This is a genomic window from Saccharopolyspora sp. 7B (assembly GCF_020177435.1).
GTDB classification, from domain to species: domain Bacteria; phylum Actinomycetota; class Actinomycetes; order Mycobacteriales; family Pseudonocardiaceae; genus Saccharopolyspora_C; species Saccharopolyspora_C gregorii.
Map to the genome: position 1 here is coordinate 70,732 of NZ_JAIUKC010000002.1, position 43,084 is coordinate 113,815.

30 protein-coding genes are annotated in these 43,084 nt (G+C 73.1%); 19 read left to right on the forward strand and 11 right to left on the reverse strand.

Translation table 11 applies throughout. The features are described 5' to 3' along the window. Positions 1 to 145: 145 nt before the first annotated feature. On the forward strand, positions 146 to 520 hold the full coding sequence (locus LCD33_RS00310) for an MmcQ/YjbR family DNA-binding protein (protein WP_224957319.1): 375 nt from the start codon (positions 146 to 148) through the stop codon (positions 518 to 520). A gap of 72 nt (positions 521 to 592) precedes the next feature. Here the strand turns inward: LCD33_RS00310 and LCD33_RS00315 are convergent, their stop codons facing one another. Next, on the reverse strand, positions 593 to 1,822 hold the full coding sequence (locus tag LCD33_RS00315; RefSeq protein WP_224957320.1) for an MFS transporter: 1,230 nt from the start codon (positions 1,820 to 1,822) through the stop codon (positions 593 to 595). A gap of 230 nt (positions 1,823 to 2,052) precedes the next feature. After that, a complete protein-coding gene (locus LCD33_RS00320; protein ID WP_224957321.1) occupies positions 2,053 to 2,769 on the reverse strand; it encodes a FadR/GntR family transcriptional regulator in 717 nt (238 codons plus the stop codon). A gap of 172 nt (positions 2,770 to 2,941) precedes the next feature. On the opposite strand from LCD33_RS00320, the gene LCD33_RS00325 reads away from it, so the two are divergent. Further along, entirely contained in the window at positions 2,942 to 4,231 is a 1,290-nt protein-coding gene (locus LCD33_RS00325; protein WP_308011200.1) for a cellulase family glycosylhydrolase, read from the forward strand. A gap of 378 nt (positions 4,232 to 4,609) precedes the next feature. Here the strand turns inward: LCD33_RS00325 and LCD33_RS00330 are convergent, their stop codons facing one another. Beyond that, positions 4,610 to 5,179: a DUF4232 domain-containing protein gene (locus LCD33_RS00330; RefSeq protein WP_224957322.1), complete on the reverse strand. Its 570-nt coding sequence runs from the start codon at positions 5,177 to 5,179 to the stop codon at positions 4,610 to 4,612. Positions 5,180 to 5,358: 179 nt separating this feature from the next. Between LCD33_RS00330 and LCD33_RS00335 the strand changes: the two genes are divergently transcribed. Continuing rightward, entirely contained in the window at positions 5,359 to 5,913 is a 555-nt protein-coding gene (locus LCD33_RS00335; protein WP_224957324.1) for a hypothetical protein, read from the forward strand. Between the two features lie 4 nt (positions 5,914 to 5,917). Here the strand turns inward: LCD33_RS00335 and LCD33_RS00340 are convergent, their stop codons facing one another. Next, on the reverse strand, positions 5,918 to 6,649 hold the full coding sequence (locus LCD33_RS00340; protein ID WP_224957325.1) for a 1-acyl-sn-glycerol-3-phosphate acyltransferase: 732 nt from the start codon (positions 6,647 to 6,649) through the stop codon (positions 5,918 to 5,920). Between the two features lie 617 nt (positions 6,650 to 7,266). On the opposite strand from LCD33_RS00340, the gene LCD33_RS00345 reads away from it, so the two are divergent. From LCD33_RS00345 to LCD33_RS00365, 5 genes are read left to right on the forward strand one after another with little or no spacing between them, the layout of a single operon-like run. Continuing rightward, positions 7,267 to 16,512: a non-ribosomal peptide synthetase/type I polyketide synthase gene (locus LCD33_RS00345; protein WP_224977371.1), complete on the forward strand. Its 9,246-nt coding sequence runs from the start codon at positions 7,267 to 7,269 to the stop codon at positions 16,510 to 16,512. Beyond that, a complete protein-coding gene (locus LCD33_RS00350) occupies positions 16,502 to 18,163 on the forward strand; it encodes an NAD(P)/FAD-dependent oxidoreductase (RefSeq protein ID WP_224957327.1) in 1,662 nt (553 codons plus the stop codon). Before LCD33_RS00345 ends, LCD33_RS00350 begins: the two co-directional genes overlap by 11 nt. Continuing rightward, positions 18,160 to 19,863: an NAD(P)/FAD-dependent oxidoreductase gene (locus tag LCD33_RS00355; protein ID WP_224957328.1), complete on the forward strand. Its 1,704-nt coding sequence runs from the start codon at positions 18,160 to 18,162 to the stop codon at positions 19,861 to 19,863. The genes LCD33_RS00350 and LCD33_RS00355 overlap by 4 nt, the downstream gene beginning before the upstream one ends. 1 nt (position 19,864) lies before the next feature. Further along, positions 19,865 to 20,920: an NADP-dependent oxidoreductase gene (locus LCD33_RS29240; RefSeq protein WP_224957329.1), complete on the forward strand. Its 1,056-nt coding sequence runs from the start codon at positions 19,865 to 19,867 to the stop codon at positions 20,918 to 20,920. After that, complete coding sequence (locus tag LCD33_RS00365) at positions 20,917 to 22,161, forward strand: cytochrome P450 (RefSeq protein WP_224957330.1); 1,245 nt, start codon at positions 20,917 to 20,919, stop codon at positions 22,159 to 22,161. The genes LCD33_RS29240 and LCD33_RS00365 overlap by 4 nt, the downstream gene beginning before the upstream one ends. Positions 22,162 to 22,197: 36 nt before the next feature. Here LCD33_RS00365 and LCD33_RS00370 read toward each other — a convergent pair whose 3' ends face one another. Next, the gene (locus LCD33_RS00370) at positions 22,198 to 23,376 is read right to left on the reverse strand and encodes a cytochrome P450 (protein ID WP_224977372.1); all 1,179 of its coding nucleotides are present in this window, start codon (positions 23,374 to 23,376) and stop codon (positions 22,198 to 22,200) included. 720 nt (positions 23,377 to 24,096) lie between these two features. On the opposite strand from LCD33_RS00370, the gene LCD33_RS00375 reads away from it, so the two are divergent. Genes LCD33_RS00375 through LCD33_RS00400 form a run of 6 tightly spaced genes read left to right on the forward strand, consistent with a single transcriptional unit; the run spans position 24,097 to position 30,264 of the window. Continuing rightward, entirely contained in the window at positions 24,097 to 25,113 is a 1,017-nt protein-coding gene (locus LCD33_RS00375; RefSeq protein ID WP_224965894.1) for an Lrp/AsnC family transcriptional regulator, read from the forward strand. A 10-nt stretch (positions 25,114 to 25,123) separates the two neighbouring features. Next, on the forward strand, positions 25,124 to 26,050 hold the full coding sequence (locus LCD33_RS00380) for a polysaccharide deacetylase (protein WP_224965895.1): 927 nt from the start codon (positions 25,124 to 25,126) through the stop codon (positions 26,048 to 26,050). Next, on the forward strand, positions 26,047 to 27,339 hold the full coding sequence (locus LCD33_RS00385; protein ID WP_224977373.1) for an MFS transporter: 1,293 nt from the start codon (positions 26,047 to 26,049) through the stop codon (positions 27,337 to 27,339). Before LCD33_RS00380 ends, LCD33_RS00385 begins: the two co-directional genes overlap by 4 nt. Further along, complete coding sequence (locus tag LCD33_RS00390) at positions 27,339 to 28,106, forward strand: SDR family NAD(P)-dependent oxidoreductase (RefSeq protein WP_224977374.1); 768 nt, start codon at positions 27,339 to 27,341, stop codon at positions 28,104 to 28,106. Before LCD33_RS00385 ends, LCD33_RS00390 begins: the two co-directional genes overlap by 1 nt. After that, on the forward strand, positions 28,103 to 29,128 hold the full coding sequence (locus LCD33_RS00395; RefSeq protein WP_224977375.1) for a ketopantoate reductase family protein: 1,026 nt from the start codon (positions 28,103 to 28,105) through the stop codon (positions 29,126 to 29,128). Before LCD33_RS00390 ends, LCD33_RS00395 begins: the two co-directional genes overlap by 4 nt. Next, a complete protein-coding gene (locus LCD33_RS00400; protein ID WP_224977376.1) occupies positions 29,125 to 30,264 on the forward strand; it encodes a M20 family metallopeptidase in 1,140 nt (379 codons plus the stop codon). The genes LCD33_RS00395 and LCD33_RS00400 overlap by 4 nt, the downstream gene beginning before the upstream one ends. 65 nt (positions 30,265 to 30,329) lie before the next feature. Here the strand turns inward: LCD33_RS00400 and LCD33_RS00405 are convergent, their stop codons facing one another. From LCD33_RS00405 to LCD33_RS00420, 4 genes are all read right to left on the reverse strand, one after another. Then, complete coding sequence (locus LCD33_RS00405) at positions 30,330 to 30,743, reverse strand: STAS domain-containing protein (protein WP_224957341.1); 414 nt, start codon at positions 30,741 to 30,743, stop codon at positions 30,330 to 30,332. A gap of 339 nt (positions 30,744 to 31,082) precedes the next feature. Next, the gene (locus LCD33_RS00410; RefSeq protein ID WP_224977377.1) at positions 31,083 to 32,990 is read right to left on the reverse strand and encodes a GMC family oxidoreductase N-terminal domain-containing protein; all 1,908 of its coding nucleotides are present in this window, start codon (positions 32,988 to 32,990) and stop codon (positions 31,083 to 31,085) included. 289 nt (positions 32,991 to 33,279) lie between these two features. After that, entirely contained in the window at positions 33,280 to 34,311 is a 1,032-nt protein-coding gene (locus LCD33_RS00415) for an aldo/keto reductase (RefSeq protein ID WP_224957343.1), read from the reverse strand. A gap of 98 nt (positions 34,312 to 34,409) precedes the next feature. Then, positions 34,410 to 34,877, reverse strand: a complete 468-nt coding sequence (locus LCD33_RS00420; protein ID WP_224957344.1) for a VOC family protein — start codon at positions 34,875 to 34,877, stop codon at positions 34,410 to 34,412. A gap of 105 nt (positions 34,878 to 34,982) precedes the next feature. Here LCD33_RS00420 and LCD33_RS00425 point away from each other — a divergent pair, with 105 nt between their 5' ends. Next, complete coding sequence (locus LCD33_RS00425; RefSeq protein WP_224957345.1) at positions 34,983 to 35,972, forward strand: YafY family protein; 990 nt, start codon at positions 34,983 to 34,985, stop codon at positions 35,970 to 35,972. A gap of 93 nt (positions 35,973 to 36,065) precedes the next feature. Here the strand turns inward: LCD33_RS00425 and LCD33_RS00430 are convergent, their stop codons facing one another. Then, a complete protein-coding gene (locus LCD33_RS00430) occupies positions 36,066 to 36,887 on the reverse strand; it encodes an SAM-dependent methyltransferase (RefSeq protein WP_224957346.1) in 822 nt (273 codons plus the stop codon). A 360-nt stretch (positions 36,888 to 37,247) separates the two neighbouring features. Then, a complete protein-coding gene (locus LCD33_RS00435; RefSeq protein WP_224957348.1) occupies positions 37,248 to 38,609 on the reverse strand; it encodes an NAD-dependent succinate-semialdehyde dehydrogenase in 1,362 nt (453 codons plus the stop codon). Between the two features lie 184 nt (positions 38,610 to 38,793). On the opposite strand from LCD33_RS00435, the gene LCD33_RS00440 reads away from it, so the two are divergent. The 4 genes from LCD33_RS00440 to LCD33_RS00455 all read left to right on the forward strand — a co-directional run bounded on the left by LCD33_RS00440 (position 38,794) and on the right by LCD33_RS00455 (position 42,875). Continuing rightward, on the forward strand, positions 38,794 to 39,945 hold the full coding sequence (locus LCD33_RS00440; RefSeq protein WP_224957350.1) for an aromatic ring-hydroxylating dioxygenase subunit alpha: 1,152 nt from the start codon (positions 38,794 to 38,796) through the stop codon (positions 39,943 to 39,945). A gap of 29 nt (positions 39,946 to 39,974) precedes the next feature. Then, a complete protein-coding gene (locus tag LCD33_RS00445; RefSeq protein WP_224957351.1) occupies positions 39,975 to 40,904 on the forward strand; it encodes a 3-keto-5-aminohexanoate cleavage protein in 930 nt (309 codons plus the stop codon). Continuing rightward, positions 40,891 to 41,838 (forward strand): 3-hydroxyacyl-CoA dehydrogenase NAD-binding domain-containing protein, encoded by a 948-nt coding sequence (locus LCD33_RS00450; RefSeq protein ID WP_224957352.1) that lies wholly within the window; start codon positions 40,891 to 40,893, stop codon positions 41,836 to 41,838. Before LCD33_RS00445 ends, LCD33_RS00450 begins: the two co-directional genes overlap by 14 nt. 74 nt (positions 41,839 to 41,912) lie before the next feature. Beyond that, positions 41,913 to 42,875 carry a PDR/VanB family oxidoreductase gene (locus LCD33_RS00455; protein ID WP_224957353.1) on the forward strand — a complete coding sequence of 321 codons (963 nt, stop codon included), beginning with the start codon at positions 41,913 to 41,915 and terminating at the stop codon, positions 42,873 to 42,875. Positions 42,876 to 43,084 lie beyond the last annotated feature (209 nt).

Below are 43,084 nucleotides of genomic sequence, written 5' to 3' on the forward strand. Positions count from 1 at the left end.
CCGCCCCGCCCCGGGCCCGGGGGGGGGGGGGGGCGGGGGCCCCCGGGCCCCCCCCGGGGGGGGGGCCCCCCGGGGGGCCCCCGGGCCCCGGGCCCCCCCCCCGCGGAGGCTCGCGCCGTCGGGGGTGCGACCTACGGTGGGAGCCGTGACGCCCCACGAGTTGAAGGCCGCATGCCTGGCCATGCCCGGCGCGCGGGAGGAGTTCCCGTTCGACGAGCGCAACAGCGTGTTCAAGGTCGCCGGGAAGCTCTTCGCGATCAGCCGCCTGGACGCCGAACCGCTGCGGGTCAGCCTCAAGTGCGAGCCGGACCTGGCGGTGCACCTGCGCACCAGCCACCCGGACGCGGTGCTGCCCGGCTACCACCTGAACAAGCGGCACTGGAACACCGTCGTCGTCAACGCCACCGTCCCGGACCAGCACGTCCGCGACCTGGTCGAGGACTCCTACGACCTGGTCGTCGCGGGTCTGCCGCGGCGGGAGCGGGAGAAGCTGCGCTGGTCGGCGTTGCGCCACGGCTGACGCCCGGCCACTGCCCGCGCCGGGTCCCGTGCCGTCCTCGCCGCGGGGGAACCGGCCGACCGGCTTCGGTGCTCAGAGATGGCGGGGGCTCGCGGCGGCCCACGCGGTGACCAGCTGCACGGCTTGCAAGCCGAGGAGCACGAGCAGCGGTGCGGTCCAGCCGCCGCTGAGGTCGTGCACGGTGCCGAGCGCGGTGGGGCCGAAGGCCGCCAGCAGGTAGCCGAAGGACTGGGCCATGCCGGACAGCGCCGCGGCCTGCCCGTGGTGGCGGGTGCGGAGCCCGAACACCGACAGCGAGAACACGATCATCCCGCCGCCGGCGAGGCCGAGCAGCACGCTCCACAGCAGCGCCAGCGCCGGGACGAGCACCATGCCGCCGAGGCCGACGACGTTGATCAGCACGAGCCCGACGATCAGGCCCCGCTGGTCGCGCGCCCACCGGTGGATGATGGCGGCGGTGGCGAGGTTCCCGGCGATGCCGAAGAACTGCAGGACGCTCAGGTGCAGGCCCGCGGTCGCCGGCGCGGTGCCGTGCGCGGCTTCGACCTCCGGCCACCAGGTGATGATGCAGTAGTACAGCGCGCTCTGGGTGCCCATCGACACGGTGATCATCCAGGCGAGGCCGGACTTCCACGGTGAACGGTACTGCTCGGGATGCGCGTCGAGGGCCGCGGCGACCTCGTGCCGGGGACGGGTGGAGCGGCGCAGTTGCGGGCTGAACACGGCGAAGCCGATCAGCGCGAGGCCCGCCCAGATCCCGAACGAGACGCGCCAGCCGGAGTCCGAGACCCCGGCGAGCGGCACGGCGACCCCGGACGCGAGCGCCGCGAACGCGGACTGCGTCGCCGAGTAGGCCCCGGTGACCCGTCCGCCGTCCTGCGGGAAGTCCCGCTTGATCAACGCGGGCAGCAGCACGTTGATGAGCGCGATGGCGAAGCCGAGGGCCAGCGTGCCGATCCACAGCGCGGGCTGCCACGGCGCGGAGCGGACGACGATGCCGACGGCGAGGATCGCCAGCGCCCCGCCGAGGGTGCGTTCGAGACCGAACCGGGCCGCCAGCGGCGGAGCGACGGGGGAGAACAGCGCGAAGCACAGCAGCGGCAGGCTCACCAGCGCGGACGCGACCGCGGAGGACAGGCCCAGGTCGGCGCGCACGTCCCCGACCAGCGGGCCGACGACGGTGAGACCGGCGCGCAGGTTCGCGCCGGTCAGCAGGATCCCGACCAGCACCAGGCCGGTCCGAAGTGGACGGTTCGTGGTGTCGCCGGTCGGTGCCGGGTGGGTCGTGCTGGTGGAGTTCACTTCGGCAGCCTTCGTCGAGCGTGGTTCTCGGTGAGCGCGCGAGCGGTGCGCGGTGATCGTCGCGGGTGCGGCCGGATCGGTGGTCCTCGCGCGGTGGCGCGGGCCTCGACGTCCGGCCGGTCGGCACGGGCGGAAGCGCCCGGCGTCAGCGGTGTTCCCCGCTCGGCGGGCCGAGCGACGGTCACCGGCAAATGTATGACAGCTGCACGAGCGTGCCAAGTTGACGTGCGTCACCCGTCGTCGGTGCCGCCGTCCTCCGCGCGCACGAAGGCCTCCCGCGCGTGCTGCAGCAGGCGGGTCGCCGCGTCGGCCGCCGCGTCCGGGTCCCGCTGCCGCAGCGCGCTCATCAACGCGTGGTGCTCGTCCTCGTCCTCCCACTCGCCGACGAGGAACCGCCGCCGCGCGCGCTCGGACAGCTCGCCGGGGGAGTACGTCGAAGCCCGGTCCACCCCGCGGTACATGTCGAGCAGCAGCGGGTTGCCGGAGGCGGCCACCAGGGCGTCGTGGAACCGGATGTCCCGCTCCAGGCGACCTCTCAAGTCGGTCGCCCCGTCCCGGTCGGCCAGCAGGACCGCCAGCTCGCCGAGCTCGTCGTCGGTGGCGCGGGCCGCGGCGAGCCGGGCGGCGTAGATCTCCAGCGCTTCGCGGACCTCGAAGACGGAGTCGACCGCGCGCGGCGAGATCTGCCGCCGCAGCACCGCGTCGAGCTCGCTGGCGGACCGCACGTAGGTGCCGTCGCCGGGCCGGGCTTCGAGCAGTCCGGCGTGGATCAGGCCGCGCAGCGCCTCGCGCACCGTGGCGCGGCTCGCTCCGAACGCCGCCACCAGGTCGTGTTCGCCCGGCAGCTTCGTGCCGACCGCCCACTCGCCCGAGGTGATCCGCTTCCGCACCTGGTCACCGATCTGCACCGACATCGGGACGTGACGCGTGGCGGGGCGGAACGACATCCCGCAACTGTAGGCCACCTGCTGCGACGGGCCCGGCCGAGAGGCCGCCGCGAACGGGAAAACCGTGGATTTCCCGATCATCCGGGTGCGGTGATCGCTGCGAGGATGGGTCGGCCACCGTCGATCTCCGGATCGACCGACTTCCGGGGAGCCGACCAGTGGAGATGTCCGCGTGATCGCCAGAGTCCTCGTCGCCGTGCTGGCAGCCTCGCTGCTGGTGCCCGCCACCGCGGCCGCGTCCGAGCGGGCCGACGCCTCCTGGACGGGGCCGCTGCACACCGAGGGCAGCCGCATCGTCGACGCCGACGGCAACGACTTCCAGCTGAAGTCCGGGAACTGGCACGGCGCCAGCGGCACCTGGAACGGCAGCGGGGACGTCGACGACCCCGCGAACCACCACGACGGCGAGCACTCCCACGGCATCCCGCTCGGCCTGGACCGCGCCTCGATGGACGACATCGTCGGCAGCTTCCACGAGCTCGGCATCAACAGCATCCGGCTGCCGTTCTCCAACGACATGATCGACGACGAGGCCACCGTGCCCGACGAGGCGGTCACCGCGAACCCGGAGCTGCGCGGCAAGACGCGGCTGGAGATCTACGACGCGGCCGTGCGCGCGCTGACCGGCAGCGGGCTCGCCGTGATCCTCAACAACCACACCGGCACCTCCCGCTGGTGCTGCGGCGTCGACGGCAACGAGCGGTGGAACAGCAGCCAGAGCGACCAGGAGTGGGAGGACGACTGGGCGTTCATGGCCGCGCGCTACGCCGACAACGAGCGGGTGGTCGGCGCCGACCTCTACAACGAGGTGCGCCGGGACGTCTTCGACGACCCGAACTGGGGTCTCGGCGACGAGCACGACTGGTTCGCCGCCTCGCAGCGCGCCGGGGACCGGATCCTCAACGAGGCCAACCCGAACCTGCTCATCATCATCGAGGGCATCAACTGGACCGGGCTCCCGGTGGAAGGCCTGCCGCACGAACGGCCCACCCTGGAACCGGTGCGCGAACTGCCGCAGCAGCTGGTGAAGCCGGACAAGCTCGTCTACTCGGCGCACTTCTACGGCTACACCGGGCCGAACCACAGCGGCGCCACCGGCACCGGCGAGACGCACGACCCGCGCTACCAGGACATGTCGCGCGAGGAGCTCTACGACGTGCTGCGCAGGCAGGCGTTCTTCGTCACCGAGGACGGCAAGCCCTACACCGCGCCGCTGTGGATCAGCGAGTTCGGAGTCGGTCGCGGTGAGCAGGACGCGAAGGCCCGCGAGTGGTTCGAGAACTTCACCGACTTCCTGGTGGCCGAGCACGCGAACTTCGCCTACTGGCCGCTGGTCGGCTGGCAGGAGGGCGGCGAGTCCGACGGCTGGGGCCTGGTGCAGTGGGATTCGGCCGGTGACCGGATCTCCGTCGACGACGGCGACTGGCGGGCCGATGCCTGGCACCGCCTGACCGCCGACTGAGTTCTTCCTCGCACGTTGGGGTTCGGTTGATCTGTGGTCGGGTGGCGGAACCTCAGCCGCTTTCTCGCTGCGGGATCTTTTTCCCGAGTGGCTCCGCCACGAGGGAAAACGCTGTCCTCGCGAGGAAGCGGCTGAGAACCCGCGGGTGGTGCCGTTGCTCGGGTGGTCGGCGGCTCAGCGGCTTCGCCGCTGATAGGAGAAGGGCAGACCGTCGGGTGGGGTCGTGGGGACGTCGACAGTCCGGGTGGGTCCCGCGCCTCCCCGCGCGGGACCGGCCGGATCATCGTTCCTCGGTGGGGTGCGCGGTCACCTCTCGTCCTTCGTGGACTGCGCGAATCCCGTTGCGGGAGCGGACCGTCCACCGGCCCGCTCGTCCGGTCAGAACGGCTTGAACTCGTGCACGTAGGTGCCAGGGTGGGTGGCGCCGTCCTGGCGCAGCACGCCGAAGTCGTGCGACCACGGGATGTGCAGCGGGTCCTCCTGACCCGGCGGGATGGTGACCAGTTCGGTGGGCCGCCACGCCTCGGGGCTGCGGTCCGGGAGCACCGTCAGCTCCGCGATGCCCCGCTCGCCGGCCGTCAGCAGGTACCCGGGATCCCCGTCGTCCACCCGCGGCACCGAATAGGTGGGCCCGTGCACCGGGTCGTCCGGGCCGGCGAGGTCGACGCCCGGCGCGCCGCGCAGGATGCACTCGTGGTCGGAGGCGTTCGTGTACTCCAGCTGGATGCGCAGCTGCCCGGAGCCGTCGTCGAGGACCCCGCCGAACCTGGCGTCCAGATCACCGGTACCGCAGCGCGGGGTGTCGGCCGATGCGGTGCGCGCCGCATCGGCCCCGGCGGCCGACTGCGCGCCGAGCGCCGACTGGCCCGCCTGGGCACCTGCTCCGCACGCCGTCACCGCCAGCGCCGTGCCCGCCAGCGCCAGCGCCCCCAGGGTGGTCCGCAGCATGTCGTGCTCCTCTCTTCGCGGGAACCCGTGCTCCCGCCCGCTACTAGTGGGACGCCGGGGAGCGCGGCGGGTTGCCCCCGCGTGATCGACGAGCCGCGCGCCGCCCTCGCGGTGCGGACCGAACAGTCGATCGCGGCCCGGCTACCGTGGTGCGCTGACCATGAGCGGAGGGGGAGCGGATGCCGGGACGACGAGTGCTGGTGACCGGGGCGACCGGCGTCGGCAGCACGACCTTGGGACGCGCGCTGGCCGTCGCCTGGGCGGTGCCGCACGCCGACGTCGACGACTACCTGTGGCTGCCCACCTCGCCGCCGTACACCGACAAGCGCCCGGTGGCGGAACGGGTTCCGCTGATGCGGTCGCTGTTCGTGCCCCGGCCCGCGTGGGTCCTGTCGGGCACGCTGCGGGGATGGGGCGACGAGGTGATCGCCGACGTGGACGCCGTCGTGTTCCTCACCGCCGAGACCGACGTCCGGCTCGAACGGCTGCGGCGGCGCGACGTCGTCCGCTACGGCACGGCCGTCGCCGCGGGCGGCAGCCTGGCGGCCGCGCACCACGATTTCCTCTCCTGGGCGGGCGACTACGACGACACCGACGTGCCCGGCCGCCGCAGCGCGGACGAGGCCTGGCTGGCCGGGCTGCACCGCCCCGTCCTGCGGCTGTCCGGCGAACGCCCGCTGGACGACCTGCGCGCGGACGTCCTGGCCTGGCTCGGCGACGTCGACCCGCGCTGACACCTCACCGCTCGTCGTCGAGCGCGGCGGCCTCCTCCGGGGTGGGAGCGGTGCCGCCCAGGTGGGCCGGGAGCCACCAGCGGTCGTCCTCACCGGCGGGACCGTCGGGGTAGCCGGTCTGCAGGTCGTCGAGGATCGCGGACATGTGGGCGCGCAGCTCCTCGCTCAGCACCTCGGGATCGTCGTCCGGGCCGGGGTGGAACGGTTCGCCCGCGTGGATGTGGATCGGGACGTGCCGCTTGGTGAGGGTGCGCGGCCTGCCCTTCGTCCACAGCCGCTGCGTGCCCCACAGCGACATGGGCAGCACCGGGACGCCCGCGTCGGCGGCCATCCGCACCGCGCCGGACTTGATCGGCTTGACGGTGAACGAGCGGCTGATGGTCGCCTCGGGGAACACCCCGACGACCTCGCCCGCGCGCAGCCGCGCGACCGCCTCGTCGTAGGAGGCCCGGCCGGCGGACCGGTCCACCGGGATGTGGTGCATGCCGCGCATGAGCGGACCGGCGATCCCGTGGTCGAAGATCTGCTTCTTCGCCATGAACCGCACCAGCCGCCGGGACGGCTGCGCGCCGAGCCCGCAGAAGATGAAGTCCAGGTAGCTGACGTGGTTGCAGGCGATCACCGCTCCACCGGTGCGCGGGATGTGCTCGGTTCCCGTCACGCGCAGCCGGTTGTCCAGCACGCGGAACATGGTCTTCGCCGCCAGCACTACGGGCGGGTACACGATCTCGGCCATCGCGCCAGGTTACGCAGGCGTAGGTTCGACCCGCGCCCGGCTGCGGCCGCCGTCACACCCGGGCCGGCCGGGCCGGTTCCCGATCGCGCGGGGGCGCGGGCCGGGAGAACGCGTCCTCGGATTCGCTGGCCGAGTTCTCGCGGGCCTCGTGGTTCTTCCGCGGTCGCCACGAGTTCCCGCACTGCCGGAACTTCGCGCGGATCGAGGAATGCTCGGTTTTGTGCCGATTCCTTCGGGTAATTGCCGGGAGCAATGTTCTTCTTAGGTATGTCGGTATTTCCCGGCGCGCCCGCGGGTGCCGGGGAGGAGTGAAGTGGATCACTTGTTGGTGTCGGAATCCCTGCTGCACCAACGGAATCGGGAGCCGGAGCACGATGCCGACCGCGGCGGTTCCGTCCACGGAATTTCGCGAATTCGCCCGGATGCCGATGAAGATCATTCGTTCGGGAACCCCGGTCGGAGCAAAAGGAATACCCGGTCGGGTGGGGGCGCGGGGAACGGGTAGCTCGCACCATTGTCGGTTCCTAGCCTCGATTCGGCGGCGCCGGTTGCGGATATCACCGGCGGGTGCCACTTACCCGAACTGACGTCGATGGTCGCGAGGACACGAGGATCCGATGGGCACCGAATCCAGCACCCCGCCGCACGAGGACAAGATCGCGATCATCGGGATCGGCTGCCGGTTACCCGGCGGGGCGAGCACCCCCGGGGCGTTCTGGCGGAACCTGGCCGCGGGCAGGGACTGCCTCACGCCCACACCACCCGATCGCTACGACATCGGCACGCTGCGCAGCGGCGATCCCGCCAAGGCCGGCCGCCTGGTCGGCGGCCGCGGCGGCTACGTCGACGGCTTCGACGAGTTCGACCCCGCCTTCTTCGGCATCAGCCCGCGCGAGGCCGCGCACATGGACCCGCAGCAGCGCAAGCTGCTGGAGGTCACCTGGGAGGCGCTGGAGGACGGCGGCCAGCGCCCGGCCGACCTCGCGGGCACCGACGTCGGCGTCTTCATCGGCGCCTTCACCCTCGACTACAAGATCCTGCAGTTCGGTGACCTGGACTTCGGCACCCTCGCCGCGCACACCGCCACCGGCACGATGATGACGATGGTGTCGAACCGCATCTCGCACTGCTTCGACTTCCGCGGCCCCAGCGTCTCGATCGACACCGCGTGCAGCTCCTCGCTGGTGTCCGCGCACCTGGCCTGCCGCAGCCTGCGCAGCGGGGAGAGCGAGCTCGCGGTGGTCGGCGGCACCTCGCTGCAGCTGGCCCCGCAGTACACGATCAGCGAGACCCGCGGCGGCTTCCTGTCCCCCGAAGGGCTGTCCCGCACCTTCGACGCCGCCGCCGACGGGTACGTGCGCTCCGAAGGCGTGGCCGCGGTGGTGCTCAAGCGGCTCGCCGACGCCGAGCGGGACGGCGACCCGATCTACGCGCTCATCACCGGATCCGGCGTGAACCAGGACGGCCGCACCGGCGGCATCACCGTGCCCGACGGGGACCGGCAGGCGGAACTCGTCGAACGGGTCTGCGCCGAAGCGGGCCTGCTGCCCGGCGACCTGCAGTACGTGGAGGCGCACGGCACCTCGACCGCCGTCGGCGACCCCATCGAGGCGAACGCGCTCGGGCGCGCCCTCGCGCACGGGCACCGGGACGGCGACGAGCGCTACGTGGGTTCGGTGAAGACGAACATCGGGCACACCGAGGCCGCCGCCGGGGTCGTCGGCCTGATCAAGGTGGCGCTGGCGGTGCGCGCGGGCCGGATCCCGCCGCACATCAACCTGAACGAGCTCAACCCGGCGATCGACCTTGCGGCGCTGCCGTACCGGATCCCGCTGGAGCTGACCGGCTGGCCCGCGCACGAGGGCCCCGCCCGCGCCGGGGTCAACTCGTTCGGCTTCGGCGGCACCAACGCGCACGTCCTCGTCGAGGAGGCCCCCGCGCGGGCGCCGGTCGCGGACGAGCCCACGGCCCCGAGCGTGCTGCCGATCAGCGCCCGCGACGAGGACGCGCTGCGGCGGCGCGTCGAGGCGGTCCGCGCCGAGCTGGACGGCGTCGACGAGACCGGGCTGCGCGACCTCGGCTACACCCTCGCGCGGCGCCGCCAGCACCACGCGGCCCGGCTCGACGTCGTGTACTCGTCCGCGGACTCGCTGCGCGAACGGCTGGACGCGCACCTGCGCGGCGAAGCGGACCCCCGGGTGGTCGCCGACCGCTGCCGGGACGGCGGCGCAACGGTGTGGGCGTTCAGCGGCATGGGCCCGCAGTGGTGGGCGATGGGGCGGGAGCTGTTCGAGGCCGAACCGGTGTACCGGGAGGCCGTGGAACGCTGCCACGCCGAGATCCGCGACCTCGCCGGGTGGTCGCTCGTCGACGAACTCCGCGCGCCGCAAGCGGAAACGCGGATGGGGGAGACCTGGCTGGCCCAGCCCGCGAACTTCGCCGTGCAGGTCGGGCTGGCCGCGCTGTGGCGGCACCGCGGGGTGCGCCCGGACGCGATCGTCGGGCACAGCACCGGCGAGATCGCCGCCTTCCACGAAGCCGGGGTGTACTCGCTGCGGGACGCCACCACCATCGCGATCCACCGCAGCAGGCTGCAGCAGCGGCTCACCGGCACCGGGACGATGCTCGCGGTCGCGCTCGACGAGGACGCGGCGCTGGAGCGGCTGCGGGGCCGCGGCGACCGCGTCTCGGTGGCCGCGGTCAACGGCCCGGCCGCGATCACGCTGGCCGGGGACGAGGAGGAGCTGCGCGCGCTCGCCGCCGAACTGGAGGCCGAGCACGTCTTCGCCCGGCAGCTGGACGTCCGGGTGCCGTACCACAGCGCGCGGATGGACCCGATCAAGGACGAGCTGCTGGCCGCGCTGGCCGGGATCCGCCCGCAGGGGGCGCGCGTCCCGCTGCACCTGACCGCGACGGAGGACCGGGCGCGCGGGCCCGAGCTGGACGCCGAGTACTGGTGGCGCAACGTCCGCGAACCCGTCCGCTTCCGCGCCGCCGTCGACCGGCTGATCGCCGATGGGCACCGCACCTTCCTGGAGATCGGCCCGCACCCGGTGCTCGCCCACCCGATCCGGGAATGCCTGGCGGACGCCGGGGCCGAGGGCATCGTGCTGCCGTCGCTCCGGCGCCGCGAGGACGAGGTCGAAGGCATGCTCACCTCGCTCGCCGCGCTGCACGCCAGGGGCGCCGAGGTCGACTGGGCCCCGCTGCACCCGGCCGGGCGGGTCGTCGCGCTGCCGCCGTACCCGTGGGCGCGGGACCGCTACTGGACCGAACCCGACGCGGTCGCGCAGATCCGGCTCGGGCGGGTCGACCACCCGCTGCTCGGCAGGCGCCTGGCCACCGCCGAGCCGGGGTGGGAACTCGCGCTCGACCTCGAACGGTCGCCGTACCTGGCCGACCACCGCATCCAGGGGACCGTCGTGTTCCCCGCCGCCGGGTACGTCGAGATGGCCGCGCAAGCCGTCCGCGCCCTCACCGGCGACGACCGGGTGCTGCTGCGCGACCTGGAGTTCCGCCGGGCGCTGTTCGTCGCCGACGGCGAGGTGGGCAAGGTCCAGCTCGCGCTGTCCGGGGAGGACGCCCGGTTCACCATCGCGACCCCGGGCGGCGACGAGCGGCGCGCGGTGCACGCGAGCGGCTCCGCCGGTATCGGCGGTGACGGGCTCGGCGACGTCCCGGACTGGTCCGCGCTGCGCGGCGCCGACCGGCGCCGCCTGGACCGGGAGTCCTGCTACGCGGCGCTGGACGCGGCCGGCTACCAGTACGGCCCCGCGTTCCGGGCGATCGAGCAGGTGTGGCTCGGCGATGACGAAGCGCTGGCCCGGATCGTGCCCACCGCGCAGGCCCGCGACGCGGCCGAGCACCACGCGCACCCCGTGCTGCTGGACGCCTGCTTCCAGACCTTGCTGGTGCCCGAAGTGCTGCGCGACGGCAGCGGCGGCACCGGGATCCGGCTGCCGCTGTCGCTGGCGGAGCTGCGGCTCGACCCGGTCGGGGACCGGCCGATCTGGGTGCACGCGCGGATCACCGCGCGCGACGGCGGCGAACTCGTCGGGCGGCTCGCGCTGTTCGCCGAGGACGGCACCCCGCTGGGCCGCATCGACGGCTTCCGCGCGGGCGAGGTGGAGCGGGCGGGCTCGCTGGCCCGCCGCACCATCGACAACTGGCTGGTCGAACCGGTGTGGCAGCCGCTGCCTGCGGTGGAAGCGGACGGTGCGAGCGGCCGCTGGCTGGTGCTCGCCGACCGGGGCGGCGTCGGCGCCGCGCTCGCCGCCCCCATCACCGCGGGCGGCGGCAGCTGCCACCTGGTGCGTCCCGGGCCGCGGTACCGGCGCGGGGACGCGGAATCCGAGCTGCGGCCAGGGGACCGCGCCGACCTGGGGCGGTTGCTCGACGAACTCGGCGCGGACGGCCCCGACCACGTGCTGCACCTGTGGAACCTGGATCCGGCGCCGATCGACGCGCTGGGCCGCGCCGAGATCGACGCGCAGGCCGAGCTCGGCGGCTACTCGCTCATCGCGCTCGCCGACGTGCTGCAGCAGCGGCACCGCGCGGCGGAGCTGCACGTGGTGACCAGAGGAGCGCAGGCCGTCGTCCCCGGGGACGTGGTCGCCCCGCTGGGCGCCCCGGCGTGGGGCGTCGGCCGCGTGCTGCGCCAGCAGGAGGCGGTGCGCAACCGCGGCAAGCTGATCGACCTCGACCCGGGCCGCGCCGACTCCGCGGCGGACGCCGCGGACGTGCTGCGCGCCGTCGCCGCGCCCGACGAGGACGAGATCGCGGTGCGCGGCAGCACGTTCCGCACCGCCCGGCTGCGCCCCGCGCAGGACCTGTCGACGCCGCTGCCGCCCGTGCTGCGACCGGACGGCACCTACCTGGTCACCGGCGCGTTCGGCGCCCTCGGCCGGTTGCTGTGCCGCACCCTGGTCAAGCGGGGCGCGCGCCGGCTGGTGCTGATCAGCCGCTCCGGGGTGCCCGAGCGCGTCGAGTGGGGGAACCAACACCCGGACTCCCCGGTGGGCGGCCGCGTCCGCTTCGTCCGCGAACTGGAAGCGTTCGGCGCGCACCCCGAGGTCGTCGGCCTCGACATCACGGACGAGACCGCGCTGACCACCTGGCTCGCCGAGCACCGGCGCGGTGCACCGCAGCCGATCCGCGGGGTGTTCCACCTCGCCGGGAACCTGCGCGACGCGCTGGTGGCCGACCTGGACCGCGAGGCCTACCGCGCGGTGCACGACCCCAAGGTCGTCGGCTCGCTGCTGCTGCACCGGCACCTGCGGGACGAGCCGCTGGAGCACTTCGTGCTGTTCGCCTCGATCGCGTCGCTGCTGACCACCGCGGGGCAGACGAACTACGCGGCGGGCAACGCCTTCCTCGACGCGCTCGCCCACCACCGGCGCGCGCTCGGGCTGCCCGCGCTCAGCATCGACTGGGGTCCGTGGGCCACCGGCATGATCGAGGAGCAGGGCCTCGTCGAGCACTACCGGACCGCGCGCGGCATGAGCTCGCTGACCCCCGAGGCCGGCATGGCGGTGCTGGAGCGGGTCCTCGGGCAGCGCCACGCCCAGCTGGTGGTCGCCACCGTCGTCGACTGGCCCACCTTCCTGTCCTGGTACCCGGTCGCGCCGCCGCTGGTCGCCGAGCTCGCGTCCGCCGCCGATGCCGGGGACGCGGGCGAGACCGCGGGGTTCCTCGACATCTTCCGCGCCGCCGACCCCGCGCTGCGCCACGACCTGCTCACCGAGCGCTTCACGGCGCTGGTCGCCGGTGTGCTGCAGGTGCCGCCGGACTCGGTGGACGGGCAGGACGGGCTCAACGCGCTCGGCCTGGACTCGATGCTCGCGATGGAGCTGCGCGCGCAGATCCAGGCGGAGCTCGGCGTGGCGCTGCCGGTCGTCGCGCTGCTCGGCAACACCCCGGTGCGCGAACTGGTCCAGCAGGTCCACGACGAGCTCGCGGAGTCCGCGGGCGCGGACGCGGGCGCGGTGGCGGCCGTGGAGGTCTTCCGCGACGAGCACCGCTTCCCGCTCACCCAGAACCAGAAGGCGCTGTGGTTCCTCAAGCAGCTGCACCCCGACGGCTTCGCCTACAACATCGGCGGCGCCGTCGAGGTCCGCACCGAACTGGACCCGCGGCTGCTGGCCGAGGCGTTCGGCACCCTGGTGGCCCGGCACTCGAGCCTGCGCGCCAACTTCCTGCTGCACCGCGGCGAACCGGTGCAGGTGATCGCGCCGGAGGCGGTGCCGGACTTCGCGGTCGTCGACGTGCGCGGCCTGCTCTGGGAGGAGGTGCACCGGCGGATCGTCGCGGCCTACCGCGCGCCCTACGACCTCGAACGCGATCCGCTGATCCGGTTCCGCCTGTTCCAGCGCGCGCCCGACCGCTGGGTGCTGGTGAAGGCCGTGCACCACATCATCTCGGACGCGATCTCGACGTTCACCTTCATCGAGGAACTGCTGGCCCTGTACGAAGGACTGCGGCGCGGTGAACCCGTCGAGCTGCCGCCGGTGGCCGCGAGCTACCTGGACTTCCTCAACCGGCAGAACGAGTTCCTGGCCGGGCCCGACGCTCGGCGGATGCTGGAGCACTGGCGCTCCCACCTGCCGGAGCGGATCGAGGTGCTGAACCTGCCGACGGACAAGCCGCGCCCGCTGGTGCAGACGCACAACGGGGCCTCGGAGTTCTTCGCGCTGGACACCGAGCTCAGCGCCCGGGTGCACGAACTGGCGCGGGAGCACAACGTCACCCCGTTCGTGGTGCTGCTCAGCGCCTACTACCTGCTGCTGCACCGGTACTCCGGCCAGGACGACCTCATCGTCGGCAGCCCGGTCACCGGCCGCACCGCGCCCGAGTTCGGCTCGGTGTACGGCTACTTCGTCAACCCGCTGCCGCTGCACGCGCACCTCGGCGGCGACCCGGCGGTGGCCGAGCTGCTGGACCGGGTCCGCACCGCCGTGCTGGGCGGGCTGGACAACCAGGAGTACCCGTTCGTGCTGCTGGTCGAGCAGCTCGGGTTGCAGCACGACCCGAGCCGCTCGGCGGTGTTCCAGGTGATGTTCATCCTGCTGCACCACAAGGTCTCCGCTGAGCAGTACGGCTACCGGCTCGACTACGTGGAGTTGCCCGAGGAGGAGGGCCAGTTCGACCTGACGCTGTCGGTGTACGAGGACGAAGCCGACCAGCGCTTCCACTGCGTGTTCAAGTACAACACCGACCTGTTCCTGCCCGCGACGATGCGACGGCTGGCCGGGCACTACACGGCGCTGCTCGACGCGCTCACCGCGGCACCGCCCGCGCGGCGCATCGCGGAGCTGCCGATGCTCGACGCGGCCGAGCGGGACCGGATCCTCGGCGAGTGGAGCGGCGCGGGCCGCGAACCGGCCGTCGGCGCACCCGTGCACGAGCTGGTGGTCGCCGCCGCCCGCGAGCACCCGGACGCGATCGCGGTCTCGCACCCGGGGACCGACCGGCGGATGAGCTACGCCGAACTGGACGAGCTGTCCGGCCGGCTGGCGCGCGGGCTGCGGGCGCGCGACGTCGGCGAGGGCTCGATCGTGGGGCTGTGCCAGGGGAAGGGCCCGGAGCTGATCGCCTCGGTGCTGGCGGTGCTGCGCGCCGGCGCCGCCTACCTGCCGCTGGACCCGGGGCACCCGCCGGATCGGCTCGCGGCGATGGTGCGGCGGTCCGGGGCGGGCGTGGTGCTCGCCGACGAGCCGATGCGGGCGGTGCTCGGGACGGCGGCGGAGCTGCTGACCCCGGCGGAACTCGCGGCGGAGGGCGCCGGCGAGCCCGCGGGCGCGGAGGTCCGGGTCGCGCTCGACTCGCCCGCCTACGTCTGCTGCACCTCCGGCTCCACCGGCCTGCCGAAGGCGGTGCAGGTCAGCCACCGCAACCTCGCTTCCGCGCAGGCGTCCTGGCAGCGCGAGTACGGCCTCGGCGGGGACGTGCGGGTGCACCTGCAGCTCGCCAGCCCGGCCTTCGACGTGTTCACCGGCGACCTGGTGCGGGCGTTGAGCACCGGCGGCACCCTGGTGCTCGTCGACCGGGACCTGCTGTTCAACACCGCGCTGCTGCACCGGACGATGGTCCGGGAACGGGTGGACTGCGCCGAGTTCGTGCCCGCGGTGGTGCGCGGACTGGTGGAGCACTGCGAATCCCGCGGCGCGCGGCTGGACTTCCTGCGGGTGCTGGTCGTCGGCTCCGACGTGTGGAAGGTCGAGGAGCACCGGCGGCTGCGCGAGCTGTGCGGCCCGGACACCCGGCTGATCAGCTCTTACGGGGTCACCGAGGCCACGGTGGACAGCACCTGCTTCGAAGGGTCCACCGACGGGATGGAACCCGGGCAGCCGGTGCCGATCGGCATGCCGCTGCCGAACACCACCTGCTACGTGCTCGACGAGCACGAGCGGCCGGTGCCCGCGGGCGTCACCGGGGAGCTGTGGCTCGGCGGGGCCGCGGGGGGCACCGGCTACCGGGGCGACCCCGAGCAGACCGCCGCGCGGTTCCGCACCCTGTCCCCGGGCGGGGAGCCGGTGCGCTGCTACCGCACCGGTGACCTGGCGCGCTGGGACGAGCGGGGCGTGCTGCACCTGTTGGGGCGGGCCGATTCGCAGATCAAGGTGCGCGGGCACCGAATCGAGCTCGGTGAGGTCGAAGCGCACCTGGCCGCCTGGCCGCAGCTCAAGCGGGTCGTGGTGGTGGCGCGCCCGGACTCCGGCGGGGAGACCGCGCTGTGCGCCTACTGCGTGCCGGTCGACGGCGCGGAGCTGGACCGGCGCGGCCTGCGCCGCCACCTGGCCGAGCACCTGCCCACGTTCATGATCCCGGCGCACCTGGTGGAACTGCCGGAGCTGCCGCTGACGACGAGCGGCAAGGTCGACCTCGACGAGCTGCCCGCCCCGTCGGCCGCGCGGACCCACGACCACGAACCGACCACGACGCTGTTCGAGGAGCGGATGGCCGCGCACTGGCAGGCCCTGCTCGGCCTGGACCGGGTCGGGCTGCACGACGACTTCTTCGAGCTGGGCGGCAGTTCCATCAAGCTGATCGAGCTGATCCACCACGTGCAGGCCGAGTTCGACATCACCGTCGCGGTCGGCGAGCTGTTCAAGACCACGACGTTGCACGGCATGGCCAAGACCGTCGAGCACGTGATCACCGGGCGGTTGCCGGGATCCCAGCCGTACGTGCGGTTCGGGGAGGGGCGCGGCGATCCGCTGTGCTGCTTCCCGCCGGTCGGCGGGCACGGGCTGGTGTACCGCCAGCTCGCCGGGAGACTCGCCGAGCACGAGCTGATCGGGTTCAACTACCTCAGCGGGGACGACAAGATCGCCCGCTACGCGGACCTGGTCGAGGCGTTCCAGCCGGAGGGCGCCTGCCGGCTGCTGGGCTACTCGCTGGGCGGGAACCTGGCCTTCGAGGTCGCGGGCGAGCTGGAGCGGCGGGGCAGGCGGGTCGCCCGCGTGATCATCGTCGACTCCTACCGGATCTCGGCCCCGTTCGAGGTGGGCGACGAACAGCTCGCCGAGTTCGAGCGGGAGCTAGCCGAACACCTGCGCAGGCACACCGGCACCGACGTGGTCGCCGAGGAGACCCGCGACCAGGCCCGGGAGTACCTGGAGTTCTGCGGCCGCACCCCGAACACCGCGGTGCTGGACGCGCCGATCACGGTGCTCAGCGACCCGCACAACCTCCCGATCCACCTCACCGGTGAGGAGGGCGGCTGGCAGGACCGCTCGCGGCGCGGAGCCGAGGTGCTGCGCGGATCCGGGGCGCACGCGGACATGCTCGACCGCGAGCACGTCGGCGCGAACGCGGACCTGGTGCGCGAGGTCCTCGCCGGGGGTGCCGCCGATGTCGCCTGAGCACCCCGCCGACAGGGCCCCCAGCGTCATCGTCATCGGCGGCGGCATCGCCGGGCTGGCGACCGCCTGCTACGCGCGGATGAGCGGTCTGCGCACCCAGGTGTTCGAGAAGCACGTGCTGCCCGGCGGCTGCTGCACCGCGTGGGGCCGCGACGGCTACATCTTCGACTACTGCATCGAGTGGCTGCCCGGCACCGCGGCCGGCAACGACGCCCACCGCGTGTGGCAGGAGCTCGGAGCATTGGACGGCAAGAGCATCACGAACTTCGAGATGTTCAACCGGGTCGTCGGTGCCGACGGCAGGGAGGTGACCTTCTACAACGACCCGGACCGGTTGCAGCGGCACCTGCTGGAGATCTCGCCGGAGGACGCCCGGCCGATTCGCTCGTTCTGCCGGTACCTGCGCCGGTTCCTGGCCGCGGCGGACTTCCCCCACCTGGTCCCGGGGCCGTTGCAGACGCGGCGGGAGAAGCTGGCGGCCGTGGCCCGGGCGCTGCCCGCCGCGATGCTGTACCGGCGCACCGCGACCGCCGGGATGCCGAGCTTCACCGACGGGCTGCGGGATCCGCTGCTGCGGCGGGCGTTCCCGTTCATCTTCTTCCAGGACCACGGCGGTTTCCCGCTGCTGCCGTACCTGCTCAACATGGCCGCGGCCCACCACGGCAACGCGGGGTTCCCCGAGGGCGGGTCGCTCGGGCTGGCGCGCTCGGTCGAGCGGCGCTACCTCGACCTCGGCGGGGACATCCGCTACCGGGCCAGGGTGGAGCGGATCCTGGTGGAGGGCGGCCGTGCGGTCGGGGTGCAGCTGCGCGACGGGACCCGGCACCACGCCGACCACGTCGTGTCGGCCTGCGACGGGGCGACCACGATCTACCGGATGCTGGAGGGCCGTTACACCGGCCCCGCGGTCGATCGCCTGTACGAGGATCTGCTGCACCGGTCGGAGGAGGTGTACCCGGGAGTCCTGTCGGCGTTCGTCGGCGTGGACGGGGAACTTCCGCCCGGCACGCCGCACAGCACCACCTACCTGCTGTCCGAACAGGACTGCGCGGCGCTGCCCGGGGTGGCGCAGCGCAGCATCGTGGTGCAGTTGCGGTCGAAATACTGGGCGGGGTGCGCTCCGCCCGGCAAGTCCCTGCTGCACTGCACGTACTTCACGGACTTCGCCTCCTGGCGGGAGCTGCGCCGCTCGAACCGGCGGGAGTACCGGGCGCGCAAGGAGCGGGTCGCCACCTTCGTCCGTTCGTTCCTGGAGCGCCGCTACCCGGGTCTCGACGACCGCGTCGAGTCGGTGGACGTGGCCACCCCCGTCACCCAACACCGCTACACCGGCAACTTCGCGGGCAGCATCCTCGCCTGGAAATCCTTCGGGGCGGCCGACGACCTGCTGGCGCAGCTGGTCGACCGGGACCGGATGCGGTTGCCCGGCCTGCGCGGGTTCTCAATGGCCGGGCAGTGGGTCGACGGTGGTGGCCTGATCCGCGCGGCCTCCTCCGGCAGGCACGCCGCGCAGTTCCTCTGCCAGGAGCTCGGGGTGCCGTTCCGCGCGTGGGAGAGCGATCAGCAGGAACCGTGGGACCGCGAGATGCTCGGCGAACTGCCGCTGCTGGACCGGGATCCGACTCGGCACGACAGGAGGGGACCGCGGTGAACCGCGAAACGATGATCATCATCGGTGGTGGGCTGGGCGGGTTGTCCACCGGCTGCTACGCCCAGATGAACGGCTACCGCTCGCGGATCTTCGAGATGCACGAGATCCCCGGCGGCTGCTGCACCGCGTGGGACAAGGGCGACTTCACCTTCGACATCTGCGTGAGCTGGCTGCTCGGCAACGGGCCCGGCAACGAGATGCACCAGATCTGGCTGGAGCTCGGCGCCTTGCAGGGCAAGGAGATGCGGCACTTCGACGTGTTCAACGTGGTGCGCGCGCGGGACGGGCGGGCGGTGTACTTCTACTCCGACCCGGACCGGCTGCAGGCGCACCTCACCGAGCTGTCTCCCGCGGACGCGCGGCTGATCCGGCACTTCTGCAACGGCCTGCGCAAGTTCCGGAAGGCGATCACGGTCTACCCGTTCCTCAAGCCGGTCGGGCTGATGGGCCGGTTCGAGCGCTGGCGGATGCTGGCCTCGTTCCTGCCGTACCTCAACGTCATCCGCACCTCCATCACCACCCTGATGACGGACTACTCGGCGAAGTTCCGGGATCCGCTGCTGCGGGAGGCGTTCAACTTCATCCTCTACGAGAAGCACCCGGCGTTCCCGGTGCTGCCGTTCTACTTCCAGCTCGCCTCGCACGCCAACCGCTCGGCCGGGGTGCCGGAAGGCGGCTCGCAGGGGCTGTCGGACTCCATCGAGCAGCGCTACCACCGGCTCGGCGGCCGGATCACCTACAACGCCAAGGTCGTCGAGGTGCTGGTGGAGGACGACCGCGCGGTCGGGGTGCGGCTCAGCGACGGCAGCGAACACCGCGCCGACATCATCGTGTCCGCCTGCGACGGGCGCACCACCACGATGGAACTGCTCGGCGGCCGGTACCTCTCCGACGACCACCGGCGGCTCTACGAGAAGACCATCGACGAGCCCGGCATGATCTTCCCTGGGTACTTCGCGCTGTTCCTCGGGCTGGACCGGCCGTTCCCCGAAGTCGATCCCTGCACCACACACCTGCTCGACGAGGACGTGGCGTCGAAGCTGATCGGGCTGCGCCACCCGAGCATCAACGTGCAGTTCCGCAGCGAGCACTACCCGGAGCTGGCCCCGCCGGGCGGCGCGGTCGTGTACGCCACCTACTTCTGCGACATCGAACCGTGGCGGGCGCTGAGCACCGGGCCGGAACAACGGACCCGGGTCCGGCACGGCACCGAGGTGCACACCCTCCCGGTGCGCCGCGGCACCGCCTACTACGCGGCGAAGCGCCAGGTGAAGGACGCGCTGGTCGACCACCTCGACACCTGCCACCCCGGGCTGCGGGACGCCGTGGTCACCCGCGACATCTCCACCCCGCTCACCCAGGTCCGCTACACCGGCAACTACGACGGCACCGTCCTCGGCTGGCAGCCGTTCGTGGACGGGGGCGAGGACATGGAGGAGGCGATCAAGAAGCACGGGCCGCGGCTGCCCGGGCTGGCGAACTTCTACCTGTCCGGGGTGTGGGCCACGACCGGCGGCCTCATCCGGGCCGTCGGCGCGGGCAGGCAGGTCATGCACTTCGTGTGCCGCGACGACGCCAAGGAGTTCACCGCGCACATCGACGAATCCGCACCACCGCCCACCCACCGGGTCATCCCGGTAGGACCGGACGTCCCCCGGCAGGCCGCGGCGGCCGAGCCGGCCCCGAAGCGAGGAGCCTGAGGTGAAGATCGAGAAATGGGTCATCCGCGAGCACGCGGAGGGCGTGCCCGCGGTCGACCGGATGTACGAGAAGGTGGTCGAGGACGTCGAGGTCCGGCTCCGGCCGGAGGAGATGCTGCTGCGCGTCCGGTACGTCTCCCTCGACCCGTACTTGCACGGGATCACGCTGAACCTGCCGCTCGGGGAGACGGCGGGCGGCGACTCGGTCATGGAGGTCCTGGAGGCCGGGCCCCGCGCCCGCTTCCAGCCGGGCGAGCTGGTGCAGGGCTGGGGCGGCTGGCGCAGCCACGTCATCAGCACCGGGGCCGGCGGCACGGTGTTCCGGAGCGCCTTCCCGCTGCAGGTGCCCGGCTTCCGCAGGCTCGACCAGGCCCACCACGACGAGGCGCTGCCGCTGTCGAGCGCGCTCGGCGTCTTCGGCGGACCCGGCATGGCCGCCTGGGGGACGGTGACGAAGTTCCTCGACGTGCGGCCCGGCGACACGGTGCTCGTCAGCGGTGCCTCCGGTGGTGTGGGCGCGCTCGTCGGCCAGCTCGCCGGGCTCGCCGGGGCGCGGGTGGTGGGCACGACCACCTCGCCGGAGAAGGTGCCGTACCTGCGAGGGCTCGGCTTCGACGAGGTCGTGGTCTACCGGGACGGCACCCCCGCCGAACAGGTCCGCGTCGAGCTCGCCACCGCCGCGCCGGACGGCATCGACCGGTACTTCGACAACCTCGGCGGCGCGATCACCGACGCCGCGTTCACCCTGCTCACCGTCGGCAGCCGGGTGGCGATCTGCTGGCAGTGGGCGCACCAGGTCGGTGGCGAGGAGACCGGACCGCGGCTGCTGCCGCTGCTGATGTACCCGCGCACCACGGTCCGGGGCATCTACTCGCTGGAATGGCACACCGAGCAGGAGTGGGCCGCGCTGCGCGCCGACCTCGGCCCGCTCGTCCGCAGTGGGCGGCTCCGCCACGACCAGACCACGTACCACGGGATCGACGCGATCCCGGACGCCTACGACAGCCTGTACCGCGGTAGCGCGGGCAACCGGGGAAAGGTGCTGGTGGAACTGTGAACAGCGTGGAGGACGTCCCGCGACCGGGCTCGGCCGGGAACCCGCGGAGCTACCCGTTCGACCAACCGGACCGGCTGGGGGTCCACCCGTCCTACGCGGAGCTGCGGCGCGACGACCCGGTGTCGCGGGTGCAGCTCGCCTACGGCGAACCGGCCTGGCTGGCCACCCGCTACGCGGACGTGAAGTTCGTGCTCAGCGACCCGCGGTTCAGCCGGGCGCTCGCGTTCGACCGGGACGAGCCCAGCACCCGGCCGAAGGGCGCCATCGGCCGCCACATCCGCAGCCTGCAGTACCTGGATCCACCGGAGCACACCCGCATCCGCAAGATCCTCAGCCACGCCTTCACGGTGCGCGGCATCGAGAAGCTGCGCCCCGGGGTGCAGCGGCTCGCCGACGAGCTCGTCGACGGCATGCTGGAACGCGGTCGCACCGCCGACCTCGCGGAGGACTTCGCGCGGCCGTTCCCGGCGGGCGTGATATGCGAGCTGCTGGGCGTGCCGTACGCGGACCGGCACGACTTCCAGACCTGGTCGGACGCGTTCATGTCCGTCGGCAGGCTGTCCCCGGAGCAGATCCGGTCCTACGCCACGCAGCTGCGCGAGTACATGGGCAGGCTCATCGTGCAGCGCCGCGAGGCGCCGAAGGACGACCTGATGAGCATCCTCGTCACCGCCCGCGACGTGGACGGCAGGCTCAACGACGACGAGCTGCTGTCCCTGGCGGTGGCGATCCTCGTCGGCGGGCACGAGACGACGGCCTCGCAGATCTCCAGCTTCACGTACGCCCTGCTCGCCCGGCCCGAGCTGCCGGCCCGGCTGGTCGCGGACCCGGAACTGGTGGCGCCGACCGTGGAGGAGCTGCTGCGCTACGTCCCGCTGTTCTCGATGGCGGCGTTCCCGCGCTACGCCACCGAGGACGTCGAGGTGGGCGGGGTGCTGGTGCGCGCGGGCGAACCGGTGCTGGTGAGCCTGGTCTCGGCGAACCGGGACGAGTCGGTGTACCACGACCCCGACGTGCTGGACGTGACGCGGAAGGAGTCCGCGCACGTCGGTTTCGGCTACGGCGCGCACTTCTGCGTCGGGGCGCAGCTGGCCCGGGTGGAGTTGCAGATCGCGTTGCGCACCTTGCTGCGGCGCCTGCCGGGATTGCGGTTCGCCACCTCCGAGCAGGACGTGGAGTGGAAGCGGGGGCTGTTCACCCGCGGCCCGCTGCGGCTGCCGATCGCCTGGGACGGGGCCTGACCGCCCGCCGGACCGGGGCGGGCGGCCCGCCCCTGATCACCACGTCACCGGGAGGCGGTGCACGCCGTAGTTGACCGAGGCCTCGCGCAGCGGGACCTCGGCGGCGGGCACCGCCAACCGCAGTCCGGGGAACCGCCGCAGCAGCCCGGAGAACCCGAGCCGCAGCTCCACCCGGGCGAGCTGCGCGCCCAAGCAGTGGTGAATGCCGTGCCCGAACGCGAGGTGCCCGGTGGCCGGCCGGCCGAGGTCCAGCCGGTCGGGTTCCGGGAACCGCTCCGGGTCCCGGTTGGCCGCCGACAGCGACACCGTGATCGGTTCGCCTTCGCGGATGGTGCTGCCGCGCAGGTCGACGTCCTCCAGTGCGGTGCGGGTGGCGCCGAACTGGTTGATCGTCAGGTACCGCAGCAGTTCCTCCACCGCGGTGTCGATCATCGCCGGGTCCGCGCGCAGCGCCGCGAGCTGCTCGGGGTGCGCGAGCAGGGCGTAGGTGCCGAGGCCGAGCATGTTCGCCGTCGTGTCGTCGCCGCCGGTGATGAGCATCGAGCACATCGTGGCGATCTCCTCGTCGGAGAGGTCTTCGTCGGCGAGCAGCGCGCTCACCAGGTCGTCACCGGGGGCGGCGCGCTTGGCGCGCACCTGCTCGTGCAGCTCGGTCCACAGCCGTCCCCACGCTCGCCCGGTGCTCTCCGCGTCGTTCTCCAGCGCCAGCATCGATTCGGTGGCGGCGCGCACCGAGGTCCGGTCCAGCCGCGCGCCGAGCAGCGTGCCGATCACCTCGAACGCGACGGGGCTCGCGAAGACCTCGACCAGGTCGACGGGCCCGCCCGCGGCCTCCACCGCGTCGAGCCGCCGCTCGACGACGTCGGCGACCAGCGGCTCCAGCCGCTGCACCCGGCGCGGGGCGAACGCGGCGGCAAGCTTGCGCCGGTACCACGCGTGCTCGGCGGCGGGCAGCACGCTGAACAGGCCCGGCGGCACCTCGTCGAAGGTGTCCTCGCCGTCGGCGGGGCCGCGCATCACGTCGAGGCTGGAGCTGAAGCGGTGGTCGACGAGCACCTCGCGGGCCAGTTCGTGGCTGGTCACCAGCCAGCCGAGCCTGCCGTCGGAGTGGTGCAGCCGCGCCAGCGGTTGCGCCGCGCGCAGTTCCCGCAGCCCGTCGTGCGGATCGAAGGGGCGGCTGCGGGTCGTGGGGTGGCGCACCGGCGTGCCGGTCATGGCGGGCTCCTCGTCGGGGTCGGAGAGGGCAGACGATCTCCATGCTTCCGGGACGGTGGTGCGAAGTCAGGGATCTCCACCCGTCCGTGCGGCGGACGAAACCCGTTCAGCGCAACGCTTTCCGCTGCCGGGTTTCGCGTGCCGGACCACCGCCGGGGCGCGGCAGGAGGGCGGGGCCCGGGCGCCGAGCGGCGGGCGCGCCGACGCCACCCCGGGCGGGGGGGGGGGCCCCGCCCCCCCCCGGGCCGCCCCCCCCCCCCCCCCCCCCCCCCGCCCCGCCCCCGGCCCCCCCCCCCCCCCCCCCGCCCGCCCCGGCCAGCCGGCGGGTTGGGGGGGGCGGCCCCCCCGCGGGGGGGGGGCGGGGGGGGGGGCCCGGGGCGCGGGGGGGGGGGGGGCCCCCCCCCCCCCGGGGGGGGCCCCCGCCCCCCCCCGCGACGGGCTCCGCCCCCGGAGGACCGGTCAGCCGCGGACCGGCCACCCGCGGACCGGCCACCCGCGGACCGGCCACCCGCGGACCGGCCACCCGCGGACAGGTTCGGAACGAATTTCGCCGATCACCTGGTGGGATCCGGCGCGTCCGAGGTGACCGGGCCGGGCCGGTCGCTCTGCGGGTTTCCGCGCGATCGGGCGCGAGGTTCGGGAGCATGGCCCGCCGAAACCGGCTCCGGTGCAGGATTCCCGCGTTGACCGGGTGCCGCTCGCTGTCTAGCGTTCCGCCGCATGAATCCAGGGCACCGCGCCGAGCCGGTCGACGAGGTGGATCGCCGCATCATCGCCGCGCTCCAGCTCAACGGCCGCGCGCCGTGGAGCGCCATCGCGCGCTGGGCCGGGGCGAGCGAGACCACCGTGCAGCGCCGGTTCACCGCGCTGCTCGAACGCGGGCTGGTGCGGGTCGTCGGTGTCATCGACCTGGACCGCACCGCCGCGGGTTCCTCCATGCTGGTGCGGATCCAGGCGAAACCGGGCAAGGGGTGGGAACTGGCGGAGCTGCTGGCCGCCCACCCCGAAGCCCGGTTCCTCGCCGTGGTCACCGGCACCGCCGACCTGATCGTCGACTTCGTCGCCCACGACAACGACCAGCTGCTGCGGTTGCTGTTCACCGACCTGCCCGGGGCGGGGCTCATCGCGGGCACCGAGAGCGTCGCGGTGATCCGCACCTTCACCACGGCCCCCGCCTGGGACACCGGGCTGCTGCCCGACGAAGCGGCGGACGACCTCCGGCGGTCGCCGACCCCGGCCTACGAACGCGCGGACTGGGGCCGGCCGCCGCGCGCGATGGGGGAGCTCGAACGCTCGGTCGCCGAGGAGCTGGCCCGCGACGGGCGGCTCCCGATCAGCGTGCTCGCCCGGCGCCTCGGTTGCAGCGAATCCGGTGCGGCGCGGGCGCTGGACCGGCTGCTGAACTCGCACAGCGTCCAGTTCCGCACGCTGGTCGAACCCGGGGTCCTGGGCTACGGCGTGGAGTTCATGCTGTGGCTCTCGATCCACCCGGGACGGCTCGACGCCGCCGGGCGGCAGCTCGCCGCCCATCCCGGCACGAAGTTCCTCGCCGCCGCGACCGGCCGGTTCAACCTGGTGGGGCAGATGGTGCTGCCCGCCAAGGCGGACCTCTTCCGCTACACCGACGAGGTCATCGGCACCTTGCCGGGGCTGCACGCCTCGGACATCACGCTGCACCTGGCCACCCTCAAGCGGGCCTGGACCCCGGTGGGCGGCTTCGAACGACCCCGAGCTTGAGGGAGGACCCGTGTCCGCAACCGAACCGGCTCCGGCGTGGCAGTGGCCGGAGCACACCTGGCGGGGCCACGTCGAGGCGGTGCGCGCCGGGCGGCGGCTCGTCCCGCGGCGGTGGCCGGGCGACGCGCGCGTCGCGGTGGCGCTGTCCTTCGACTCCGATCACGAGACGATCCCGTTGCGGGACGCGGAGACCAGCCCCGGCCGGCTCGCGCAGGGCGAGTACGGATCGCGCGTCGGGGCCGGTCGGGTCCTGGAGGTGCTGGCCGATTTCGGCGCACCGGCGACGTTCTTCATGCCCGGCGTGTCCGCGCTGCTGCACCCCGGCGAAGCGAAGGACTACGCGGCGGCCGGGCACGAGATCGGGGTGCACGGCTGGATCCACGAGCGCAACACCCTGCTGGGCAAGGAGGACGAGAAGGCGCTGAACGTCCGGGCGATCGACGTCCTCGCCGAGCTCACCGGCGTCCGGCCCGTCGGGATCCGCACCCCGTCCTGGGACTTCAGCGAGTCCACGTTGGACGTCATCCGCGAGCTCGGGTTCGAGTACGACTCGTCGCTGATGGCCGACGACGAACCGTACGAGATCGTGGCGAACGGCGCGGCGACCGGGCTCGTGGAGATCCCGGTCGACTGGATCCGGGACGACGCCCCGTACTTCACCATGGACCGCTACGGCTCTGTTCGCCCGCACACCCGCCCGCGGGACGTGCTGGAGATCTGGACCGACGAGTTCGACGCGGCCCACCGCACCGGCGGCGTGTTCCAGCTGACGATGCACCCGCACGTCATCGGCCACCGCTCGCGGCTGGTGGTGCTGCGGGAACTGCTCGACCACATCGGGGCGCACCACGACGTCTGGTTCGCCACTCACGCCGAGCTCGCGGCCACCGCGCGCGCAGAGCTCGGGCGGCTCGATCCCCTTGGAGCGACACCATGATCGGCTCGGCAGCGGTCGCCACCGCGAAGACCACCCCCGCCCAGCGCAAGGCGATCGTCGCGGGCACCATCGGCAACACCGTCGAATGGGTCGACTGGGCGCTGTACTCCGTGTTCGCCAAGATCATCGCGGTGGAGTTCTTCCCCGCGGGCGACGAGACCGTGGCGCTGCTGTCCACGCTGGCGGTGTTCGCGATCGGCTTCGTGATGCGCCCGATCGGGGCCGCGGTGCTCGGCGCCTACGCCGACCGGCAGGGGCGCAAGAAGGGCCTCGCGCTCACCATCGGGCTGATGGCGGGGGCGTCGTTCCTGATCGCGCTCACCCCGACCTACGCGGCCGTGGGCCTGCTCGCGCCGGTGGTGCTGCTGCTCGCCCGGCTGCTGCAGGGCTTCGCCGCGGGCGGCGAATTCGGTTCCTCCGCGGCGTTCCTGGTGGAGTCCGCGGGAGCCGGGCGGCGGGCGTTCGCCGGTTCCTGGCAACAGGTCTCGGTCGCCGGGGGCGTGCTGATCGCGTCCCTGATCGGCACCGTGGCCACCTCGGCGCTGAGCGAGGAGGCCCTGCACGGTTGGGGCTGGCGAGCCGCGTTCGTGCTCGGCGGCCTGCTCGGCCTGGTGGGGCTGTGGCTGCGGACCTCGGTGGAGGACACCGGCTCGTTCACCACGGCCGCATCGAGCGGGCGGACCAAGGCGAACCCGCTGCGCACGATGTTCGTCGACCACCCGGTCGCCGCGCTGCGCGTCGCGGGCATCACCGTCGCGGGCACGCTGACCTACTACATCTGGGTCAACTACCTGCCGACCTACGCGAACCTGGTGACCGGGATCCCGCTCTCGCAGGCGTTGCTGTCGCAGACGTTGTGCCTGGTCGTGTTCGTGGTGCTGCTGCCGTTCGTCGGCCTGCTCTCGGACAAGGTGGGGCGCAAGCCCACGCTGGCCGCGTTCGCCGGTGGGTTCGTGGTGCTGTCGTGGCCGCTGCTGCACCTGCTGCAGAACAGCTTCCTGAGCGTGTTCGCGGTGCAGCTGGCCGGAATGCTGCTGGTGCTGGGCTATTCGGCGAACTGCGCGGTGATCATGGCCGAGCAGTTCCCGCCGGAGGTCCGGGCGACCGGGATCGCGCTGCCCTACGCCCTGTCGGTGGCCCTGTTCGGCGGGACCGCGCCGTACATCACGACCTGGCTCAACGACATCGGGCACCACGACCTGCTGTGGCTGTACGTGTCCGGGGCGGCGCTGATCTCGCTCGTCATCTACCTGACCATGCCGGAGACCAAGGATCGGGAGTTCGCGTGATGACCCACGTGCTCGTGACGGGTGCCGCGAGCGGGATCGGGCGCGCGATCGCGGCCGATTTCGCCGCCCGCGAGGGCTGCGCGGTCACCTCCGTCGATATCGACGGGGAGCGGCTGGCCGCGGCGCCGGGCTTCCCGGTGACCGCCGACCTCGCCGAACCCGGGGCGCCGCAACAGGTCCTCGACCAGGCGTGGCGCCGGGCGCCGGTGGACGTGCTGGTCAACGCGGCCGGCATCTACCCCTCGCTGGACATGCTGGACGTGGACGCCGGGCGGTGGGACCGGGTGTTCGCGCTGAACGTGCGCGCCCCGGTGCTGGCCACCACCGCGTTCGCGAAGCTCGCGATCGCGGCGGGACGCGGCGGTGCGGTCGTGAACATCTCCTCCGGGGCGGCGCTGCGGACCCGGCCGGGCGGCGGGCCCTACGCCAGCTCGAAGGCGGCGCTGGAGATGGCGACCCGGGCCGCCGCCCTCGAACTCGGCCCGCACGGCATCCGGGTCAACGCGGTCAGCCCCGGTTTCGTGGCGGTCGGCAGCGAGTGCAACCCGGTCGCCGACGACTACGCCGCGGCCGTGTCGGTGAACCCGCTCGGGCGGCCCGGCGAACCCGCGGACGTCGCGCGCGCCGTGCGCTGGCTGGCCGGCCCCGATTCGTCGTGGATCACCGGCGAGGTCGTGCGCGTGGACGGCGGCTCCGGTGCCGGGGCGGCGCACCTGCCGAAGTTGTGGCCACCGCAGGAAGAACAGCAGGAAGGACGCGAGGGATGAGCCGTGCTTCGTACGCCGTGCTGGGAGGTGGCGCGATCGGGGGCACCCTCGCCTACCACCTGGCGCGGGCCGGGCACCCGGTGACCGTGATCGACGCCGACCCCGAGCACGTGGCCGCAGTCCGGGCCCACGGGCTCCGCCTCGACCACCCGGGCGGACGGGGCGAGGTCCCCGTGCGCGCGACCACGCCCGCGGACTTCACCGGCCGGCTCGACCGGGTCCTGCTGGCCGTCAAGGCGCAGGCCACCGGGGCGGCGGCCGACTGGGTCGCCCCGCGCCTGGCCGACGACGGCTACGTGGTGTCGGTCCAGAACGGGTTCAACGAGCCGGTGCTCGCCGAGCGGATCGGTTGGCCCCGCACCATCGCGGCGTTCGTCAACATCTTCGCCGACCGGACCGCGCCCGGGGTGATCTCCGACGGCGGTTCCGGTGCGCTGGTGGTGGGGGAGCCCGGTGGCGCAGCGGTGTCCGATCGGGTGCGGCTGCTCGCCCGCGACCTGCGCGCCTGGGGCCCCGCGCAGGTCAGCGACAACGTCGAAGGTTTCCTGTGGGCCAAGGCCGGTTTCGGCGCGATGCTCGCCGCGACCGCGCTCGCCGACGACGCGATGGCCGACCTGATCGACCGGCACCCGGAGACGATGTGCGCGCTGGCCGCGGAGGTGTTCGACGTCGCCCGCGCGCTGCGCGTTCGGCTCGAACCGTTCGACGCGTTCGAGCCGGACGCGTTCGTCCGGGGCGCCGGTGCGGGGACGCGGGCGGAGGCGTTGGCACGGCTGACCTCCTGGCTGCGCACCCAGCCGAAGAACCGCAGCGGCATCTGGCGCGACCTCGCGGTGCGCCGGCGCGCGGTCGAGGTGACCACGCACTACGCCACCGTGCTCGACGAGGCCGATCGCGTCGGCGTGGCGGCGCCGGGGCTGCGGGCGCTGCTGGGCGTGCTCCGCGAACTCGAAGCGGACCCGGACTCGATGTCCGAGCGCCGCATCGCGGAACTCGGCGAGCTCGTGCGGAGCCCGGCGTGACCGGGGTGGCGGCCTGGCTGGCCGCGCACCGGGACGAGATGATCGCCGACCTGGCCGAGTACGTCGGGCACGAGAGCTCCAGCGACGACCTGGCCGCGCTCGACACCTGCCTGCACTGGGTGCGCGACTGGCTCGACCGCAGGCTCGGTCCGTCCACTTCGGATGAATGGCTGCTGCGGGAGACCACCGGTGACGTGCTGGTCCGGCACTACGCGGGCACCGGCTCGCCGGTGCTGCTGCTCGCGCACTACGACACGGTGTGGCCCACCGGCACCCTCGCCGACTGGCCGTTCCAGGTCGACGGCGACCGGATGACCGGCCCCGGCGTGTTCGACATGAAGGCCGGGCTGGTGCAGGCGGTGTGGGCGGTGCGGGCCCTCGACGCGCTCGGGCTGCCGCGGCCCGCGTTCACGCTGGTGCTCAACGGTGACGAGGAGACCGGCAGCCTCGCGTCCTCGGACGTCATCGTCGCCGAAGCCGCGAAGGCCCGGCCCGCCCTCGTGTTCGAGGCCAGCGCGGACGGTGCGCTCAAGACCGCGCGCAAGGGCGTCGGCCTGTTCACCGTGACCGCGACCGGCGAGGAAGCGCATGCCGGCCTCGACCCGGCCGCGGGCGCCGGCGCGATCCAGGAACTCGCCCACCAGGTGCTGCGCCTGCACGGGTGGACCGACCTCGACGCCGGCACCTCGGTGAACGTCGGCGTGATCGAGGGCGGCACCGGCGCCAACGTGACGGCGGGCCGGGCCACCGCGCGGATCGACGTGCGGGTGGGCGGGGAAGCGGAACGCCGCCGCATCACCGCCCTGCTGGCGGACCTCCGGCCGGTGAACCCCGACGTGGAGCTGGCGGTGACCGGCGACTGGAACCGGCCGGTGTTCGAGCGCACCCCCGAGGTCGGCGAGCTCTTCGCCCTGGCGCGGGCTTGCGCCGAACCACTGGGCGTGGACCTGCGGGAGGTCGCGGTCGGCGGCGCCAGCGACGGGAACTTCGTGGTGGCCGCCGGGATCCCGGTCCTCGACGGTCTCGGCGCCGTCGGCGGCGGCGCGCACGCCCGCACCGAGCACGCCACGATCAGCGGCATGCTCGAACGCTCCGCCCTCACCGCCGCGCTGCTGGCCGAACTCGCCGTCCGCTGACCAGGACCGCCCGGGTGGCCCGCGCCGCCGGTCGTGCGGCCGGTGACGCGGGCCCGCGCCGCGGCTCAGCCCTCGTCGAAGCGGGCCAGGGCTTGCGCGGTGGTGGGGAAGCACCGCATCGCGGTGTCGAGCCCGGCCACCTCCAGCGCGTGGGTGACCTCGCGGTGCGCGGTCACCAGCCGGAGCTCGACCCCGCGGGACCGCGCGTCCAGGTGGGCCTGCTTCAGCAGCTGCATCCCCGCCACGCTCAGGAAACCGACGCCGCTCAGGTCGACGACGATGGTCCGGACCTGGGCCGACAGGCGCGGCCACAGGACTTCTTCGAGATGGTCGATGGTCTCGGCGTCGATCTCCCCGCCGGGTTCGACGACGATCGACTCGCGGTCGGGGTACGAGACCTGCACGCGGAACCGCGGTGGTGCCGATTCCGCTCGGTGACCGGTCTCGGTCGGGTTCTCGGTCGGGTCCGGGGTGGTCATGTGCTGCGCGCTCCACTGTGGTCTCGCCCCGGTCAGCGCGCAGCTTCCGCCCCGCGACGGGACGGCCCGGGAACGGGTTCCGCATCGCGCACGGATCAGCGACGCCGGACCGGCACCGGTTCTGATCCTGGGTGGCTGACTGCTCAACCACGGTCATCTTAACCACCGCACCCGCCCGCGTTCCGGCAGCACCCGGTGCGGCGGGCGCGGTCGGCTCCCGGGCGTCCTCGGCCCGGCCGTCGGCGTGCGCCCCGGCGGACGGGAGCGCGTTCCCCCGCTCCCGCGCGGGCGCGCCGCCGAGCACCCGTGCGGCGCCCCCGCGGCGGGTGCGCGGCCGCGTCAGGCCGGGTTGGGGGAGGGTTCCGCGGGCCGCGCCGTGCGGACCTCGCGGCGCAGGAGCTTGCCGGTCGGCCCCTTCGGCAGCTCCGCCGTGACCCAGACCTGGCGCGGGTACTTGTACGCGGCGACGCGGGCCTTCACGAACTCGCGGATCTCGTCCGCGGTCGCCATCGCACCCGGCTTCAGCGCGATCGCGGCGACCACCTCCTCGCCGAGCTCCGGGTGCGCCACGCCGACCACCGCAGCCTCGGCCACGGCCGGATGCTCGTAGATGACCTCCTCGATCTCCCGCGGGTAGACGTTGTAGCCACCGCGGATGATCATGTCCTTTTTCCGATCGACGATGGTGAAGTAGCCGTCCTCGTCGCAGACCGCGAGGTCCCCGGTGCGCAGCCAGCCGTCGACGATCGTGTCCGCGGTGACCTCGGGGAGCCCCCAGTAGCCCTTCATCACGTTCGGACCCTTGATCACGATCTCGCCGACCTCGCCGGTCGGGACGCCGCGCCCGCCGTCGTCGATCACGCGCAGCGAGACGTCCCGCACGGGCACGCCGATCGAACCGGGCTTGCGTTCGAGGTGGGGGTGGTTGAAGCACGCCACCGGCGAGCTCTCGGACAGGCCGTAGCCTTCGAGGATCACGCAGCCGAAGGTCTCCTCGAAGGCCCGCAGCAGCTCGACGGGCAGCGGTGCGCCACCGCAGATGCAGCACCGCACGGTGGTGAGGTCGGCGTCGCCCGCGGCGTGCAGCATCGCGGAGTACATCGTGGGCACGCCCTCGAACACCGTGACGCGATCGCGCTCGATCACCTCCAGCGCCTTGGCGCCCTCGAAGCGCGCGATCAGCGTCAGGCAGGCCCCCGCCTGCACCGAGGCGATCAGCCCGCAGGTGAGCCCCAAGACGTGGAACAGCGGCAGGCACCCCATCACCACGTCGCCGGGCCCGATCTCGACGAGGGTCTCGCGGGTCACCGCGGCGTTCTCCGGGCTCGCCGCCGTCATCAGCGTCTCGCGGTCGGTGAGGTAGTTGAGCATCACCATGTAGTGGTCCTGCAACCGCTCCCCGACGGGGAGGTCCGCGAGCAGCGGGATGCCGAACGCCGCGAGCTGCGCGGCCGGGCCGACGCCGGAGAGCAGCAGCAGCTGCGCGGAACCGTAGGCGCCCGCGCTGAGGATCACCTCGCGCTCGGCGCGCAGCTCCTCGACCTGACCGTCGCGGCTGATCTCCACGCCGACGGCCCGGTTGCCCTCGAAGAGCACCTTGCGGGTCAGCGCCCCGGTGATCACGGTCAGGTTGGGCCGCTCCAGCGCCGGGCGCAGGTAGGCGACCGCGGTGCTGCACCGCATGCCCTCGCGCTGGGTGACCTGGAAGCGGCCGACGCCGAGCTGGTCGGCGCCGTTGAAGTCCTCGTTGTGCGGGAAGCCGGCTTCGACGGCCGCGTCCACCCAGGCGTCGCAGAGCGGGTTCATCGACCGGCTCTCGGACACGGTGAGCGGTCCGTCGGCGCCGTGGAAGTCGTCGGCGCCGCGCGCGTTGCCCTCGGCCTTCTTGAAGTAGGGGAGGACCTCGTCGTAGCTCCAGCCGGTGGCCCCGTCGGCCGCCCACTGGTCGTAGTCGGCGCGGTTGCCGCGGATGTAGATCATCGCGTTCATCGAGCTGGAGCCGCCGAGCATCTTGCCGCGCGGCAGGTAGGCGCGGCGCCCGCCGAGCTCCGGTTCCGGCTCGGTGTCCAGGTCCCAGTCCCAGCGGCTCTTGAACAACGAGCTGAACGCCGCGGGAATGTGGATCTCGTCGGCCGTGTCCGCCGCTCCGGCTTCGACCAGTGCCACGGTCACGCCGGGGTCTTCGGTCAGTCGGGCGGCCAACGCGCACCCCGCCGAACCCGCGCCGACAACGATGTGGTCGTACATGGCTTCCTCGCTCCCCGTTGAGTCGATCTGCTCGGATGAGTGTGACTACGAGCACAGCGCAGGACTTTGGGTGCGCCTCCAGAGTTGCGCCGATCGACCTGTGGCCAGGCCACAAGCGGGGGTGGAACGTCCGCTTCGCCACCACCGGTGCCCTCGGATCCGCCGCTGACCTCCCGGGTCCGGCACCCCCGCCACGACCGGGCGGAGCGCTACCCGGCTCCTCGACCGGAGGGCCGCCCCGGAACGCGGTCCGATGTGGACGGTCCGCGCCTGCCCTCCCGGACCGGGGTCACCGCGCCCCGCGGTCCCGGGGCGGGCGGCGGCGGAGCGCGGCGTCGTCGAGGGGCGCGGGCCGGTACCCGACGTCGGTGACGCCGGTGTCGGTCCCCGGCGCGGCGATCCCGTCGATGCGGTCCAGGACCTCGTCGTCGAGCACGACGTCGCGCCCGGCGAGCAGGTCGTCGAGCTGCGGCAGCGTGCGAGGCCCGATGATCACCGAGGTGACGTGCGGGTGGGTGGTGGCGAACGACATCGCCAGGTGCGTCAACGAGATCCCGGCCTCCTCGGCGAGGACGGCGAGCCGCTCGACCGCGGCGTGCTTGGCCTCGTCGGTCATGTGCCGCGGGCCCCACCGCGCGCGGCCGGGCGAGACGGGAGTGCCCGGCCGCCGGTACTTCCCGGTGAGCAGGCCCCAGGACAGCGGGCTCCAGGTGAGCACGCCCATCCCGTACCGGGCGCAGACGGGCAGCACCTCCCGCTCGATGCCGCGCGCCAGGATCGAGTACGGGGGTTGCTCGGTGCGCAGGCGGGCCAGGCCCCGCAGTTCGGCGACCAGGTGGGCTTCGACGAGGTCCGCGGCGAGGAAGCCGGACGAGCCGATGGCGCGGACCTTGCCGCTGGTGATCAGGCCGGTCAGCGCGGAGAGGGTCTCCTCCAGGTCCGTCGCCGGGTCGAAGTGGTGGATCTGGTACAGGTCGATGTGGTCGACGTCGAGCCTGCGCAGCGATTCCTCCACGGCGGTGACGATCCACCGGCGGGAGGCGCCGCGCCGGTTCGGGTCGTCGCCCATCGGCCCGCCGAACTTCGTCGCCAGCACGACCTCGTCGCGCCGTCCCTTGATGGCCGCTCCGACGATCGGCTCGGTGGCGCCGTACCCGTAGACGTCGGCGGTGTCGATGAAGTTGATCCCGGCGTCCAGCGCGCGGTGGACGATGCGGTGGCAGTCGGCGGGATCGGGGTTGCCCGCCGGGCCGAACATCATGGTGCCCAAGCAGTAGGGGCTCACGGCGATTCCGGTGCGACCGAGGGGGCGCGTCTTCATGGGTGCTGTCCGTTCGACGGGGCTGCGGAGGGTTCCGGGCGGGGGGGGGGGGGGGGGGGGGGGGGGGCGCCCCCCCCCCCCCGCCCCCCCCCGCGCGGTCACGCGGCGTCGCGGGCGGCGGCCACGTCGATGCTCCAGGTCACCCCGAACCGGTCGGTGAGCATGCCGAAGCCCGGGCTCCACGCCGAAGCGGCGAGCGGCTCCACGATCGAGGCGCCCTCGGCGAGCTTCTCCCAGCAGGCGCGGACCTCGTCGAGCCCGTTGCCGCGCACGGAGACGAAGAACGGCTGGTCGGTGATCGTCGCGCCGTTCTCGCGGCGGGTGGAACCGGTGGCGGCCGCGGAACCGTCCCGGACGCCGGGGACGTCGTAGGCCATCACCCGGAAGCCGTTGTCGGCCTCGACCTGTCCGAAGACGACGTCGTCGGCACCGGGGGCGTCGCCGGGGGCGCCGACGTCGCGGTAGGTCGTGATCGTGAGCCGGCCGCCGAAGGCGGACCGGTAGAACTCCAGCGCAGCGCGGGCGTCCCCGCGGAAGTTGAGGTGGGTGGTCGTGGTCAGGGTCATGTGCGTTCCCGAGTGTGGATCTCGCCGGGGCTCTCCCGGTCGAGACCCACCCTCGCCGCCGTGTAGGTCGGTTCTGGTCCTACACGGAGAACTAGGGTCGATCCCATGACCACGACCACCTCGCGCCTGCTGCGCCTGCTGTCGCTGCTGCAGACCAGGCGCGACTGGCCGGGCTCCCTGCTCGCGGACCGGCTCGGCATCAGCCCGCGCACCGTGCGCCGCGACGTCGACCGGCTGCGGGAGATGGGCTACCGCATCCGGGCCACGATGGGCCCGGAGGGCGGTTACCACCTCGACGCCGGGGACGAGCTGCCGCCGCTGCTGTTCGACGACGAGCAGGTCATCGCGCTCGCCGTCGCCCTGCGGGCCGCCACCGCCACCGGGGCGGGCATCGAGGAGCCCGCCGTCCGCGCGCTGACCACGGTGCGGCAGGTGATGCCCTCCCGCCTGCGCCACCGCTTCGACGCGCTCACCTTCACCGCCCTCCCCGGCGGCGGGGGAGCGGGGGACGCGCCGCCCGAGGTGCTGCTCGCGGTCTCGACCGCGATCCGCGCCCGCGAGGTGCTGCGCTTCGACTACGCGAGCCGGCCGCAAGCCGCCGCGGAACCGGGCCCGCGGCGGCGGGTGGAACCCCACCACCTCGTGACCTCGCACGGGCGCTGGTACCTGGTCGCCTGGGACCTCGACCACGAGGACTGGCGGCTGTTCCGGGCCGACCGGGTCACGCCGAGCACCCCCACCGGGCCGCGGTTCACCCCGCGCCCGATCCCGGGCGGGGACGTCGCCGAGTACGTCTCCGCCCGCTTCAAGGGTTCCGCCGAGCACAACCGCTGGCCCTGCACGGGCAAGGTCGTGCTCCACCGGCCGGCCCGGGAGGTCCTCCCGTTCGCGGGTGACGGGATCGTCGAAGACCTCGGGCCGGACCGGTGCGGCATCGAGGTCGGTTCCTGGTCCTGGGTGGCGCTGGCGGCCTCGCTGAACCGCTTCGACACCGACGTCGACGTGCTCCACCCGCCCGAGCTCACCCGGGCGTTCGCGCTGCTCGCCGCGCGCAACACCGCCACCGCCCGCACCCCCGGGCACCGGCCCGGCTGACCCGCACCGCTCGGTCGCGAGCGCAAGCACCACCTCGCCGGATGGAGGGCCGCGGGCAGGACGACCGCGGCGAGGACCCCGCCGCGGTGGTGATCACAGTTTGCGGGCGACCCCGGCGAGCACGATCTCGTCGACCGGTTCCGCCGGGGCGAGGTTCGGGCCGTCCGGCCACCAGTCCCGCAGCAGGGTCAGGCCGGGCTCGACGAATTCGAGCCCGTCGAACAGCCGCTCGATCTCGTCGCGGGAGCGGAAGTTGGCCGACCCCATCGAGCTGTTCCGGAACGTCTCGGAGATGTAGCGGGCGATGCCGCTGCCCGCACCGCCGTCCGCGGGATCGTGCCAGTGGGTCAGCGCGAGATAGGAGCCCGAGGGCAGGGCGTCGACGTAACGCCGCACGATCTCGTGCGGGCGCTGCTCGTCGGTGACGTGGTGGATCGTCGAGCACTGGATCAGCGCCACGGGGCGGCTCAGGTCCAGCCGGTCGGTGATCCGCGGGTCGGCCAGCAACCGGTCCGGTTCGGTCAGGTCGCCGTCGACGAAGTGGGTGCGGGAGTTCTCCTCCAGCAGCGCGCGGCCGTGCGCGGCGACGATCGGGTCGTTGTCCACGTAGACGACGGTGGATTCGGGGTTGAACCGCTGCGCGGCCTGGTGCGTGTTCTCCTGCGTGGGCAGGCCCGAACCGCAGTCCAGGAACTGATCGATCCCCGCCTTCGCCAGGAAGCGCACCACCCGGATGAGCCACGCCCGGTGCTCCTGGGCGAACGACAGCGTCTGCGGGATCTGGTCGATCACCGCACCGGCGACCTCCCGGTCCACCGCGTAGTTGTCCTTGCCGCCGAGGAAGACGTCATAGACCCGGGCGATGCTGGCCGTCGACTGGTCGATGCCCCGCTCCGGCGGTCCGCCTGCTCTCACTGTCGCGCTCCACGTCCCGTTCGATGCCACGGGTGAAGATACCGGTTCCGGTACCTCCTGGCGATCATCCGGTCCCCGCCCGGGCGCGAGGTGAGCCAGGTCTCAGCCGGTCCGCCGCGGCGCGGCTGCGGCCCGGGTCCGGCGGGGGAGCCGGTACCCGAGCGCCGGGTGGTGGTCGCCGATGCCGAGGCGCGCGCGGGCGTCGTGCCCGGCTCTCGGACGCCGTGCCCAGCTCGCCGACGTCGGGTCCGGCTCGCGGACGCCGGGCCGCGGACGCCGTGCCCGGCTCGCGGCCTCCGGCGCCGCGTTCGGTGCTGCGCAGGCGACGATCCCCCCGCGCCGCTCCCGGCCGGCGGCCGGTCAGGGAACGCGGATCATCTTCTTGTTGACGAACTCGGCGAACGCCAGGCGGCCGAGCTCGCGACCGGTGCCGGAGGCCTTCACCCCGCCGAACGGCAGTTCCGCGCTCTCCGCACCCACCTCGTTGACGAACACCATCCCCGCTTCCAGCCGGTCGGCCACGCGCATCGCCTGCTCGTGGTCGGGGGTGAAGACGTAGGAGCCCAGGCCGAAGGGCGTGTCGTTCGCGGTGCTGATCGCGGCTTCTTCGTCGGGGACGCGGTAGAGGACGGCGACGGGACCGAAGAACTCCTCGTGGTGCGCCGGGTTGGCGGGTTCCACCCCGGTGAGCACGATCGGCGGAAAGAAGTTCCCGCGCCGAGTCCCGCCCCGGTGCGCGGTCGCGCCGTGCTCGACGGCGCGCTGCACCTGCTCCTCCAGGCGGTCGGCGGCGGCCGTCGAGGACAGCGGGCCGAGCGCGGTGCCGGGCGCCGTCGGATCACCGGGTTCGATGGCGGTGAAGGCGGGGACGAACCGGTCCGCGAAGTCGTCGTAGAGGTCGTCGGCGACGATGATGCGCTTGGCGGCGTTGCAGGCCTGCCCGCCGTTGTCGATCCGAGCGGCGATCGCCGCGGCCACGGCGGCGTCGAGGTCGTCGCTGCCCAGCAGCACGAACGGATCGGAGCCGCCGAGTTCCAGCACCACCTTCTTGAGGTGGCGCCCGGCGATCTCGGCCACCGCGCGTCCGGCCCGTTCGGACCCGGTGAGCGAGACCCCGGCGACCCGCGGGTCCGCGATCAACCGCGCGACCTGGTCGGTGTCGGCGTAGATGTTGGTGTAGGTACCGCTCGGCAGGCCCGCTTCGCGGAACAACTCCTGCAGGAAGGCGGCGGATTCGGGGCACTGCGGGGCGTGCTTGAGCAGGATCGCGTTGCCCAGCGCGAGGTTCGGCGCCGCGAACCTGGCGACCTGGTACGCCGGGTAGTTCCACGGCATGATCCCGAGCAGAACGCCCAGCGGCTGGGTGCGCACCAGCGCGCGGCCGGAGTCGACGATGATCTCCTCGTCGGCGGTGCAGGACGGCGCCACCTCGGCGGAGTAGCGGTAGATGTCGGTGCAGAAGTCGACTTCGCCGAGCGCCTGGTCGACGGGCTTGCCCATCTCGCGGACGATGATGTCCGCGAGTTCCCGCCGGTGCTCGGCGTGCAGGTCACCGACCCGTGCCACCAGCTCGGCCCGCTGCCGCACCGTGGTCGTGCGGAACCACGACCGCTGCGCTTCCGCGGCGGTCCCCAGGGCGGTGGCGAGCGCGGCGTCGGAGTCGACCGGGGTCGTGGAGATCAGCTCTCTGCTCGCGGGGTCGACAACTGCGTACTCGGTCATGATCGTCCTCCCGGCCGTCGTCTCGCTCGCGGCCATCATGGTCCATACGTTGAACGCATGTCCAGCAATGCGGCATCGATGCAGTTGGAACCGCTTGCGGTGGAAGGGAAAACGTCCACGTGTCGGCGGTTTGAAATAGAACAGGGCATTGAACGGTCGTACAAACAGCCCTATGGTCGTGGCCATGACGACTCTCACCACGGACGAACTCAAGTCGGTCTCGCAGGGCTACGACGCGGATCCCGGCCGCTCGATGTCGCTGCGGGCGGAGGCCTACACCGATCCGAAGTGGCACCGCGCGGACCTCGAAGCGATCTTCAGCCGCACCTGGCAGTGGGTCTGCCACGTCGAGCAGCTGGCCGAACCCGGTGGCTACGTGGCCACGACCGTCGCGGAACGCCCGATCGTCGTCGTGCGCGATCGGCAGCGGCGGCTGCGCGCCTTCTACAACGTCTGCAAGCACCGCGCGCACGAACTGGTGTCCGGCTCGGGCACCGCCCGCACCCTCGTCTGCCCGTACCACGCGTGGACCTACGACCTCACCGGTGCGCTCGTCGGCGCGCGGCAGACGGACCGGATGGCGTTCGACAAGTCGGAGATCTGCCTCGACCAGGTCCAGGTGGAGGAGTTCTGCGGGTTCGTGTACGTCAACCTCGACCCGTCGGCGGCGCCGCTGGCCGAGCAGGCCCCCGACCTCGCGGCCCAGATCACCGAACGCGCCCCGGACATCGCCGGGCTCACGCACGCGAAGCGCCTGCACTACGACGTGAAGACCAACTGGAAGAACGTCATCGACAACTTCCTGGAGTGCTACCACTGCCACGTCGCGCACAAGGAGTTCGTGTCGCTGGTCGACATGGACACCTACGACGTGAAGACGCACGGGATCTGGTCGAGCCACTTCGCGGACGCAGGCAAGTCCGCGAACACCGCCTACGACGTCTCGGGCGCCACCGTCACCGAGCACGCGGTGTGGTGGCTCTGGCCGAACACCTGCCTGCTGCGCTATCCCGGGCGCGGCAACTTCATGGTGTTCCAGATCCTGCCCGCGGGACCGGACCGCAGCCTGGAGACCTGGGACTTCTACCTGGAGAGCACCGAACTCACCGAGGTCGAGCAGCAATCCGTCGACTACATCGACGACGTGCTCCAGGTGCAGGACATCGACCTGGTCGAGAGCGTCCAGCGGGGCATGGAATCACCGGCGTTCGACCAGGGCCGGATCGTCTACGACCCGGAGCGCCAGCCGGGGCTGTCCGAGCACGGCGTCCACCACTTCCACGGGCTCGTGCTGGAGGCCTACGCGGCGATGGCGGCGAACCGCCCCACCTCCTGACCGCCGGCCCCCGACAGGATCGAGGCTGCATGCCGAAACCGATCATCATCACGTGCGCACCGACCGGCGGCATCCACACACCGACGATGTCGCCGCACCTGCCGATCACCCCGGACGAGATCGCCCGGGCCGCCGTCGACGCGGCCGAAGCGGGCGCGGCCATCGTCCACCTGCACGCCCGCGATCCCGAGACCGGGCGGCCCGACCCGCGGCCGGAGCTGTTCCAGAACTTCCTGCCGCGCATCGCCGCCGAGTGCGACGCCGTCGTGAACATCTCCACCGGCGGCGGGCTCGGCATGTCTCGCGACGACCGGCTGCGCGCGGCGAAGGCGACCTCGCCGGAGATGGCCTCGCTCAACGTCGGCTCGTTGAACTTCGGGATATTCCCGATGGCGCGCAAGCACGACCGGTGGAAGCACGACTGGGAACCGGAATTCCTGGAATCGACGCGGGACCTGGTCTTCAAGAACACCTTCGCCGACCTCGAACACATCGTGAAGGAGCTCGGCGGGGAGCACGGCACCCGGTTCGAGTTCGAGTGCTACGACCTCGGTCACCTCTACAACCTGGCGTGGCTGGTGGACCAGGGCTGGGTCCAGCCGCCGTTCTTCGTGCAGCTGGTCTTCGGCGTCCTGGGCGGCGCGGGCGCGGACCTGGACAACCTCCTGCACCTGCACACCATCGCGGAGAAGCTGTTCGGCGACTCCTACGAGTGGTCGGTGCTCGCCGCCGGGCGGCACCAGATGCCGTTCGCCACCCAGGCGGCGATGCTCGGCGGCAACCTCCGCGTCGGGCTGGAGGACAGCCTGTTCATCGGTCCCGGTGAGCTGGCCGCGTCCAACGCCGACCAGGTCCGCAAGATCCGCGGGATCGTCGAATCCCTCGGGCACTCGGTCGCGACCCCGGCCGAAGCCCGCCGCCGCCTCGCCTTGAAGGGAGCGGACCATGTCGGGTTCTGAAGGAGGTTCCGGCACCGGCCGGGTGGCGAGCCTCGGTGGCGGGGTGATCGGGCAGAGCTGGACGGCGCTGTTCCTCGCCGCGGGCAGGCCGGTCGCGGTGTTCGACCCGGACCCGGCCGCGGAGCAGCGGGTCCGCCGGGCGGTGGCGACCGCGTGGCCCGTGCTGACCGAGCTCGGTCTGGCCGACCGCGGCGACCCGGACGCGCTGGAGTTCACCCGGGACGCGCTCACCGCCGTCGAGGGCGCCGAATTCGTGCAGGAGAGCGTTCCCGAGCGGATCGCGATCAAGCACGAGCTCTACGCGGCCATCGAACCCGCCCTCGGCGACGGCGCGCTGGTGGCGTCGTCCGCATCCGGGCTGACCCTCACCGAGATGCAGGGCGGCTGGCGCGACCCCTCCCGGTTCGTGCTCGGCCACCCGTTCAACCCACCGCACCTGATCCCGCTGGTCGAGGTGGTGGGCAACGACCGGACCGCGCCGGGTGCGGTGGACCGGGCCCGCGCGTTCTACGAATCGGTCGGGAAGGTGACGATCGAGCTCAAGCGCGAAGTGCCCGGGCACGTGGCCAACCGGTTGCAGGCCGCGCTGTGGCGCGAGGCGGTCCACCTCGTCAACGAGGGGGTGGCCGACGTCGCGGACGTGGACACCGCCGTCTCCGCCGGGCCCGGCCTGCGCTGGGCGGCGATGGGGCCGACGCTGCTGTTCCACCTGGGCGCGGGGGAAGGCGGTCTCGCCGCCTTCTGCGAGCGCTACGCGGACAGCTTCAACCGGTGGTTCGACGACCTCGGCCGCCCGCACCTGGACGCGGACACCGCGCGGAACCTGGTGCGCGGGCTCGCCCCGGCCGAATCGGTCGACGCCCTGTCCCGCCGCCGGGACGAGCTGATCACCGCGATGATCCGCGTCTCCCGCGACCGGCCGACGGACGTCTGACACCCGCTGACCGCGCGGCGGGTGGCGCGGCCCTCCCGCGCCGCCCGCCCCCGACGAAGGAGGCGAGCACCACGATGACCGCGACCAGCGCTCCGCTGGAGCTGACGCTGCGAAGCAGGTCCGAGGTGGCCGACGGGGTCCTGCTGCTGGAGTTCACCGCCACCGGTGGCGGCGAACTGCCCGGCTGGGAACCCGGCGCGCACCTCGACCTGCGGCTCCCGTCCGGCGCGGTGCGGCAGTACTCGCTGTGCGGCGACCCGGGGGACCGGCGCGCCTACACCGTCTGCGTGCTGCGCGAGGCGACCGGCCGCGGCGGATCGGTCGAGCTGCACGACCGGCTGCGCGTCGGAGATGAGATCACCGGATCCGCCCCGCGGAACCACTTCCCGCTGCACGACGCGCCCGAGCACGTCTTGCTCGCGGGAGGTATCGGGATCACGCCGATCAAGGCGATGCTCGACGAGCTGCACCGGCGCGGCGCGCCCTGGCGGCTGGTGTACGGCGGGCGGACCCGCGCGGCGATGGCGTTCGCCGCCGAACTGGCCGCCGCGCACCCCGGCCGCGTCTCGATCGTGCCTGAGGACGAGCGGGGCAGGCCGGACGTCGAGCGGATCGTCGCCGAACTGCCCGCGACGGCCAGGCTGTACTGCTGCGGGCCCGCCGCCATGCTCGACGCGGTGGCCGCGGCGTGCGAGCGAACGGCGATCTCCGACCGGCTGCACGTGGAGCGCTTCGCCGCCGCCGGGGACGCGCCCGACCCGACCGGCGATTCCGCGTTCGAGGTCGAGCTGCGGGAGACCGGGACGACGGTGACCGTCGCCGCCGACCAGTCCCTGCTGTCGGCCGTGCAGCAAGTCCGCCCGGACATCCCGTCGTCCTGCCAGGAGGGCTACTGCGGCACGTGCGAGACCCGCGTGCTGGAGGGGGAACCGGACCACCGGGGAACGCTCCTGTCGCCGGCGGAGCACGACGAGGAGGGGACCATGCTCATCTGCGTGGGCCGGGCGCGGAGCCCGAAGCTCGTGCTGGAGCTGTGAGGATCCGACCGCGGTGCCGCCCCGGCGGGAACCGCTGCCGCCCGGAAGCGACCGACCGGTGCACACCGGACACCCGGCGGCCTGCGGTTTCCCGCCGCGGGGGGGCCCCCCCCCCGGCCGGGGGGGGGGGGGGGGGGGGGGGGCGCGGGGGAGGGGGGGGGGGGGGGGGGGCGCGGGGCCCCGCCGCAGCGCGCGAGCGACGGGGCCGG

What these genes read in the sequence shown, in the direction of transcription:
- LCD33_RS00340 (WP_224957325.1), bottom strand. Translation starts at nt 6,649, where the DNA reads ATGGCCGAGATCGTGTACCCGCCCGTAGTGCTGGCGGCGAAGACCATG.
- LCD33_RS00420 (WP_224957344.1), bottom strand. Translation starts at nt 34,877, where the DNA reads ATGACCCTGACCACGACCACCCACCTCAACTTCCGCGGGGACGCCCGC.
- LCD33_RS00435 (WP_224957348.1), bottom strand. Translation starts at nt 38,609, where the DNA reads ATGACCGAGTACGCAGTTGTCGACCCCGCGAGCAGAGAGCTGATCTCC.
- LCD33_RS00415 (WP_224957343.1), bottom strand. Translation starts at nt 34,311, where the DNA reads ATGAAGACGCGCCCCCTCGGTCGCACCGGAATCGCCGTGAGCCCCTAC.
- LCD33_RS00320 (WP_224957321.1), bottom strand. Translation starts at nt 2,769, where the DNA reads ATGTCGTTCCGCCCCGCCACGCGTCACGTCCCGATGTCGGTGCAGATC.
- LCD33_RS00370 (WP_224977372.1), bottom strand. Translation starts at nt 23,376, where the DNA reads ATGACCGGCACGCCGGTGCGCCACCCCACGACCCGCAGCCGCCCCTTC.
- LCD33_RS00405 (WP_224957341.1), bottom strand. Translation starts at nt 30,743, where the DNA reads ATGACCACCCCGGACCCGACCGAGAACCCGACCGAGACCGGTCACCGA.
- LCD33_RS00450 (WP_224957352.1), top strand. Translation starts at nt 40,891, where the DNA reads ATGTCGGGTTCTGAAGGAGGTTCCGGCACCGGCCGGGTGGCGAGCCTC.
- LCD33_RS00455 (WP_224957353.1), top strand. Translation starts at nt 41,913, where the DNA reads ATGACCGCGACCAGCGCTCCGCTGGAGCTGACGCTGCGAAGCAGGTCC.
- LCD33_RS00350 (WP_224957327.1), top strand. Translation starts at nt 16,502, where the DNA reads ATGTCGCCTGAGCACCCCGCCGACAGGGCCCCCAGCGTCATCGTCATC.
- LCD33_RS00440 (WP_224957350.1), top strand. Translation starts at nt 38,794, where the DNA reads ATGACGACTCTCACCACGGACGAACTCAAGTCGGTCTCGCAGGGCTAC.
- LCD33_RS00385 (WP_224977373.1), top strand. Translation starts at nt 26,047, where the DNA reads ATGATCGGCTCGGCAGCGGTCGCCACCGCGAAGACCACCCCCGCCCAG.
- LCD33_RS00345 (WP_224977371.1), top strand. Translation starts at nt 7,267, where the DNA reads ATGGGCACCGAATCCAGCACCCCGCCGCACGAGGACAAGATCGCGATC.
- LCD33_RS00425 (WP_224957345.1), top strand. Translation starts at nt 34,983, where the DNA reads ATGACCACGACCACCTCGCGCCTGCTGCGCCTGCTGTCGCTGCTGCAG.
- LCD33_RS00330 (WP_224957322.1), bottom strand. Translation starts at nt 5,179, where the DNA reads ATGCTGCGGACCACCCTGGGGGCGCTGGCGCTGGCGGGCACGGCGCTG.
- LCD33_RS00410 (WP_224977377.1), bottom strand. Translation starts at nt 32,990, where the DNA reads ATGTACGACCACATCGTTGTCGGCGCGGGTTCGGCGGGGTGCGCGTTG.
- LCD33_RS00335 (WP_224957324.1), top strand. Translation starts at nt 5,359, where the DNA reads ATGCCGGGACGACGAGTGCTGGTGACCGGGGCGACCGGCGTCGGCAGC.
- LCD33_RS00445 (WP_224957351.1), top strand. Translation starts at nt 39,975, where the DNA reads ATGCCGAAACCGATCATCATCACGTGCGCACCGACCGGCGGCATCCAC.
- LCD33_RS00395 (WP_224977375.1), top strand. Translation starts at nt 28,103, where the DNA reads ATGAGCCGTGCTTCGTACGCCGTGCTGGGAGGTGGCGCGATCGGGGGC.
- LCD33_RS00390 (WP_224977374.1), top strand. Translation starts at nt 27,339, where the DNA reads ATGACCCACGTGCTCGTGACGGGTGCCGCGAGCGGGATCGGGCGCGCG.
- LCD33_RS00375 (WP_224965894.1), top strand. Translation starts at nt 24,097, where the DNA reads ATGAATCCAGGGCACCGCGCCGAGCCGGTCGACGAGGTGGATCGCCGC.